Annotated in this window: 49 protein-coding genes (1 of these 49 only partly in view); 27 read left to right on the top strand and 22 right to left on the bottom strand. The window is 71.2% G+C overall.

Annotated features, from left to right (window positions below; all coding sequences use genetic code 11):
* A protein-coding gene (locus ACZ7G1_RS30990) for a Zn-ribbon domain-containing OB-fold protein (RefSeq protein ID WP_470876812.1) crosses the window boundary here: on the top strand, positions 1–370 show its 3' portion. The gene continues 29 nt to the left of window position 1, outside the view; 370 of the gene's 399 nt are visible here — the last part of the coding sequence; its start codon lies beyond the left edge, outside the window; the stop codon is at positions 368–370.
* Here the strand turns inward: ACZ7G1_RS30990 and ACZ7G1_RS30985 are convergent.
* The 4 genes from ACZ7G1_RS30985 to ACZ7G1_RS30970 all read right to left on the bottom strand — a co-directional run bounded on the left by ACZ7G1_RS30985 (position 367) and on the right by ACZ7G1_RS30970 (position 8,136).
* Complete coding sequence (locus tag ACZ7G1_RS30985) at positions 367–2,409, bottom strand: serine/threonine-protein kinase (protein ID WP_470876814.1); 2,043 nt, start codon at positions 2,407–2,409, stop codon at positions 367–369. The two genes, ACZ7G1_RS30990 and ACZ7G1_RS30985, sit on opposite strands and share 4 nt — an antisense overlap.
* 116 nt (positions 2,410–2,525) lie before the next feature.
* Positions 2,526–4,808, bottom strand: a complete 2,283-nt coding sequence (locus ACZ7G1_RS30980; protein WP_470876816.1) for an FG-GAP repeat domain-containing protein — start codon at positions 4,806–4,808, stop codon at positions 2,526–2,528.
* 29 nt (positions 4,809–4,837) lie between these two features.
* The gene (locus tag ACZ7G1_RS30975) at positions 4,838–7,045 is read right to left on the bottom strand and encodes an FG-GAP repeat domain-containing protein (RefSeq protein ID WP_470876818.1); all 2,208 of its coding nucleotides are present in this window, start codon (positions 7,043–7,045) and stop codon (positions 4,838–4,840) included.
* A gap of 143 nt (positions 7,046–7,188) precedes the next feature.
* Positions 7,189–8,136: an FG-GAP repeat domain-containing protein gene (locus ACZ7G1_RS30970; protein WP_470876821.1), complete on the bottom strand. Its 948-nt coding sequence runs from the start codon at positions 8,134–8,136 to the stop codon at positions 7,189–7,191.
* A gap of 194 nt (positions 8,137–8,330) precedes the next feature.
* Between ACZ7G1_RS30970 and ACZ7G1_RS30965 the strand changes: the two genes are divergently transcribed.
* On the top strand, positions 8,331–9,029 hold the full coding sequence (locus ACZ7G1_RS30965; RefSeq protein ID WP_470876823.1) for a hypothetical protein: 699 nt from the start codon (positions 8,331–8,333) through the stop codon (positions 9,027–9,029).
* A 37-nt stretch (positions 9,030–9,066) separates the two neighbouring features.
* Positions 9,067–9,456: a hypothetical protein gene (locus ACZ7G1_RS30960; RefSeq protein WP_470876825.1), complete on the top strand. Its 390-nt coding sequence runs from the start codon at positions 9,067–9,069 to the stop codon at positions 9,454–9,456.
* Here the strand turns inward: ACZ7G1_RS30960 and ACZ7G1_RS30955 are convergent.
* From ACZ7G1_RS30955 to ACZ7G1_RS30945, 3 genes are read right to left on the bottom strand one after another with little or no spacing between them, the layout of a single operon-like run.
* Positions 9,453–10,073: an HAD family hydrolase gene (locus tag ACZ7G1_RS30955; RefSeq protein WP_470876827.1), complete on the bottom strand. Its 621-nt coding sequence runs from the start codon at positions 10,071–10,073 to the stop codon at positions 9,453–9,455. The two genes, ACZ7G1_RS30960 and ACZ7G1_RS30955, sit on opposite strands and share 4 nt — an antisense overlap.
* Positions 10,070–10,315, bottom strand: coding sequence for a DUF397 domain-containing protein (locus ACZ7G1_RS30950; protein WP_470876829.1), 246 nt, complete (start codon positions 10,313–10,315; stop codon positions 10,070–10,072). Before ACZ7G1_RS30950 ends, ACZ7G1_RS30955 begins: the two co-directional genes overlap by 4 nt.
* Positions 10,312–11,175 (bottom strand): helix-turn-helix domain-containing protein, encoded by an 864-nt coding sequence (locus ACZ7G1_RS30945; RefSeq protein ID WP_470876831.1) that lies wholly within the window; start codon positions 11,173–11,175, stop codon positions 10,312–10,314. Before ACZ7G1_RS30945 ends, ACZ7G1_RS30950 begins: the two co-directional genes overlap by 4 nt.
* A gap of 90 nt (positions 11,176–11,265) precedes the next feature.
* On the opposite strand from ACZ7G1_RS30945, the gene ACZ7G1_RS30940 reads away from it, so the two are divergent.
* Entirely contained in the window at positions 11,266–11,706 is a 441-nt protein-coding gene (locus tag ACZ7G1_RS30940) for an ATP-binding protein (protein WP_470876833.1), read from the top strand.
* Here the strand turns inward: ACZ7G1_RS30940 and ACZ7G1_RS30935 are convergent.
* From ACZ7G1_RS30935 to ACZ7G1_RS30905, 7 genes are all read right to left on the bottom strand, one after another.
* A complete protein-coding gene (locus ACZ7G1_RS30935; protein ID WP_470876834.1) occupies positions 11,670–13,883 on the bottom strand; it encodes a hypothetical protein in 2,214 nt (737 codons plus the stop codon). The two genes, ACZ7G1_RS30940 and ACZ7G1_RS30935, sit on opposite strands and share 37 nt — an antisense overlap.
* Positions 13,884–13,911: 28 nt before the next feature.
* Entirely contained in the window at positions 13,912–16,152 is a 2,241-nt protein-coding gene (locus tag ACZ7G1_RS30930) for an FG-GAP-like repeat-containing protein (protein ID WP_470876836.1), read from the bottom strand.
* Positions 16,153–16,189: 37 nt separating this feature from the next.
* The gene (locus ACZ7G1_RS30925; protein WP_470876838.1) at positions 16,190–18,409 is read right to left on the bottom strand and encodes an FG-GAP repeat domain-containing protein; all 2,220 of its coding nucleotides are present in this window, start codon (positions 18,407–18,409) and stop codon (positions 16,190–16,192) included.
* Positions 18,410–18,521: 112 nt separating this feature from the next.
* Complete coding sequence (locus ACZ7G1_RS30920) at positions 18,522–20,834, bottom strand: FG-GAP repeat domain-containing protein (protein ID WP_470876840.1); 2,313 nt, start codon at positions 20,832–20,834, stop codon at positions 18,522–18,524.
* A 95-nt stretch (positions 20,835–20,929) separates the two neighbouring features.
* Positions 20,930–23,188, bottom strand: coding sequence for an FG-GAP repeat domain-containing protein (locus tag ACZ7G1_RS30915; RefSeq protein ID WP_470876842.1), 2,259 nt, complete (start codon positions 23,186–23,188; stop codon positions 20,930–20,932).
* Positions 23,189–23,331: 143 nt separating this feature from the next.
* On the bottom strand, positions 23,332–23,847 hold the full coding sequence (locus ACZ7G1_RS30910) for a mycothiol transferase (RefSeq protein ID WP_470876844.1): 516 nt from the start codon (positions 23,845–23,847) through the stop codon (positions 23,332–23,334).
* A 67-nt stretch (positions 23,848–23,914) separates the two neighbouring features.
* Positions 23,915–24,313: a DnaJ family domain-containing protein gene (locus ACZ7G1_RS30905; RefSeq protein ID WP_470876846.1), complete on the bottom strand. Its 399-nt coding sequence runs from the start codon at positions 24,311–24,313 to the stop codon at positions 23,915–23,917.
* A gap of 130 nt (positions 24,314–24,443) precedes the next feature.
* On the opposite strand from ACZ7G1_RS30905, the gene ACZ7G1_RS30900 reads away from it, so the two are divergent.
* Entirely contained in the window at positions 24,444–25,280 is an 837-nt protein-coding gene (locus tag ACZ7G1_RS30900; RefSeq protein ID WP_470876848.1) for a M23 family metallopeptidase, read from the top strand.
* Between the two features lie 104 nt (positions 25,281–25,384).
* Here ACZ7G1_RS30900 and ACZ7G1_RS30895 read toward each other — a convergent pair whose 3' ends face one another.
* A complete protein-coding gene (locus ACZ7G1_RS30895; RefSeq protein ID WP_360799997.1) occupies positions 25,385–25,588 on the bottom strand; it encodes a cold-shock protein in 204 nt (67 codons plus the stop codon).
* A 306-nt stretch (positions 25,589–25,894) separates the two neighbouring features.
* Here ACZ7G1_RS30895 and ACZ7G1_RS30890 point away from each other — a divergent pair, with 306 nt between their 5' ends.
* Positions 25,895–26,767, top strand: coding sequence for a menaquinone biosynthetic enzyme MqnA/MqnD family protein (locus ACZ7G1_RS30890; RefSeq protein WP_470876850.1), 873 nt, complete (start codon positions 25,895–25,897; stop codon positions 26,765–26,767).
* On the opposite strand, the gene ACZ7G1_RS30885 is transcribed toward ACZ7G1_RS30890, so the two are convergent.
* Positions 26,719–27,858 (bottom strand): alpha/beta hydrolase, encoded by a 1,140-nt coding sequence (locus ACZ7G1_RS30885; RefSeq protein WP_470876852.1) that lies wholly within the window; start codon positions 27,856–27,858, stop codon positions 26,719–26,721. The genes ACZ7G1_RS30890 and ACZ7G1_RS30885 overlap by 49 nt on opposite strands.
* 129 nt (positions 27,859–27,987) lie before the next feature.
* On the opposite strand from ACZ7G1_RS30885, the gene mqnC reads away from it, so the two are divergent.
* The 3 genes from mqnC to ACZ7G1_RS30870 all read left to right on the top strand — a co-directional run bounded on the left by mqnC (position 27,988) and on the right by ACZ7G1_RS30870 (position 30,564).
* Positions 27,988–29,187: a cyclic dehypoxanthinyl futalosine synthase gene (gene mqnC / locus ACZ7G1_RS30880; RefSeq protein WP_470876854.1), complete on the top strand. Its 1,200-nt coding sequence runs from the start codon at positions 27,988–27,990 to the stop codon at positions 29,185–29,187.
* A gap of 7 nt (positions 29,188–29,194) precedes the next feature.
* Entirely contained in the window at positions 29,195–29,794 is a 600-nt protein-coding gene (locus ACZ7G1_RS30875; RefSeq protein WP_470876856.1) for an imidazolonepropionase-like domain-containing protein, read from the top strand.
* Between the two features lie 74 nt (positions 29,795–29,868).
* Positions 29,869–30,564: a demethylmenaquinone methyltransferase gene (locus ACZ7G1_RS30870; protein WP_470876858.1), complete on the top strand. Its 696-nt coding sequence runs from the start codon at positions 29,869–29,871 to the stop codon at positions 30,562–30,564.
* A 3-nt stretch (positions 30,565–30,567) separates the two neighbouring features.
* Here the strand turns inward: ACZ7G1_RS30870 and ACZ7G1_RS30865 are convergent, their stop codons facing one another.
* Both ACZ7G1_RS30865 and ACZ7G1_RS30860 read right to left on the bottom strand, forming a co-directional pair.
* A complete protein-coding gene (locus tag ACZ7G1_RS30865; protein ID WP_470876860.1) occupies positions 30,568–32,013 on the bottom strand; it encodes a phosphodiester glycosidase family protein in 1,446 nt (481 codons plus the stop codon).
* Positions 32,010–32,753, bottom strand: coding sequence for a peptidase inhibitor family I36 protein (locus tag ACZ7G1_RS30860; RefSeq protein WP_470876862.1), 744 nt, complete (start codon positions 32,751–32,753; stop codon positions 32,010–32,012). Before ACZ7G1_RS30860 ends, ACZ7G1_RS30865 begins: the two co-directional genes overlap by 4 nt.
* A gap of 146 nt (positions 32,754–32,899) precedes the next feature.
* On the opposite strand from ACZ7G1_RS30860, the gene ACZ7G1_RS30855 reads away from it, so the two are divergent.
* A complete protein-coding gene (locus tag ACZ7G1_RS30855; RefSeq protein ID WP_470876864.1) occupies positions 32,900–34,186 on the top strand; it encodes a geranylgeranyl reductase family protein in 1,287 nt (428 codons plus the stop codon).
* 18 nt (positions 34,187–34,204) lie between these two features.
* Here ACZ7G1_RS30855 and ACZ7G1_RS30850 read toward each other — a convergent pair whose 3' ends face one another.
* The 3 genes from ACZ7G1_RS30850 to ACZ7G1_RS30840 form a co-directional block, all read right to left on the bottom strand.
* Entirely contained in the window at positions 34,205–34,603 is a 399-nt protein-coding gene (locus ACZ7G1_RS30850) for a PPOX class F420-dependent oxidoreductase (protein WP_470876866.1), read from the bottom strand.
* A gap of 61 nt (positions 34,604–34,664) precedes the next feature.
* Positions 34,665–35,591: a hypothetical protein gene (locus ACZ7G1_RS30845; protein WP_470876868.1), complete on the bottom strand. Its 927-nt coding sequence runs from the start codon at positions 35,589–35,591 to the stop codon at positions 34,665–34,667.
* A gap of 4 nt (positions 35,592–35,595) precedes the next feature.
* On the bottom strand, positions 35,596–36,009 hold the full coding sequence (locus tag ACZ7G1_RS30840) for a hypothetical protein (RefSeq protein ID WP_470876870.1): 414 nt from the start codon (positions 36,007–36,009) through the stop codon (positions 35,596–35,598).
* 226 nt (positions 36,010–36,235) lie between these two features.
* Between ACZ7G1_RS30840 and ACZ7G1_RS30835 the strand changes: the two genes are divergently transcribed.
* The 3 genes from ACZ7G1_RS30835 to ACZ7G1_RS30825 are packed head-to-tail and all read left to right on the top strand — an operon-like array spanning position 36,236 to position 39,602.
* Positions 36,236–37,663: a peptidoglycan-binding protein gene (locus tag ACZ7G1_RS30835; RefSeq protein WP_470876871.1), complete on the top strand. Its 1,428-nt coding sequence runs from the start codon at positions 36,236–36,238 to the stop codon at positions 37,661–37,663.
* Positions 37,660–38,340, top strand: a complete 681-nt coding sequence (locus ACZ7G1_RS30830) for an ABC transporter ATP-binding protein (RefSeq protein ID WP_470876873.1) — start codon at positions 37,660–37,662, stop codon at positions 38,338–38,340. Before ACZ7G1_RS30835 ends, ACZ7G1_RS30830 begins: the two co-directional genes overlap by 4 nt.
* Positions 38,337–39,602, top strand: a complete 1,266-nt coding sequence (locus tag ACZ7G1_RS30825) for an ABC transporter permease (RefSeq protein WP_470876875.1) — start codon at positions 38,337–38,339, stop codon at positions 39,600–39,602. The genes ACZ7G1_RS30830 and ACZ7G1_RS30825 overlap by 4 nt, the downstream gene beginning before the upstream one ends.
* Positions 39,603–39,672: 70 nt before the next feature.
* On the opposite strand, the gene ACZ7G1_RS30820 is transcribed toward ACZ7G1_RS30825, so the two are convergent.
* The gene (locus ACZ7G1_RS30820) at positions 39,673–40,527 is read right to left on the bottom strand and encodes a C40 family peptidase (protein WP_470876876.1); all 855 of its coding nucleotides are present in this window, start codon (positions 40,525–40,527) and stop codon (positions 39,673–39,675) included.
* Between the two features lie 669 nt (positions 40,528–41,196).
* On the opposite strand from ACZ7G1_RS30820, the gene ACZ7G1_RS30815 reads away from it, so the two are divergent.
* Genes ACZ7G1_RS30815 through nuoN form a run of 14 tightly spaced genes read left to right on the top strand, consistent with a single transcriptional unit; the run spans position 41,197 to position 56,949 of the window.
* Positions 41,197–41,556: an NADH-quinone oxidoreductase subunit A gene (locus tag ACZ7G1_RS30815; RefSeq protein WP_019888619.1), complete on the top strand. Its 360-nt coding sequence runs from the start codon at positions 41,197–41,199 to the stop codon at positions 41,554–41,556.
* A 17-nt stretch (positions 41,557–41,573) separates the two neighbouring features.
* Complete coding sequence (locus ACZ7G1_RS30810) at positions 41,574–42,128, top strand: NuoB/complex I 20 kDa subunit family protein (protein WP_024756031.1); 555 nt, start codon at positions 41,574–41,576, stop codon at positions 42,126–42,128.
* Positions 42,125–42,856: an NADH-quinone oxidoreductase subunit C gene (locus ACZ7G1_RS30805; protein ID WP_470876878.1), complete on the top strand. Its 732-nt coding sequence runs from the start codon at positions 42,125–42,127 to the stop codon at positions 42,854–42,856. Before ACZ7G1_RS30810 ends, ACZ7G1_RS30805 begins: the two co-directional genes overlap by 4 nt.
* Complete coding sequence (locus ACZ7G1_RS30800) at positions 42,856–44,187, top strand: NADH-quinone oxidoreductase subunit D (protein WP_470876880.1); 1,332 nt, start codon at positions 42,856–42,858, stop codon at positions 44,185–44,187. The genes ACZ7G1_RS30805 and ACZ7G1_RS30800 overlap by 1 nt, the downstream gene beginning before the upstream one ends.
* Complete coding sequence (gene nuoE, locus ACZ7G1_RS30795) at positions 44,184–44,924, top strand: NADH-quinone oxidoreductase subunit NuoE (RefSeq protein ID WP_470876882.1); 741 nt, start codon at positions 44,184–44,186, stop codon at positions 44,922–44,924. The genes ACZ7G1_RS30800 and nuoE overlap by 4 nt, the downstream gene beginning before the upstream one ends.
* A complete protein-coding gene (gene nuoF, locus ACZ7G1_RS30790; protein ID WP_362558350.1) occupies positions 44,921–46,273 on the top strand; it encodes an NADH-quinone oxidoreductase subunit NuoF in 1,353 nt (450 codons plus the stop codon). Before nuoE ends, nuoF begins: the two co-directional genes overlap by 4 nt.
* Positions 46,270–48,753 carry an NADH-quinone oxidoreductase subunit G gene (locus tag ACZ7G1_RS30785; protein WP_470876884.1) on the top strand — a complete coding sequence of 828 codons (2,484 nt, stop codon included), beginning with the start codon at positions 46,270–46,272 and terminating at the stop codon, positions 48,751–48,753. Before nuoF ends, ACZ7G1_RS30785 begins: the two co-directional genes overlap by 4 nt.
* Complete coding sequence (gene nuoH, locus ACZ7G1_RS30780) at positions 48,750–50,114, top strand: NADH-quinone oxidoreductase subunit NuoH (protein ID WP_470876885.1); 1,365 nt, start codon at positions 48,750–48,752, stop codon at positions 50,112–50,114. Before ACZ7G1_RS30785 ends, nuoH begins: the two co-directional genes overlap by 4 nt.
* Positions 50,089–50,685, top strand: coding sequence for an NADH-quinone oxidoreductase subunit NuoI (gene nuoI / locus ACZ7G1_RS30775; protein ID WP_470876887.1), 597 nt, complete (start codon positions 50,089–50,091; stop codon positions 50,683–50,685). Before nuoH ends, nuoI begins: the two co-directional genes overlap by 26 nt.
* Entirely contained in the window at positions 50,682–51,509 is an 828-nt protein-coding gene (locus tag ACZ7G1_RS30770; RefSeq protein WP_470876889.1) for an NADH-quinone oxidoreductase subunit J, read from the top strand. The genes nuoI and ACZ7G1_RS30770 overlap by 4 nt, the downstream gene beginning before the upstream one ends.
* Positions 51,506–51,805 carry an NADH-quinone oxidoreductase subunit NuoK gene (nuoK, locus tag ACZ7G1_RS30765; RefSeq protein WP_017239464.1) on the top strand — a complete coding sequence of 100 codons (300 nt, stop codon included), beginning with the start codon at positions 51,506–51,508 and terminating at the stop codon, positions 51,803–51,805. Before ACZ7G1_RS30770 ends, nuoK begins: the two co-directional genes overlap by 4 nt.
* Positions 51,806–51,815: 10 nt before the next feature.
* Positions 51,816–53,711, top strand: a complete 1,896-nt coding sequence (gene nuoL / locus ACZ7G1_RS30760) for an NADH-quinone oxidoreductase subunit L (RefSeq protein ID WP_470876891.1) — start codon at positions 51,816–51,818, stop codon at positions 53,709–53,711.
* Between the two features lie 5 nt (positions 53,712–53,716).
* On the top strand, positions 53,717–55,303 hold the full coding sequence (locus ACZ7G1_RS30755) for an NADH-quinone oxidoreductase subunit M (RefSeq protein WP_470876893.1): 1,587 nt from the start codon (positions 53,717–53,719) through the stop codon (positions 55,301–55,303).
* Positions 55,300–56,949 (top strand): NADH-quinone oxidoreductase subunit NuoN, encoded by a 1,650-nt coding sequence (nuoN, locus tag ACZ7G1_RS30750; RefSeq protein ID WP_470876895.1) that lies wholly within the window; start codon positions 55,300–55,302, stop codon positions 56,947–56,949. The genes ACZ7G1_RS30755 and nuoN overlap by 4 nt, the downstream gene beginning before the upstream one ends.
* Positions 56,950–57,096: the final 147 nt, after the last annotated feature.

Raw genomic sequence — 57,096 nt, 5'->3', positions numbered from 1 at the left:
CGACGCGTTCACCCGCCCGTACTGGGACGCCGCCGCCGAGGGCACCCTGCTCCTGCGCCACTGCGCCGCCTGCGACCGCCCCCACCACTACCCGCGCGAGTTCTGCCCGCACTGCTGGAGCGAGGACGTCGCCTGGCGCCCGGCGAGCGGCCGGGCCACCCTCTACACCTGGTCCGTCGTCCACCGGAACGACCTCCCGCCGTTCGGCGACCGCGTCCCGTACGTCGCCGCCGTCGTCGACCTCGCCGAAGGGCCGCGCATGATGACGGAGGTCGTCGGCGTCGCCGAGGAGGACCTCCGCGTCGGCATGGAACTGACCGTCGCCTTCCGTGCGGAGGGCGACGTGACGGTCCCGGTCTTCGGCGTCTAGTAGACGGCGGAGACGTTCCTCCAGAGGTGCGTGCTGCTGCCCGGGTCGCAGGTGTACTGCATCATGAACGGCGGTCCGGCGACCATGCACTGGCCGCTGTTCACGTTCTTGATGGTCATCCCGGCGGACGTCTTGCTGTTGATCTTCCAGGACTGGACGCTGGAGCCGTTGCAGGCCACGGCGGTGAAGCCGGGCGTCCCGCCGGGCTGCAGACAGTGCCCGGTCTTCTTGTTGACCAGCCGGAACGTGCCGTTCGCGCCGGGCGAGTACGTCCAGACGTACGAGATCGTGCCGCTGCTGGGCGGGGTGCCGCACGGGGCGGTGTTGACCAGGATCGCGTACCCGGGATTGGACTCCTCCAGGCACTCCCCGCTGGAGACGCTCTCGATGGAGTACGTCCCCGAGGGCGCCGAACCGCCGGAGGGCGGTGGCGCGGGGGTCCTGGTCGTCGGCCGCGACGTGGGCGCCGGGTTGGAACCACCCGATGCGGAACCCGACCCGGAACCCGACCCGGAACCCGAGCCGGAACCCGATCCCGAGCCCGACCCGGACCCGCCGGACGTCGACGCGCTCCCGCCGCCCCCCGCACCCCCGGGCAGCGTCCCCGAACCACCGGCGCCACCGCCGACCGCGCCGCCGACGGCACCGCCGCCGACCGCCGCGCCGCCGTCACCGGGCGGGGTCGAGCCCGGCGGCCGGGAGGAAGGGGCCTGCGAGGAAGGGGACTTGGAGGACGGGGAGCCGGGCCCGCTGGTGGGCGGCGCGGCGGGCTGGGAGACGACGGCGGAGGGCGAGGGCGAGGCGCTGGGGCCCGCGCCGAGGCGGCCGATCTGGTACGGGCCGAGGGCGACGGTCAGCGTGGTGCCGGTGGCCACGACGACCGGTACGGCGAGCATGACGAACCGATTCCGGCGCCTGCGCTGCTCACCCGAGCCCGAGCCCGAGCCGGAGCCCAAGCCCGCGCCCGCGCCGCCCGGTCCGGTGACCGCCAGCGGGTCGGGCGAGGCCGTCGCGGGCTCCTTGCCGGCCTGCGGGGTGAGCGAGGCGGTGGCGACGTCCTCGGACGGCTCGGCCTTCTCCAGCTCCGTCAGGTGCTCGGCCGTCGGCGCCTTCGCGGCGAAGACGGCGCGCTCGCCGATCCGCTCGGCGACCGGCGCGGGCCAGGCCGCGCCCGCCGCGCGCTCCTCGGTGAGGCCGATGAGCTCCTCGGCCGTCGGCCGGTCCGCGGGGTCCTTGGCGAGGCATTTCCGTACGAGCTCCGCGAGTTCGGGCTCGGAGTCGGCGAGCTTCCCGAACTCGGGCTCGGCGTGGACCACCCGGTAGAGGAGGTCGGGGCCGGAACCGTCGCCGAAGGGGGGCCGGCCGTTCGCCGCGTACAGGAGGAGGCTGCCGAGGGCGAAGACGTCGGCCGCGCCGGTCAGCCGGCGGTCGGCGACGGCCTGCTCGGGGGCCATGTAGGCGGGCGTGCCGATGACCATGCCGGTCTTGGTGAGCCGGCTCTGGTCGGCGGCGCGGGCGACGCCGAAGTCGATGAGGGAGAGGCCGTCGCCGGTCAGCATGACGTTGGACGGCTTGAGGTCGCGGTGCACCATGTCGGCGCCGTGGACGACCTTGAGCCCGGCGGCCGCGTCCCGGAGGAGGCGCCAGAGGGCGTCGCCGGTCAGCGGGGCGCCGTTGAGCCGGATGGCCTCGTTGAGGGTGATGCCGGGGATGAACTCCGTGGCGAACCAAGGCGGTTTGGCGGTGCGGTCGCTCGCGAGGAGCTTGGTGTTCGCCCCGGCGGGCAGCCGGGCCAGGTTGTCCAGCTCGTGCCCGAAGTGGTTCAGGAAGTCCGCGTCCTCGGCGAGTACGGGCAGCACCCGCTTCACCGCCGCGAACTTCCCGGGCACGGCCCCGAGGTACACCCGGCCCATCCCGCCGGACCCGAGCACCCCGAGCAGCCGGAACGCCCCGATCCGCCGGGGGTCACCCGACTCCAGCGGCATGGCTCCGCTGCCGCTCAGGCCGTCGAAAGCAGAGCCTTGTTCCAGTTCCCCCATGGGCGACACAGTAGCCGAGCTCCCTTTCGATCTGAATATCGATCAGGTGAAGGGAGCCCGGCCTTAACCACCCGCAAAAGGTGACCTGTTGGGCAAACTCGCCCCGGAGTCGGCGGCTAGAACCAGTCGCGGTCGGTCATCGAGTTCTGGAAGTAGTTCTCGGTACGCGGCTTGAACGGCGCCTGCCAGTCACCCGTCCCGCCGTACCAGTACATGCGCGCCGTGGGGTCGGACCTGTCGAACGCGACCAGGTCGTTCCTGCCGTCCCGGTCGATGTCCCCGGTGCCGACGAGCCGGGCGTACGTGTTCCACCCGGTGCCGATCTTCGTGCGGGGCGCGAAGGTGCCGTCGCCCTTGCCGAGGTACTGCCAGAGGTTGCCGTCCTTGTCGCGGGCGACGAGGTCACCGGCGGGGGCGCCGGCGATGTTCCCGACGGCGGTGACCTCGTTGTAGATCCCCCAGCCGGTGCCGATCTGCTTGCGGGGGCCGAGCGGCGTGTTGTAGTTGCCGGTGGCCGGGTAGAGCCACAGGCCGCCGGCCGTGTCCGTGGCGAGCACGTCCGGCCTGCCGTCGCCGGTCACGTCGCTGCCGCCGACGATCTTGTCGTAGACCTGCCAGCCCGTCCCGATCTTCACCCGGGGCGCGAAGGCGAGGCTGCCCGTGCCCGGGTGCATCCACAGACCGCCGCTCCTGTCGCGTGTGATCAGCTCGGGCGCCGTGCTCATCCCGCCGAAGTCCCCGGGCGTGACGAACCGGTCGTAGAGGCCTCCCCAGCCGGCGAGCGTGGCGCCCTCGAACCAGTTGAAGCCCTTCTGCGACGGCAGGTAGGAGCCCTCGAACACCGACACGTCACCGGTCGCCGAGTCCACCGCGAACAGGTCGGGCGAACCGTTGTCGGAGAAGTCGTGGACCTTCGGAGCGCGGACCACCTTCATGGTGCCGCTCACCCCCACGCCCTTGCCGACCCCGTCGGCCGGCGTCACGCTGACCTGCCACACGTAGTCGCCGTTGGTGACGTCACCCCACGGCGTGAGCCCTCCCTCGAAGGCCGAACGGTTCCCCTCCCAGTCGATGCTCATCGTCCCGGGCCCGGTCGGACCCTCCGTGGGCCGGATCTCGCCGTGCCACTCGGTGACGGTGGGCGTCGCCGCCTTCGAGATCATGACGTTCACCCGCACGTTCCGCCGGCTCACGCCGATCGTGAACGGGACGACGCCCTGGTTCTTGTCGAGGTCGACCACCGCCGGGATGTCGGGGCCGGACGTCAGGGAGACGTTCGTCTGCTCACCCGTCCTCGCCACCAGCTCCCGGGTCACCGTGGCGCCGCCGCGCACCCGGTACAGCCCCTCGCCCTCGGCGTTGTCCTCCGACCCGCCGCGCGCGAGCAGCGTGCCGTCCGGGGCTGCCGTCACGCTCGTCACGTGCTCGATCCACGGCTTCCACCCGGTCGCCCCCGTCAGGCTGACCGCCCGGGGCTGAGTGCGGGACGCGAACGGGTCGGACACGTCCTCGCCGTAGACGACCCAGCCGTCCACGAGCCCGACCTTCACGAGTCCGCCGCCGGTGTTCAGCGTCTTCGTCTCGCCCGACTTCCGGTCCTTGACGATCAGCTGCTCGTCGAAGAAGCCGTCCGAACGCGGCTTCTCCTGCACCCACGCCACATGCGTGGCCGACACCGCCGCCGACTGCGCGTGCCCGACCGGCCCGGCGTTGTCGTACGTCTCCGTCACCGCCCGCGTCGCCAGGTCCACCACCGCGAAGTGGCTCGCCCCGCCCGACGTGTAGCCCACGAGCGCCGTACCGGGAATCCCGGCCGCGAACGTCAGCGCGCTCGCGTCCGCCGGCAGCCCCGTCACCGCGTGGTTCCCCGTGCTCCCGTCCGCCTCGTGCGTCACGAGGTGCAGCTTGGTCCCGCCGTCGGCGGGCGCCACGCTGTCGAGCACCGTGGCCCCCACCGCGCCGATCGGCGTGTGCGTGCCCCCGCCCAGCATGTTGATCCAGATGTCGACCGGCGCCGCGCCCGTCGCCATGTCCCTGAGCCGGACCGTGTTGATCCCGGGCCGCGTCACGACCACGTCCGACGCGGCGCCGAGCACCTCCTCCGACCCCAGATCGCTGGTCGTCCCGTCGGACAGCTTCGTCCACCGGTACTCACCGGCGTCGCTCTTGCTCAGGAACCCGGTCTCACCCGCGCTGACGATCTCCGACGCGAGCGGGAAGGCGATCGGGGCCTCGGCGGTCGCGGCCTGGACGGTCGCGGCCGCCGGCGCCACGGCCGGCGTCCCGGCGACGGCCACGGGGGCCGCCGCCAGGGTCCCGGCGGTGACGGCCAGGGACGCCGCGATGGCGGCGGTGAGAAGTCGCGAACGGGACGGTGCGCGGTGCTGCGTGCGGGTCAAGGATCGGTTCCTTTTCCGTGAAGAGGGGGCTAGAAGACCAGGCGCGCGCGCTGGACGGGAGCGTCCTGCACGGTCCGGGGCCCAAAGGGTGAACTCCAGTCGCCCGTGCCCTTGTAGAGGTAGACGGGGACTTGCTCGCCGAGCCCGGACGGGTTCGGGGTGTATGCCAGCAGGTCGTTGCGGCCGTCGTTGTCGACGTCGCCGACGGCGAGGATCCGGCCGTACGTGTTCCAGCCGGTGCCGATCCTCGTGCGGCCGGCGAAGGTGCCGTCGCCCTTGCCGAGGTACTGCCAGAGGACGCCGTCCTTGTCGCGGGCGACGAGGTCACCGGCGGGAGCGCCGGCGATGTTCCCGGTGGCGGCGATCTCGTTGTAGATCCCCCAGCCGGTGCCGATCTTCTTGCGGGCGCCGAAGGGGGTGCGGATGTCGCCGGTGCCGGGGTAGAGCCAGAGGCCGCCGGTCTTGTCGGTGGCGAGGAGGTCGGGCTTGCCGTCGGCGTTGACGTCGCTGCCGCCGGCGATCTTGTCGTAGATCTGCCAGCCGGTGCCGATCCGGGTGCGCGGCGAGAGCGGGTTCTCCCTCGGACCGCCCTCGTAGAGCCAGAGGTAGCCGTTCTTGTCGCGGGCGACGACGTCGGGCCGGCTGGTGCCGCCGAGGTCGCCGGGGACCGAGAGGCGGTCGTAGATGCTCCAGCCGGTTCCCCAGCGGGACCAGCCCCTCCTGTCCTCGTGCCAGAGGAGCTCGCCTTCCTCGCCGATGCTGAGCAGGTCGGGGTCACCGTCGTCGTCGAAGTCGTGCGGCCGGGGCGCCCGGGTCACGGTGAACGTGCCCTGGAGCTTCACCGCCCTCCCCACGCCGTCGGTCGGCACGATCTCCGCCGTCCACTGGTACGTGCCGTTGGCCATGGCCTCGCGCAGCCCGTAATCGCCGTACTCATGGGTGCCGTCCCACGTGACGAGCACGGAGCCGGGCTGCCTGCCGAGGTCGGAGCCGGTGCCGGTCCACATCCCCGCCCGCATCGTCACGCGCACGTTGGTCCGGTTCACGTCGAACGTGAAGCGAGCGGCGGGACGGCTCTCGTCGAGGTCCACCACCCCGGGCACGTCGTACCCCGTGACCGCGAGCTGTGTCACCTCGCCGCTGGGAGCCACCAGTCGGCGGTCCACCCCGCCCTCCCCGGCCGCCACGCGGAACAGGCCCTCCGCCTCACTCTCCACGAGGGACCCACCCCGCACGAGGAGCGTGCCGTCGGGCGCGGTCGTCAGGCTCGTGGCGTGCTCCAGAAGCTCCTTGTCCGGTGCGGCGGCGTCCAGGGACTTGGCGACGAGCGGCAGGCGCGCGTCCTGGGAGTCCGTGGCGTCCTCCCCGTACACCACCCACGAGCCCGTCAGACCGACGGTGACCCCGGTGGCCTTCCCGACGATGAAGCGCTCCGTGACCCCGGGCCGCTGCCGGTCGGCGACGACCACGGTCTTGATCGGCTGCCAGTACGCGTTCAGCGTCTGCTCCACCCAGGCCACGTGCGTGCCGGAGAGCGCGACGGAGGCGGAGTCGGAGGCGGGTGCCGGGTTCTCGTACGTCTCCACCACCGCGTGCGCGGCCACGTCGACGACGGCGTACCGGGTCCTGCCACCGGCCCAGTACGAGACGAGCGCGGTACCCGGCACGGCGGACCGGACGACGAAGTGCGCGGCGTCGGCGGGCAGTCCGGTGACGGCCTGGTCCAGGAGGACGCCCCCGGCGTCGTGGGACACGACGTGCAGAGCCTCGGCGCCGGTGACGGCGTGGACGCTGGTCAGCACACTGGAACCGACCATGCCGATCGCGACGTCGACGCCGGGCCCGAGCTTCCTCAGGTCGAACTCGACGGGCACCGCGCCGGTCGCCATGTCCCGGATCTGCACGACGTAGTCGGCGGTCGTGGTCGCGACGACGTCCGAGGCCGCGCCGATGACCGGTCCGCCCGGACTCGGCAGCACCGTCGAGGTCCCGTCGGAGTAGCGGGTCCAGCGGTACTCGCCGCCGGTGCTCCTGCTGAGGAAGCCGGTGGCGCCCGCGCTGACGATCTCCGACGCCTTCGGGAAGGCGAGGGGCCCGGCGGGGGCCGACACCACCGCCGGAGTCACGGCCACGGCGGCGGACGCCGTCGCCGGCAGCCCCCCGGTGACCGCCAGCGCGGCGGCGATCGCCGCCGTCACCAGCCGAGACCTGGTGATGGTGCTTCGCGAGTGGGACAACCCAGACTCCCTCGTCGTTTCCTGAGGGCGCGAGCCGCGCCACACCCAAACAGACATACGAGGGAGTCGAGGGGTTGTACGGAGATCAACTACGCGTTTCTGCAGCTCTGCAGCTCTGTGCAGCCCTACAGATCTGCGCAGATCTACAGCAGGTTGTAGACCTGGAAGCCGTACCCGATCTTCACCGGCGCCTTGTACAGCGAGCCGTCCGCGCTGCCCGTCCCCGAGTACCGGAACAGCTCCCCGTTGGCCTTGCGGGCGACGAGGTCGGAGACGCCGTCCGCGTCGAGGTCGCCGACGGACAGGATGCGGTCGTACGTGTTCCAGCCGCCGCCGACCTTCGTACGGCCCGTGAAGGGCGCCGTGTAGTCGCCCGTGCCCTTGTACAGCCACAGGACACCGTCGGTGTCGCGCGCCACGATGTCCGGCTTGCCGTCACCGGTCAGATCGCCCTGGCCCTCGACCTGCGTGTACTGCCCCCAGCCGCCGCCGAGCCGCTGGCGCGGCGTGAGCTTGCCCTCGGGGTAGGCCAGGTACTGCCAGAGCACACCGTCCTTGTCGACGGCGAGCAGGTCCGCCTCGGGCGCCCCGCCCAGGCTGCCCGGCGACAGCACCTTCGTGTACGTGTTCCACCCCGTGCCGACGTCCCTCGACTGGTACTGCATCGACTCGTCGATCCAGCCGAACGTCAGCCGTCCGTCCTTGTAGACGGCCCAGCTCCCGTCGCTCCACCCGTCCTTGTCGTTGTCGACGGATATCGAGTCCGCGAACGCCTCGAACGACACACTCACCAGCTCCCGGGGCTTGAAGCCACCGGTCCGGTCCGCGAAGTACAGGTACAGCTCGCCCGACTGCTTGTCGACGGCCGGCATCGAGAACGTCGGCGTCTCGACCGCCTCCGCGTCACCCGCGAGCCCCCGCGCACTCGGCGCGGTCCGCGCCTCCCGCTCGGCCTCCGCCCGCGCCTTCCCGGCGGCCGCCCCCGGGTCCCCGGCGCCGAACGCCGTCCCGGCGGTGGCGGCCATCGCGACGGCGACCGCCACGGCGGCGGTGATGCCGGCCTTCCAGGTCTTCCTGGTCGTGCTGCGCATGCTGATCATGAGATCTCCCCCTGTGGTTCGGGTGACATGAAGCCTCTCACGGGGGTCTGACAGCCGGCTGGAACCCCCTGGGGCCGCTGGGGATGCAGGGCAACGATTTGGCCAACCTTCCGATTCCCAGGCCCAGTTCGGATTCAAGCCGACCACAATGCGGCACGCTCACACGGACTCCGGGGGGAGAGCCCATGCCGACCATGCCCGAACCGCCCACACAGCCACCGGCCGCGGATCCGACGCCCACCCAGCCGCAGCCCGTCCCCAACGCCGACGAGCCACCCCGCCGCAGGCGCTTCGCCGACGCGCCCGCGTGGATCTCGGCGCTCACCGGCGTAGTCGGCCTGCTCCTCGGCTTCCTGGGCCTTCCCGTGTTCCTGCACTCGCCGACGGCCACCCCGAAAGCGACCCCGACGGTCGCCACCGCACCGCCGGTCGAGACCACCACGGCGAGCACACCGCCCCCCACGACCACGACGGCCGCGCCGGAGACGTCCAGCACCACCCCGAGCCCGACACCGACCTCGAACGGCAAGGCCTCCGACGTCTACAAGACGGCCACCGTCGAACTCACCGAGGACTACGGCTTCGCCCTCGACAAACTGCGCCCGGTCAGCCGCGACGACCAGGAGGAGATCTACTGGTACTCCAGCTGGTTGCAGACCCGCACGGCACAGTTCGTCGTCCTGGACCGCAAAGAACCCGGCACCTACGAGACGTGCAGCACCGTCACCCGGTTCACGGACCAGTTCAGCGTCTGGAGCGACGTGGGCGACCGTTTCTGCATCCTCGCCCCGACCGGACTCATCGCCCTCGCCGAACTCACCGCCGGTGGCCGCGACACGGGCTTCGTCCAGCTCAAACTGACCATCTGGCGCGGCAGCTACTGACCGAACGGCCCACGCCACGGCCGGGCAGACTGGGCCCATGCAGCTCCCCGCCGACGCCCTCACCGCCACCGCCCTCATCGAGGTCGTGAGGATCACCGGCCTCCCGGTCGGGCGCGGCGCCCCCTACCCCGGCCCGACGGTCGCCCACTGGACCGGCGCGGAAGCCGCCGACGCCCTGACCCTGATCGAGACCCTGCCCGGCAGCGAACAGTTCCGCTGCGGCTTCTCGCCCGGCTGGAGCATCCGTGCGTACGACGACGCCCTCGACCTCCCGCTCTTCGAAGCCGCCTTCTGCTTCACCTGCCACGAGGTCCGCACGCACGGCCCCTCTGTGCCCCGCACCCTCACCACCCAGTTCTTCGACGCGGACGCCCCTCAGGGCCAAGCCCTCCTGACCCTCTTCCGCGAGGCGCCCGGACGGCCCTAGGCGAGGGCCCCCAGAATGTACGGCGCCGCCTCCGCCAACGACCCGAAGTGCCGGTGCGCGCCGACCTCCACCGCCCCGTTCACCGACCACACCGTCATCCCGGCCGCCACCCCCGACCGCACCCCCGACGGCGCGTCCTCGATGACGAGACACTCCGCCGGATCAGCTTTCAGCTTCTGTGCGGCCGTGAGGTACGGGACCGGCGACGGCTTCCCCTCCGCCACCGAAGCCGCGTCGACCACCAGCCCGGGAATCGGCAGCCCCGTCCTCTCGAACCGCCCCCGCACCCGATGCTCATAGTTCGACGTCACCAACGCCCACCGGTCCGCCGGCAGCGCCGCGAGCAGCTCGGCTGCCCCCTCGAACGCTCCGTACACCCCCGTCCGGACGTCCTCGTCCTCCAGCTCATGCAGGAGGGCGAGGCACTCCTCCGGGTCCTCGTCCGGCACCACGGCCGCGAACGTCTCCACCGGCCGCGTCCGCAACGCCACCGCGTACACCTCGTCCCCGTCAAGCCCGTACCGCGCGGCCCACTCGTGCCACATGCGGCGCTGGTTCTCGACGGCGTCCATCAAAGTGCCGTCGACATCGAAGAGAACGAAGTTCTTGGAGGTCACGCCCCGGATGCTACGTCCAGGAACGTGGCCCAGGAGGTGGGGGATACGGCGAGCTGGGGGCCGTGGGGGTTCTTGGAGTCGCGGATGTGGATGAGGGTGGGGTGGGCGGCGATCTCGACGCAGTTGCCGCCTTCGCCGCTGCTGTAGCTGGACTTACGCCAGCTGTAGGCGACTTCGATGCACTCGCCGCCCTCGCCGCTGCTGTAGCTGCTCTTGAACCAGGTCAGACCGGTGGTGCTCATAGCTCTCCCAGCATCTTCTCGATCAACTCCAGGGACTCGCGGGGCGTGAGTGCCTGCGCCCGGATGATCCCATAGCGTTCGGTGTACATGCGGACCTCTTCCGGGTCGGTGATCAGGCGTGGATGGTCGTAGATCTCGGCGTACGCGACCTCCCGCCGCCCCCTTGGAGTGAGCAGGGTGAATGCACCACCCAGCGCCGGGTGTTCCTCGCGATCGGTAGGCATGATCTGGACGTGCACGGTCCTCAGGTGAGCGACCTCGATGATCCGACGCAGCTGCTCCCGGAAGGCGTCCCGGCCGCCGAGGGGGCGACGCAGTACTGACTCCTCGACGACGAAACTCATCGTCGGCCCTGGCCACTTGTCGAAGATGACCTGTCGGGCCAGCCGGTCCGCCAACCGCGTCTCGATCGTCTCCTCGTCGTAGAGCGGACGGCGATATCGGAAGACGGCCTCCGCGTATGCCGGTGTCTGCAGAATGCCTGGCACCGCCTGCACGGCGTAGTAGTGCAGAGCGACGGCCTCCGCTTCCGCCTTCGCGAAGCTCCGGAACCAATCCGGATGCCGCACCCGCGCCCTCGCCTGCGCGTCCCTCAGTTCATCCAGGGGTGCCACCAGCACACCCCCCGCCCCCAACGCCCGGTCCACACGCTCCAGGAAGTCCGGCTGTGGCGTGCGCACGCCCCGCTCGATCGCGGAGACGAGGTCCTCGCTGCAATGCGTGCTCTCGGCGAGCTCCGCCTGGCTCAGCCCGGCGTTCTTCCTCAGCACTTTGATCTGCTTACCGAGCGCCCTGAAGAGGTGCGCCGTCCCGTCCATCTCGGAGGGCCGTTCCGGCCCCTCCTCCTCGTTGCCCGACATCCGTACCGCCTTCTTGGCGCACCCGTACAGTTACCCAGCGTCGTCGCGTCGCTGCTGGTCAGCGTACGGCGGGGGCTTCAGGCTCAAGGCATGAAATCCGAAACCTCCACCCCAACCGGTGAGTTCACGCTCCGGCTCTCGGCAACGCGCCGGGGCGCGCGATTGGCGCGGTTACTGGCAGTGCAGCAGCTGGGGGACTGGGGGGTGACAGGGGCGGCCGCGGAGGCGGTGGAGCTGGTGGTCGCGGAACTGGCGAGCAACGCGGTGAGGCACGGCAGGGTGCCGGGCAGGGACTTCGAGGTGCGGATGGAGCGGGGCGAGGGCCACGTACACGTCGAGCTGTCCGACGCGCGGGGCGAGCGGAGGCCGGAACCGTGCCCGGAGCCCGACGAGGGTGGCTACGGGCTGCTGCTCGTGGCCACCCTGGCCACCGCGTGGGGGGTGAAGGGGCGGTGTGTCGGGAAGACGGTGTGGGCGACGGTTGCGACGGTGGGTCAGAGCAGGGTGGGGTCCCAGCCGCCGGGGCCGTAGCTGTAGAGGGGTTGAGGGGCCTGGAAGGGGACGCGGCTGTCGCCGGTGCCCTTGTAGAGGTACGGGGTTCCGTTGATGGTGATCGCCACGAGGTCGGCGTGACCGTCGCGGTCGGCGTCGCCGAAGCCGGTGAGGCCGGTGTACGCGTTCCAGCCGCCGCCGAGGCGGGTGCGGGGGCCGAAGGTGCCGTCGCCCTTGCCGGGGTACTGCCAGAGGACGCCGTCCTTGTCGCGGGCGACGAGGTCGCCGGCGGGGGCGCCGCCGATGTCGGCGGTGGCGGTGATCTGGTTGTAGATGCCCCAGCCGGTGCCGATCTTCTTGCGGGCGCCGAGGGGGGTGTTGGTGTTGCCTGTGCCGGGGTAGAGCCAGAGGCCGCCGGTCTTGTCGGTGGCGAGGAGATCGGGCTTGCCGTCGTTGGTGAGGTCGCTGCCGCCGGTGATCAGCGCGTAGGTCTGCCAGCCGGTGCCGATCCTCGCTCGGGGGGCGAGGGCGCGGCCGGTGCCCTGGTAGAGCCAGAGGTTGCCGTCCTTGTCGCGGGCGAGGATGTCGGCGTGGGGGGCGCCGGCGATGTTGCCGGGGGAGACGAGGCGGTCGTAGATGTTCCAACCGGTCCCGAGGCGCTCGGGGGTGCCGGAGTCCCATGTGGCCAGCGGGGTCTTGGTGTTGTAGAGGGAGAGCTGCCCGGAGTGCTCCCGGAGGATCAGGTCCGGGGTGCCGTTGTCGTTGAAGTCGTGTGGGACGGCCTTGCGGGTGACGGTGAAGGTGCCGGTCTTCTCGGTGGGACCGATGCCGTTCGTGGGGTGGGTGGTCATGCGCCAGGTGTAGGCGCCGTTGGGGGCCGGGAGGATGTTGGCGCCCCAGCCGAAGGTTCCGTCCCACTGCACCACTCTGCTGGACGGTCCGTCGCCGCGCTTGCCGTACACCGTGGTCTTCTTGCCGGTCTCCGTGTGGGTCAGCTCAAGCCACACGTTTCCTTGGGGGCGGCTGAGGGTCCAGGACGTGGAGAACGGGGCGGGGACCTGGTCGAAGTCGAAGCCCGTGGGGACGCTCTCGCTCACCACGCTGAACGTGGTGGGGATGCCGGTGCTCGCCACGAGCTCGGCGACGGGGGTGCCGTCGGCCCCGGCGGAGATCCGGTAGACGCCCTCGCCGTCGGTCAGCGTGCCGCCCCGCACCATCTGGGTACCGGCGGGACCCGAGTTGGGGCCCGCGAAGTCGTCCAGGAGCTTGACTGTGGCACCGGTCGTCAGCGATCGGGCGGTGAGTGCGAGGAGGGGGTTCGGGGTCGAGGCGTCGTAGCCTCCCCGAATCCCGTACGTCAGCCAGTCGCCGACGAGGTCGACCGAGAAGTCGCGGGCTTGGCGCAGGGGGATGCGCTCGGTCGCACCGGTGTCCCGGCGGACCGCGACGATGGCCAGGGCGGTGCTGGAGGTCAGCGAGGACATCTCGACCCAGGCGACGTGCGTGGCCGACAGCGCGGTGTCGCTGGACGCCGTCACCTGTGGCGCGTCGTACTCCGCCACGACCGTCCCGGTCCTGATGTCCACCACGGCGGCACGGCTCTTGGCCGTCCCGTCCACGGTGGCCGAGTACAGGACCAGGGCGGCGTCGGGGGAGTCGATGTCCACGCGCGTGATCACGGCGTCGGCCGGCAGGCCGGTGACCTGCTGGTCGAGGACGGTGTCCTGCGGCTTGGTCACGAGGTGGAGGTCCTGGCCGCCAGCCGTGTTGGGCTTCTTCGCGACGAGGGTGAAGCCGGCGGCGCCCACCGTCGTGTAGCCCTCGCCGAGCAGGCTCGTGTCGATGACGACGGGGTCCGCGCCCGTGGCCATGTCGTACAAGGACTGGACGGCTCCGTTCGACTTCCTGACGATGTCCGTCCCACGGCCGACCGTGTAGCTGCCCGGGGGCAGCGTGGTGGTGACGCCGGTCTCGTACCGCGTCCACTCGAAGACCGCCCTGGAGTCGACGACGTGGTAGGCCAGGAAGCCCGTCGGGCCGCCGCCCCTGAACTGCGCGTCGCTGCGCAGGCGCAGGACATCGGCCCGGGGCGCCTCCTCCCCGGCCGTGGCCGTCGTGGCCACGGCGGGAAGGGCCGCCAGGGGACCGAGGGTGACGGCGATCGCGACGGCGGTGGCCGTGGCGATGCGGCGTCGGGATACGCGTGTCTGGGCCATGGCGGTGCTCCTGCGCTCGTGGGTTCGGTCAGAAGAGGGTGACGGCGCCGGTGCCCAGCGCCTCGCGGCTGTACACCTCGCGGCGCGAGCTGAAGGGCGCGCTCCACCTGCCGGTGCCCTCGAAGAAGGCGAGGGTTTCGAAGCTGCCGCCCGCGACGCCTTGGGCGACGAGGTCGGGGCGGCCGTCCCTGTTGACGTCGCCGACGCCGACGAGGTCGCTGTACCGGTTCCAGCCGGTACCGATCTTCGTGCGGGGCGCGAAGGTGCCGTCGCCCTTGCCGAGGTAGAGCCAGAGGATGCCGTTGGTGTCGCGGGCGACGAGGTCGCCGGCGGGGGCGCCGCCGATGTTGCCGGTGGCGGTGATCTGGTTGTACGCGCCCCAGCCGGTGCCGATCTTCTTGCGGGCGCCGAAGGGCTTGGCGGCGTTGCCGGTGCCGGGGTAGAGCCAGAGGCCGCCGGTCTTGTCGGTGGCGACGAGGTCCGGTCGGCCGTCGTTGGTGAGGTCGCTGCCGCCGGTGATCCGGTTGTAGGTCTGCCAGCCGGTCCCGATCTTCTTCCGAGGCGCGAGCGCCTTGCCGGTTCCGGAGTAGAACCACAGATCGCCCGCCCGGTCGCGGCCGATCACGTCGGCGTAGGGGGAGGCGTCCAGGTTGCCGGGCGCCGCGACCCGGTCGTAGGCCTGCCAGCCCGTGCCCATGAGGGTGGAAGTCCGCGGATAGCCGAACTGGCCCGCCACGTACAGGGTCTGGTGTGCGTCGTAGTTGAGCAGCCGGCCCCCGCTGTCCCGGACGAGCAGGTCCGGCCTGCCGCTGTCGGAGAAGTCGTGCGGCGCGGGCTTGCTCGTGACCTTGAGGGTGCCCGTCCGCTCCACGGCCGGCCCGATGCCGTTGAGCGGGCGGGCGGTCATCTTCCACGTGTAGTCGCCGATGAAGGCGGCGGTCGAGTCGTCGAACAGGCCGGTCCAGGATGTCCCGCTGAGGGAGGGGCGATCCACGTAGATGCGCGGGGAGGTCCATTGCTTCCCGGTCGCGTCGTGGGTCAGGACGACACGTGTGTCCGCGGCCCTGTCGAACACCCACATCAGGGTCGCGTTCTGGCCGCGTGCGAGATCGACGGCGGTGGGGATGGGCGCGGTGGCGTGTGGGGTGACCCCGAGCACGGTGCTCTCGCCCGTGCTCGCCACGAGCGTGACGAGAGGGCGGGCGCCGTCCTGGCCGGGGGCGATCCGGTAGATGCCCTCGCCCTGTGCGACCGTGCCGCCGCGCACGATCTCGGTGTCGTCGGGCCCGGCGGTGGCGCCCACCACGTGGTCCAGGAGCGAGATCGTTTCACCGGTCGTCAGGGAGCGGGCGGTCAGGGCGTGGAGAGGGCTCGGAGCCAGGGCCTTGCGGCCTCCCGTCTGTGTGTACGTCACCCAGTCGGCCACCAGGTCGATCTTGAGGGCGCCGGCATTGCCCAGGGGGAAGCGGTCGGTCATGCCGGTGTCCCGGCGGGTCACGGCCAGGGTCACGGTGTCGGCGGTGGGCTTCTCGACCCAGACGAGGTGCGTCGCCGACACGGCGGTGTTGGACGCGGACGTCCCCTGGAGCGTGTCATAGGACTCGACGACGGCGGCGGTGGCGATGTCCACCACGGAGATACGGGTGCGGCGTGTGCCCTCCACCGTGCCCGTGTACAGGACGACGGCGGTGTCGGGGGAGTCGACGTTGACGCGCGTGATCGTGGTGTCCGCGGGCAGACCGGTCACCTTGCGGTCGACGACCGTGCCCCCACGCTTGTCGACGAGGTGGAGGTCATTGCCACCGTCGGAGTTGGGGCCGGAGGTGACGAGGGTCGAGCCGGCGAGCCCCCGAAGGCTGAGTCCGCCGGGACCGCCGTCGTCGATCCGCACGGGAGCGGCATCCGTACCCATGTGGTACAGCGTGAAGACCCCGTCCTCCTGGGCCGCGACGAAGTCCGTCCCCCGGCCCGACACGTAAGAGGCGTACCCGGGCAGCTGGGTCGTGACGCCATCCCGGTAGCGCGTCCATCGGCTGACGAAGAGTCCTCCGTCCCATCGGCTGCTCAGGATGCCGCTCGGCCCCGCGCCGAGGACCAGGGTGGAGTCGCGCGGGAACGGCACGACCGGCTGGTCCTCCTCCGTCGACGCGAACACCCCCGGACCGACGCCCTGTGCTGCCGTCGCCACGGTCGGTGCGGTGAGCGTGGCGGCGAGGGCGGCGGTGACCGCCAGGGCCAGACGGCGCTGGGTCGTACGGGTACGGAGCAAGGCAGTGTTCCTTTCGGGGAGTTACGGGCGCGGCGGATCAGAAGACCGGGTTGCCCGTGCCTACGACGGTCATGGCCTTGCTCGATGTGCGGGCGCCGAAGGGCGCGCGCCAGTCGCCCGTGCCCGGGTAGAGGTGCAGGGTGTCGTCGGGGCTCTGGGCGATGAGGTCGTTGCGGCCGTCGCGGTTGGCGTCGCCGATGCCGACGAGGCCGGTGTACGCGTTCCAGCCGCCGCCGAGCCGGGTGCGGGGCGCGAAGGTGCCGTCGCCCTTGGCGAGGTACTGCCAGAGGACGCCGTCCTTGTCGCGGGCGACGAGGTCGCCGGCGGAGGCTCCCGCGATGTTGCCGGTGGCGGTGATCTGGTTGTAGACGCCCCAGCCGGTGCCGATCTTCTTGCGGGCGGAGAAGGGGCTGTTGATGTTGCCGGTGCCGGGGTAGAGCCAGAGGCCGCCGGTCTTGTCGGTGGCGAGGAGGTCGGGCTTGCCGTCGGCGTTGACGTCGCTGCCGCCGGCGATCTTGTCGTAGGTCTGCCAGCCGGTGCCGACCTTGACGCGGGGGGCGAGGCTGTGGCCGGCGCCCGGGTAGAGCCAGAGCCCGCCGTTGCCGTCGCGGGCGATGAGGTCGGCGTGCTGGGCGCCGCCGAGGTTTCCGGGCGCCACGACACGGTCGTAGATCTCCCAGCCGGTGCCGATACGTGTGCTCTCGGCGTGCCAGGTCGTCGAGGTCCCGAAGATCTCGCGGACGTCGTACTGCTGCAGCCGTCCCGCGCCGTCGACGGAGAGGAGGTCCGGGCTGCCGCTGTCGGAGTAGTCGTGCGGCGCGGGCGCGTTCTTCAGCGTGAACCGTCCGGTCCGCTCGGCCGTCGGTCCAATGCGGTTCTCGGGGCTGGCAAGGATGCGCCAGGTGTACTCGCCGTTGTACGCGGCACCGGCCCACTTGAACGTGCCGTCCCAGTCCACCCGGTGGTCGCGGCTGCCGTGGGGGAGGTCGACCCACCACGTCCGTCCCGACGCCACATGGGTGAGCCCGATGAACGAGTCGAGGGACCACCGGTTGACGCTCCAGCGGAGGGCGGCGGTGCCGCCGGTCTTGCTCAGGTCGATCACGTCGGGGATGTCGGTGCTCACGATGGTGGGGGCCGTCGGCTCGCCGGTGGACGCGAGGAGCGTCGTCCGCGGCCTGCCGCTGTCACCGATGGACACCTGATAGATGCCTTCGTTCTCGGTGAGCGAGCCTCCGCGCACGACCTGGCTGTCGCCCGGTCCGCTCTTGGAGCTGATGACGTGGTCGAGGAGCGGGACGGTCTCGCCGGTCTTCAGGGACCGGGCCGTCAGGGAGAAGAGGGGGTTGGGGAGGATGTACTCCAGGCCCTTGGGAACCGCGTACGTCACCCAGTCGCCGACCAGGTCGAGCACAAGTTCCTTTCCGCTTCCCACCGCGATGCGCTCGGGCTCGGAGCCGGGAGCGTCGTCCCAGCGTGCGACGGCGATCGTCAGCGTCTCGGTCACCGACTGCTCGACCCAGGCGAGGTGGGTGCCCGACACGGTGAGGCCGGTCAGTGTGCCGGCGGCGGGCGACTCGCGGTCGCGGGTGATCGCGCCGGAGGTCACGTCGACCAGCGCCACCCGGTGGTGGGTCGTGCCGTCGATCGTTCCGGAGTACTGGACGAGCAGGGTGTCGGGGGCCGCCAGGGTGACGGTGGAGAGGGTGGCGTCCGAGGGGAAGCCGGGGACGGTGCGGTCGCGGACCGTGCCGTCGGGGCGGTCCAGGAGGTGGAGGTCGGTGCCGCCGGTGGTGTTGGGGGCGGTCATGGCGAGGGCGGAACGGGTGGTGACGCCGCGGGTGTAGGTCGCGCGCGGGCCGCTCAGGTCGAGGACGACGGGGGCGGCACCGGTCGACATGTCGTACAGCGTGTGGGTGGTGCCCTCCACCATCCGGACGGTGTCGGTTCCGCCCGCCAGGCCGATCGGCGCGGGGAACACGGTCGTGGCGCCGTCCGAGTAGCGCGTCCAGCGGTACGTCGCTTTCGGCGATCCGGCCTCGACGGTGGCGAAGCCGGACGGGCCCGCGCCGATCAGGGTGCCTTCCACCGGGAAGCGCGCCGGCACGCCGTCCGTCGCCGTGTCGGCCGCGACCGGACCGGCGCCCGGCACCGCGGCCACTGCCACCGCCGGCGCCGTCAGGGGCGCGGCCGTGGCGAGGAGTACCGCCGCGATGGAGGCGGCGAGGCGCCGACGGGACGTGCGTGCGTGGTTCAAGGGGGTGTTCCTTGCGGGGAGATGCGGGGAGACGCGGGGAGACGCGGGGAGATGCGGGGGAGGGGGCGCCCCGCCTTCGCTGGGCGCCCCCGAGGTCGATCGACCTGTGGGATCAGAAGACGATCCAGTGCACGCCGGTGCCCGAGAGGACCTCGGAGGGCGTGGCCGGGGACAGGGGGGTGTTCAGGTTGCCCGTGCCGGCGTAGAAGGCGGAGCTGGAGCCGAAGAGGTCGTTGCGGCCGTCCAGGTTGGCGTCGCCGAGGGGGACGAGCTCGCCGATGGCCTGCCAGCCAGTGCCGATCTTGGTGCGGGCGCCGAGGGTGCCGTCGCCCTTGCCGGGGTAGAGCCAGAGGCCGCCGTTGGAGTCGGAGGCGATGACGTCGCCGGCGGAGGTGCCGCCGAAGTCGCCGGTGGTGGCGATGTGGTTGAAGACGCCCCAGCCGGTGCCGATCTTCTTGCGGGTGCCGAGGGGGGTGTTGACGTTGCCGGTGCCGGGGTAGAGCCAGAGGCCGCCGGTGGTGTCGATGGCGAGGACGTCCGGCTTGCCGTCGTTGGTGAGGTCGGAGCCGCCGGCGATGTGGTTGTAGACCTGCCAGCCGGTGCCGATCTTCGCCCGGGTGGCGAAGCCGCCGTCGCCCTTGCCCTGGTAGAGCCAGAGGTTGCCGTTCTTCTCCCGGGCGAGGAGGTCGGGGACGGAGGTGCCCGCGACGTTGCCGACGGACTCGACGCGGTCGTAGACCTGCCAGCCGGTGCCGGCGACGACCGGCTGACCCGCCGGGAGGAGACGCTTGGTGCCGGGGTCGTAGGTGGTGTCGACGCGGCGCAGGATGCCGGCCTTGTCCAGGGTGAAGACGTCGGGGGAGCCGTTGTCGTCGAAGTCGTGGGACTTGACGGTGCGGGTGACCTTGAAGGAGCCCGACTGGGAGACGGCGGGGCCGATGCCGTTCTTCGGCTTCGCGACCAGGGACCAGGTGTAGTCGCCGTTGTGGGCGGACTTGGGGGCCTCGCCGACGGGGTTGTCGAAGACGCCCGCCCAGCGCATGCCGAAGGTTCCGGCGGTCCCCGGGGCGAGGGTGAGCTTGCGGGTGTAGGTGCGGCCGGTCCGCTGGTGGGTGAGCGTGACGGTGACGTCGGCGTTGCCGCGCGACAGCTGCCACGCGAGGTCGACCTGGCGGGTGCGGTCGAGGTCGACGGTGGCCGGGACCTGCGCGCCGAGGTAGGTGAGCGCGGTCGGCTGGTTCGTCGTGGCGACGAGTTCGACGGCGGGCCCCTGGCTCGTGCCCGGCGAGACCCGGTAGAGGCCCTCGCCCTTGTCGACCGTGCCGCCGCGCACCAGGAGGGTGCCGTCGGCCGCGGCGACCGTGGAGGAGGCGTAGTCGGTCAGCTGGACGGGGTCGTTGACGGGGGTCGGGTCGCCGGGCTCCAGCTCCCCGGCCGCCAGGTTGAGGGCCGTCAGCGGCGTGTCGGGGAAACTCAGGGGCTCGGTGAGCCTGTTGGACACGCCGTACACGAGCCAGTTCTTCACCAGGCCGAGGTGGTACCCGTCGGCGGCGCGCGCGGCGTCCACGGCGATCCGGCTGGTCTTCTTCGTCGCGCGGTTGACCGTGACGACGGCCGTCCCGTCCGCGTCGGAGTCCATCCAGGCGACGTGGGTGGCCGACAGGGCGAGAGCGCTGCTCTGGTAGCCGACCGTGGCGGCGGGGTACGTCTCCACGACCGTGCCGCTCTCCAGGTCGATGACCGCTCGTCCGGCCGTCGGCTCCTCGAAGCTGCCGGCGGCGTAGCCGACGATCACCTTGCCGTCGACGGCGGGCGCGTTGGTGAAGAAGCTGTGCGCGGTGGCGGGCAGCCCCGCCACGACGCGCTCCAGCTTCGTCCCGTTCTCGTCGGTGACGATCACCAGCCGCTCCGTGCCGAGCTCCGTCGGCGTCTTCGCGAGGACCGTACGGGGCCCGACCGCCTTGACGTACCGGCCGTGGCCGTTCTTCAGCGAGCCCAGGTCGAACGACACCGACCCGGCGGCCGGGTTCCCGAGGTCCCGCAGCGTCACCGACTGGAACTCCCGCGCCGGGGCCATGTCCCCGCGCACGAACACGTCCGTCCCCGTCGTGTCCCATCCGGCGTTCGCCGACGTGAACTCCGTCGGCTCACTCCCGTCGTACGGCGTCCAGCGGAACTTCGTGTTCCCGAACTCGTCGTTCGCCGCGCCCCTCGACAGGAAACCGGTCGTCCCGGCCCCCGCGATCTCCGCGTCCACCAGGAACGGGACCGGCGTCGCGGCCTCCGTGACCCCGTTGACGACGGTGACGGACGACGAGGTGGCCGCGAAAGCGGCCGGGGCGGCGGCCGGAACTCCGGCGGTGATCGCGAGAACGGCGGTCACGGCTACGGCGAGACGGCGGCGCGAGGGCAGTGCGGAGGGCAAGTTGGTCCCTTCAACGGACGGCACGGTACGCACACCTGTGCGTATCGAGACGTCAGACTCTTGATCAGGTGGAGTGGTTGTACGGGGAAGTGACGTCACCCGTAGAGGTTGTAGAAGCGCTCGACGCCGTCGCTCATCACGCCGACTGTCTCCCGAGCGCGGAACGGGGCCTTCCAGGAGCCGGTGCCCTTGTAGAGGTACGCCTCGCCCCCGTCGTACGGCCCGGCGGCGTACAGGTCCGGACGCCCGTCACGGTTCGCGTCGCCGATGCCGACCAGCTGGTCGTACGGACCCCAGCCCGTACCGATCCTCGTGCGGGGCGCGAACGTGCCGTTGCCGAGGCCGAGGTACATCCAGAGGTCGCCGTTCTTGTCGCGGGCGACGAGGTCGCCGGCGGGGGCTCCGGCGATGTTGCCGGTGGCGGTGATCTGGTTGTACGTGCCCCAGCCGGAGCCGATCTTCCTGCGGGCGCCGAGCGGGGAGTCGGCGTTTCCGGTGCCGGGGTAGAGCCAGAGGCCGCCGGTCCTGTCGGTGGCGACGAGGTCCGGCCGGCCGTCGCCGGTGAGGTCGCTGCCACCGGTGAACTGAGCGTAGGTCTGCCAGCCGGTACCGATCCTCGTCCGGGAGGAGAGGGGCGCCTTGGCGTTCCCCGTGCCCTTGTAGAGCCACAGGCCACCCGACTTGTCCCGGGTCACGACATCGCTGACCGCCGAACCGCCGAGGTTTCCGGCGGCCTCGATCCGGTCGTAGGTCTGCCAGCCGGTGCCCACCTGCCGCAACGGGGCCTGGCTCAGCTGGTTGTCGCCGTACGGAGAGTAGAAGGCATCGCCGATCAGGAGCCGCCCGGCGGTGTCGCGTGCGAGGACGTCCGGCGAGCCGTCGGCGTCGTAGTCGTGCAGACCGGGCTTGCGGGTGACGGTGAACGAGCCGGAGGCCTTGAGGGCCGGGCCGATGTTGTTGTCCGGCTGGGCGGTGATCTGCCAGGTGTACGGTCCGGCGGGCGCGGCGGTCCAGATGTCGGGGGTGCCGTTCCAGGGGAGTGCGCCGTTCCAAGTGGCGCGCATCGGCTGGGGGTGGTCCTCGCCGAGGAGGGACGGCACGGGGTTCTCCGTCCAGGATTCCCCCGTACGCGTGTTGCGGATCGTGACCGTCATGGACACGTTGTTCCGGCTCAGCTGCCACGCCATGTCCAGGCGGCCGCCGTTGCGGTCGAGGTCCACGGTGGTCGGGATGTTGTGGCTGACGAGGCCGACCTTCGTCGGCTCGCCCGTCGCGGCGAGGCGGGTGGCGACCGGGACTCCGTCGGCGCCGGGGGCGATCCGGTAGAGGCCCTCACCGCCCGCCACCGTGCCACCGCGCACGCCGAACGCGTCACCGGGGGCGTCGATGGCCGACACCGTGTGGTCGAGGAGCCTGCGGCTCGTGCCGTCGGTCAGCTTGCGGGCCGTCAGGGCGTGGAGCGGGCTGGCCGGGTGGTCCTGGAGGCCGCCGGGGCGCGAGTACGTGACCCAGTTGCCCACCAGGTGGACGATGAGCTTCCCCGGCTCGGTCATCGGGAAGCGCTGGACGATCCTGCCGGTGGCCCGCTCCTGGACGACGACGGTCGCGACCTCGCGGGCGTTGTACTCGGTCCAAGCGATGTGGGTCGTGGAGATGGCGGACAGGGAGCTCTGGCCGACGGGGTCGCGCAGGGCGGTGACGGCGGCGGTCTTCACGTTCAGGGTCGCCCAGTGCGTGCGGGCGGTCTCGCCCGAGCCGGTCGTGTACGAGACCAGGACGTCGTCGCCCGCCGCCCCGCCGGTTCCCACCTGCGTGGCGTCCGCCGGCAGTCCCGTCACGGTCCGCTTCACCGGCGTGCCGGCGCCGGGCTCGTACAGGTGGAGGTCCCTGCCCCCGCTGCCGTTGACGGTCGACATGATGAGCGTGGAGCCGACGGCCCCGGCGTACATGGCGCGGAAGCCCACCTCGCTCAGCCGGAGCGAGAAGAGGGCCTGGCCACCCGCGGTCATGTCCTTGAGCGTGATGCGGTCCAGTGACTCGTCGACCACGATGTCCGAATCACGGGAAACGTACACGGAGTTCCCCGTGGGGAACCTGGTCACAGAGCCGGAGGCGAGATCCGTCCACTTGGCGAGGTTCGGATCGGCGGCGTCCTTGGTGAGGAACCCGGTCGCGCCCAACCCCCACAGCCTGTCACCCACCCCGTACACCACCCCCGCCGCAGCGTCAGCCGCCCCCGCCTCCACCCCCGGGGCCGCCACCGCGGGCACGGTGCCCGGCACCCCCGCCGTGACGGCCAGGGAGACGAGGACGGCGACGCCGAGGCGGCGTCCGGACAGGCGTGAGCGATGCATCGAGCGGGTCCCTCCCCAGGGCGGCCCGCGCACGCGGGGTGCGGGGCCGTAAGGCATGGAGGCGGCCGGTGGTTCCCCCCAGCCGGAGCGTCGCCTCACATGAAGATCGTGCGGCGGAGGGTATCAGCCATGGCTGACACGGGTCACCGGGTTTCCCGGCGCTCGACGACGCCCCGGACGTAGGCGGCTTGGCCGGCGTGCTGGAGGTCGTCGGCGATGACGGAGACGAGGCGGACGCCGAGGGTGACCGGGGGGTCCCAGGAGGTGTCGACGATCCGGTCGAGGTCGGCGTCGGTCAGGGCGGAGACCAGGTCGAGGGTGCGGGCGTGGACGGCGTCGTGGTAGCCGAGGAGGAGGGCGGCGGGGGCGCGGACCCGGGCGACCTGGGTGGTGGTGTGGCCGTAGCCGGTGGCGGCGGGGGGAAAGGGCAGGTCGAAGCGGGTGGACCAGTCGGCGGATGTCCAGAGCTGGTCGGTGGAGAAGGCGTCGGCGAGGTGGTCGTCCTGGATACGGGTGAGGTGCCAGACGAGCCAGGCGATGGTGTTGGCGTCGGGGTCGACGCGGGCGGCGAGGGCCTCGTCCGTGAGGCCCTCGACGGCCTCGTGGACGGTCTCGTGGATCCGGCCGAACGCGTCGGCGAGGAGGGCGGCGCTGTTCATGGGGGCTCCTCGGGGAGGACCGTCGGGGGAGGGTCCGGGGCCGGAGGGCCTGGTCCCGAAAGGCAGGCTATGCCCGTTCCGTCCGCCATCGTTCGACCGCCGCGTCGACGTCGAAGAGTGTCAGGTTGAGCGGGGGGCCGGCGGGCGGGCGGCGGAGCGCCTCGGCGATCTTGGTGTTGATCTCGCCGAGGATGCGCCGGACCTGGTGTTCGGAGACGGCCTCGGCGACGGCGGCCTGGGCGTCCTCGGCCTCCTTGCGGAGCGCGAGGGAGGGCGGGAGGACGGAGGCGCCTTCGCGGTGCATCTTGCCCTTGATCCACCACAGTTCGTCGTAGGGGGCCGAATCGTCGGGGAGGGGCTTTCCGAAGCCCACGAGACTCCGGAACTCGCCGCGCTCGGCGGCCTCGCGGATCTGCTTGTCGACGAAGGACTCGAAGCTGACGCCGGGCGGTTTCCGTTCGGTCATGTGTCCAGCCTACGTAAGCGGGGTCGTACGAGTGTGGTCCTCGCGGGCTACTGCGGTGGGGGATCTTCCGGCACGCTGAGGACCGTTCAACGCGCGTCGACCCTTGTCCCGTCTGTCCCCCGGAGGACGTATGCGTGCTCGGATCACCCCGCTCGGCACCCTGCTCGCGCTCGTCGCGGGCCTGCTGACCGCGCTCGTCACGACGACGCCCGCGCAGGCGGCGCCGCTGTTCAAGGCGCCGTTCCCGTGCGGCCAGACCTGGACGTACAGCCACCACTCGGCGGAGGTCCGCCAGGCGCTGGACTTCATCCGTTCCGACGGCGGTACGACGGCGGGGACGCCGGTCCTGGCCTCGGCGTCCGGCACGGCGTACCGCTACTCGCAGCCGACGGGGGCGGGGAACTACATCGTGATCGACCACGGCGGCGGCTGGAAGACGTACTACTTCCACCTCAACGCCTACTCGGTCGCCGACGGGGCCCAGGTGTCCCAGGGGCAGCAGATCGGCACCACCGGCACCACCGGCAACAGCTCGGGCGCCCACATCCACTACGAGCAGCTCTACAACGGCGTCGGCCAGTCCATCGTGATCAACGGCGCCTCCCTGGCCCCCTACCCGGGCTCCTACGGCTCCAAGTCCCTGACCAGCGACAACGGCTGCTCGGGCGGCGGGGGCGGCACGTACTGGGTGGACACCTTCGCCAACGCCACCGGCTACGCCCAGGCGAACACCAACAGCCCCCAGGGCGTGCTGAACGCGGGCACGAACTACGTGTACTGCAAGGTCTGGGGCCAGGAGATCCGTGACGGCTCCGGCAACTACAACCACTGGTGGCTGCGGACCGACCTCGACACCGTCTACGCCGGGAAGAACGGTCGCGGGGCGTACGTGTCCGCCTACTACCTGTCGCGCTGGGGCAACGACGAGGCCCGTGACAACAACGGGGCCGTCATCCCGAACTGCTGACGGCGGCCGCCGGAAAAGGGCAGGAGCCCCGCTCGTGCCGAATGGCACGGAGCGGGGCTCCTTGGGTACTGCGCTAGTCGTGCGTGTCAGCCGACCCGGGCAACTTAGGCCGGGGTGACGTTCTCCGCCTGCGGGCCCTTCGGGCCCTGCGTGACGTCGAAGGTCACGACCTGGTTCTCCTCAAGCGAGCGGAAGCCGTTCGCGTTGATCGCGGAGTAGTGGACGAAGACATCCGGGCCGCCGCCGTCCTGGGCGATGAAGCCGAAGCCCTTTTCAGCGTTGAACCACTTCACGGTTCCGGTAGCCATGAGCCCTCCTATGGGCCAAAGGGTCGCCCTGCTCCAGAACCTGCAAACAAGTCTGAAAACTACAAAAGCCTGCGGGTCACATGCTCCGCAGGCTCTGTACTGCAAGGGAAACCAAACTGCAACTTGCGTCGAGCCTAGCACGCGAGACGCTCCGGGCGGTAGAGGGAAAGATCACTTCACCCGCATGTTTGATCTTCCTCCGCGTGCTGACGCGGAGCCGGCGCCGAGCCCGCCCGCACGCCCCTGAGGGAGACCCTCCGGCGCCCCGGCGATGCCCACCGTACGAGACGGGTCTAGCCTCACGATGTGGACAATGCAACCGATGACCACCAGCGCAGCCGGCCCCGCGTCGGACACATCCAGTTCCTGAACTGCCTCCCCCTGTACTGGGGGCTCGCGCGGACCGGGACGCTCCTCGATCTGGAGCTCACCAAGGACACCCCGGAGAAGCTCAGCGAGCGGCTCGTGCGGGGCGATCTCGACATCGGCCCCATCACCCTCGTCGAGTACCTCCGCAACGCCGGGGACCTCGTGGCGCTCCCGGACATCGCCGTCGGCTGCGACGGACCCGTCATGTCCTGCGTGATCGTCTCCCAGCGCCCCCTGGAGGAGCTGGACGGCGCGCGCGTGGCCCTCGGCTCCACCTCGCGCACCTCCGTACGCCTCGCCCAGCTGCTGCTGTCCGAGCGGTACGGGGTCGAGCCCGACTACTACACCTGCCCGCCCGACCTGGGGCTGATGATGCAGGAGGCGGAGGCGGCGGTCCTGATCGGCGACGCGGCGCTGCGGGCCTCGCTGCACGACGCGCCCCGGCTCGGCCTCCAGGTCCACGACCTCGGGCTGATGTGGAAGGAGTGGACGGGCCTGCCGTTCGTCTTCGCCGTGTGGGCGGCCCGCAAGGACTTCCTCGCGCGCGAGCCGGAGACCGTCCACGAGGTCCACCAGGCGTTCCTGGCCTCCCGCGACCTGTCCCTCGAAGAGGTCGCGAAGGTCGCCGAACAGGCCGCGCGCTGGGAGACCTTCGACGCCGAGCTGCTGGAGAGGTACTTCCGTACGCTCGACTTCCGCTTCGGCCCCGAGCAGCTCGCCGGCGTCCGCGAGTTCGCCCGCAGGACCGGCGCCACCACCGGCTACCCCGGGGACGTCACCGTCGAACTGCTGCCGTCGGCCCACCGGTAGCGGCCGTCCGCCCCGGTGCCGGACTCCGGCACCGGGGGCTGGAGCCGCTTGCTGATCCACTCGATCGAGCCGGCCTCCAGGCCCTTCATGTAGCTGCGGGCGTTGTGCCCGCCGCCCGGTATGACCTGGAGCCTGCTCTTCACCGGGCCCTTGGTGTACGTACGGATGAACCGCCGCACCTTCGGGCCGATGGCGGTCTCCCGCGAGCCGAGCTGGAACGCCAGGTACACGACGTTGTCCGGGAGGTCGGGCCGGCGGCCGAGCGCCGCCGCGAGCCGCCCCGGGTCGTTCGCCCGCCGCTCGCGCTCGTGCCCCCGCCACAGCGGCGAGTCGGGGACGGTGTCGGGGCCCGAGGCGATGACGGCCTTGAAGCGGTCCGGGTGCTGGAGCACCGACTTGAGGCCCACGAATCCGCCCGACGACGACCCCATGAACGCCCAGCCGTCGCGGGACGCGAACGTGCGGAAATTCGCCCGGACGAAATCCGGTACGTCCTCCGCGATCCAGGTCCCCATTCTCGGCCGGCCCGGAATATCACTGCCGTCGTAGTAGTGGTCGAAGTCGGGATTGAGGACCGGCATCGCGACGATGAACGGAAGGCTCTTTCCTTCCCGGGACCACCGCGAGATGCTCGACTGGAGGCCGAGATCCGTGCCCCGCCAGTAATTCCCCGGATATCCGTGCCCGCCCGGCAGCGCCACCAGGACCGGGAAGCCGGTGTGCGCGTACTTCGGGTCGAAATACTGCGGCGGCGCCCACATCCACACCTTGCCCGTGAATCCGGACTTCCGGCCCTTCAGCGTCGTCACCCCGATGCGGGTGCCGTCCGCCACGGACCCGGCGACCGTGAACCGCGCCAGGGGACCCGTCGGGTACACCGTCACCGGCTGCCCCGGCGCCGCCTTCGGCCCCCACATCGGCCCCCCGAACACCAGGGGTACGCCCCCGCCGCCGTCGCGGACCCCGAGCAGGGCGAGCGGCACGGCCAGCGCGAGCGCGACGGCGAGGGAGCGGAGGGAACCGCTCCCGCGGGGCGTTCCGGACGGGCCGGGCCCCCGGCGGCGGGACCTCCAGGACGACGGGCGTGTCATGGTGCGACTCCGGTTCCTTCGGGGCAGATCAGGTGATTCCGAAGGGAGAGAGGGGTCAAGCGCCCGGCTGGTTGCGCTGGGCGTAGGCTGGTTCGGTCGATCAGAACCCCTCCGAAAGGGACACACCCGGTGACCGAGAAGGCCGAACTCCAGTCTGTTCTCGACCGCGCCGCCGCGGGTGGCCGGATCACCCCCGAGGAGGCGCTCGACCTGTACCGCTCCGCGCCCCTGCACGCGCTGGGCGCCGCCGCCGACGCGGTGCGCCGCCGCCGGTACGCGGGGACCGAGCACATCGCGACGTACATCATCGAGCGGAACATCAACTACACGAACGTCTGCGTGACGGCGTGCAAGTTCTGCGCGTTCTACGCCGCCCCGAAGGACACCAAGAAGGGCTGGACCCGCGACCTCGACGACATCCTGCGCCGCTGCGCGGAGACCGTGGAGCTCGGCGGCACCCAGATCATGTTCCAGGGCGGCCACCACCCGGACTTCGGCGTCGAGTACTACGAGAAGCACTTCGCGGCCATCAAGAAGGACTTCCCGCAGCTGGTCATCCACTCCCTCGGCGCCTCCGAGGTCGAGCACATGGCCCGTATCTCCGGCGTCTCCGTCGAGGAGGCCATCACCCGCATCCACGCGGCCGGCCTCGACTCCTTCGCGGGCGCCGGCGCCGAGCTGCTCCCGGAGCGGCCGCGCAAGGCGATCGCCCCGCTGAAGGAGAGCGGCGAGCGCTGGCTGGAGATCATGGAGATCGCCCACAAGCTGGGCGTCGAGTCGACCTCCACGATGCTGATGGGCACCGGCGAGACCAACGCCGAGCGGATCGAGCACCTCCGCATGATCCGTGACGTGCAGGACCGGACGGGCGGCTTCCGGGCCTTCATCCCGTACACGTACCAGCCCGAGAACAACCACCTGAAGGGCCGCACGCAGGCCACGCTCTTCGAGTACCTGCGGATGATCTCGATCGCCCGGCTCTTCCTCGACAACGTCGCCCACATCCAGGGCTCGTGGCTCACCACGGGCAAGGAGATCGGCCAGCTGACGCTGCACTACGGCGCGGACGACCTCGGCTCGATCATGCTGGAGGAGAACGTCGTCTCCTCGGCGGGCGCCAAGCACCGCTCCAACCTGCGCGAGATGATCGACATGATCCGCACCGCGGACCGCGTCCCGGCGCAGCGCACCACGACGTACGAGCACATCGTCGTCCACGACGACCCGGCGAACGACCCGGTCGACGAGCGCGTCGCCTCGCACATCTCGTCCGTCGCGATCGAGGGCGGCACGGCCCACCCCGAGCTGAAGCTCCTCGACGCGAACTGAGGCGCCCGTGCTGACGATCCACGTCGCCGAGGCGACCCCCGAGACGGCCGTCCTGGTCGACGGCGACACGATCGCCGCCGTCGGCCCCTTCGACGACCTGGCCGCCGTACGGCCGGAGGCTCGGGTGCGCCGCTGGCCCGGCATCCTCACGCCGGGTCTGTTCAACCCGTACGCCCCCGAGCTGCTCGAAGGCATGTACCACCCGGACCCCCGGGAGGCCGAGGGCTTCGGCACCGAGCCGATCACGGGGGAGCGGGCGCAGCGGATCTTCCGCATGGACGCCTCGCGCCGCGCCGCGTCCGCGCGCCGCGGGGTGCAGCGGCTGCTCGCCCACGGGACGGTCGCCGTCGCCGGTGAACTGCGCGACCGGGCCGCGGCGGACGCCGTGCGCCGGGCCGGGCTCGCCGTCGGCCGCCGCCCGGAGAAGCTCGCCGGCACCCCGTCCTTCTCGCCGGTGCCGCTGATCCTGCTGCCCGGCCTGATGCCGGGCGCCCCCGCCCGCTTCGCCGTCTTCGACGTGCCCGACCGGGCGGCCCTGGTCCGCCTGGGCGCGTCGACCTGTGTCGCCACCGTCCTGGGCGGGCGGCTCGTCCACCGGGCCCGCTGAGCGGTTTCCGGCAGCCGCGCTGCGACAATGAACCCGCCCGCCCGTCACCCCCGATCCTGCGAGGCCGAACGCCCGTGACCCGCGCCACCCTGGACAAGCAGCCGCACGAAGTCGCCACCATGTTCGACGGCGTGGCGGAGAACTACGACCTCACCAACGACGTGCTCTCCCTCGGGCAGGACCGCCGCTGGCGCAAGGAGGTCGCGAAGGCGGTCGACGCGCGCCCCGCGCAGAAGATCCTCGACCTCGCGGCCGGCACGGCGACCTCCTCGCAGCCCTTCGCCCGCGCCGGCGCGTACGTCGTGCCCTGCGACTTCTCGCTCGGCATGCTCCAGGTCGGCAAGAAGCGGCACCCGTGGATGCCGTTCACGGCCGGCGACGGCACGAAGCTGCCCTTCCGCGACGACGTCTTCGACGCGGTCACCATCTCCTTCGGGCTCCGCAACATCCAGGACACCGAGCAGGCGCTGCGCGAGCTGTTCCGGGTGACGAAGCCCGGCGGCCGGGTCGTCATCTCCGAGTTCTCGCACCCGACGTGGGCCCCGTTCCGCACGGTGTACGAGGAGTACCTGATGCGCGCCCTGCCGCCGGTGGCCCGCGCGGTCTCCTCGAACCCGGACGCGTACGTGTACCTGGCCGAGTCCATCCAGTCCTGGCCTGACCAGCCGACCCTGGCGGGCATGCTCCAGAAGGCCGGCTGGTCGAAGGTGGCCTGGCGGAACCTGTCCGGTGGCATCGTCGCGCTCCACCGGGGCTTCAAGGCCGTCTAGTTCTTACGGCTGCTTCAGGTACATGCCGTAGCCGCCGACGCCGGCGTACACCGAGTCCGCCACCTTCCGGTGCGTGTACGAGCCGTTCAGCCGGTCCGTCGGCGGGGTGTTCACGACCGTGCCCGTCGGCGTCCGGGTCACGAGGGTCGTGGAGCCGCCGCCGTCCAGGTTGATGGCGTCGATGATGCCGAGGTCGGAGTCGCTCAGGAGGGTGGCGAAGTCCTTCAGGTAGGCGCCGTCCTCGTGGGCCTCCGGGTACACGCCGTCCGTGGTGGTCTGGCCGCTGAGGGTGGCGAGCACCGGGCGGCCGTAGACGTTGGTGCCGAGCGCCGTGCGCGAGTCGATGCAGATCGTGAACTTGCCGTCCTCGATCGTCCTCGGCTCGCTGCACGTGTTGGGCAGCTCCGCGGGGATCTCTCCGTGGCGGAGCAGCTGGTGGAAGGAGCTGACGACGTCGACCGAGTCGTCCAGCGGGATGTAGCGGTTCAGGGTGGCGTCGCGGAGCTTCTGGTCGATCGTCACCCGGTCGTCGACGGCGAGCCGGTCGCGGAGCCACTGGGCCCCGCTGCCGATGCCCTGGATGACGCGGCCGCCCGCCGGGACGGTGGTCCCGCCGCGGCCCTCGCGGACCTTGGTGACGACGCCGTGGGCGTCGACCACGACCTCGAAGCCGGGGTCGGTGGTGGCGGCGCCGGTCGCGTCGGTTCCGGGCTTGGGCAGGGGAAGGCCGTAGTCGTCGGTGAAGACGACGACCTCGTCGGCGTCGCTGTAGACGAGCCTCGGCTCCGTGGCCACCAGCGTGTCCTTGTCGTCCCGCGCGCAGTGCGGGGGCCGGCCCGGGGTCCGGTTGAAGTCGTCGACGCGTATGTCCTCGCCGGTGGGCCCGATCAGCTTCAGCTCGGTGAGGAGCTTGGTGATGTACGGGGTGCCGTACTGGATCACCGCGCCGGTGCTGCCCTTGCCCTTGTTCCAGCAGCTGGAGCTGTGCAGGACGCCGTCGGTGGCCGAGACGCTGGAGTGCACCGGGATCTCCGGGAGGCCGGGCCCGGCGGGTTCCGGCTGGAAGAGGCCGCCGTTGACGCCCGCGTACGGAAGGCGGGTCGGGGCGGCGACCTTGGTGAGCTGGTCGATCACCTTCTCGGCCGTGCCGTCGTTCGCGCCGACGGTGGTCTCCAGGGTGAGCGCCCCGGCGGTGGGGTCGATCTCGACGATCTGGAGGATGCGGGGCTTGACGCGGTGGTCGGTGCTCTTCTTCGTCTCCGGATCGATCTTCTCGGTCCAGGTGGTGCGGGTGACACCGGCGGCGATCTTGACCGTGCCGGTCTTCGTCCAGTCGGCGAGCGGGTCGCTCGCCGGTACCTCGGCGTTCGCGGCCGCGGAGGTGAGGGCGAGGGTGGCGCTCAGCGCGGCGGCCACGGCCACCCAGGGCCGGAGGCGGGTCCTGGTCACTGGCATTCCCCCGTTCCGTTGACGAGCTCGTGCGAGTGGATGTTCTTGACGAAGGGCTCGGGGATGGTGGTGCTGTCGCCGCGCAGGACGACGTACGCGCCGTACTTCGTGGAGTCCTCGTCGGTCCAGCCGCCGGTGAACGTCGCATCGGGGTAGAAGCAGACGTGCTTCTGCGTGCGGTTCCAGACGGACTTGGGCAGCGGGCCGGTGCCGTAGCTGTTCCCGTAGTTCTGGATGGCCGGGTCGGTGTTCGGGACGGCGAAGTTCTTCGGGAGGTGGACGGTCATCGGGCCGCGGCCGTTGGGCTCGGTGAAGGTGCAGACCCGGTTGTCGGGGCAGCGCTCGTAGCCGGTGAAGCAGCGGGCGCGGGTCGGGACCAGCTTGTGGGAGCGGACGGCGCCGGGGGCGTAGGCGTCCTTGTGGGTCGGCTTGACGGTCTGCAGGGCGCCGCCGTACCGGGGGTCGCCGTAGACGCAGGCCCAGAGGGCGGTGTTGTTCTTCGCCGACAGGGCCTTGCCGTCCCAGACGGGGTCGTAACTCTCCAGGGTCTCCAGGTCGGTGAAGTCCTTCCGATCGCCGGACCCGTCGGCTCCGGAGTAGAGGCAGAAGGTGGCGGCCGGGCAGTCGGCGAAGGGGGTGGGCTCGGCGTTCGCGGGCAGCACGTAGAACAGCGAGCAGAGGAGGGCGAGGGCGGCGGTGATCAGCCCGCTTCGCCGTAGGTCGATTCTGAATGGGGTCACGGATGATCATCGTGCCCTCGCGCTCGACGTGTGGGAACAGGTGTTCGCCCTGGGGGGAAGCGGTGGGGTGACCCTCCGCTTCCGCCGCGAGCCGCCCCCATAGACTGCGATACGTCCTCATCGCCGAATCTTCGGGAGACCCCGCCGTGACCGAGCAGCCCCTGTCCGAGCACAGCGCAGACGTCATCGTCGTCGGAGCGGGCCCGGCCGGCTCGACCACCGCGTACTACCTGGCCAAGGCCGGGCTCGACGTCCTGCTCCTGGAGAAGACCGCGTTCCCGCGCGAGAAGGTCTGCGGCGACGGACTCACCCCGCGCGCCACCAAGCAGCTCGTGGCGATGGGCATCGACATCTCCGAAGAGGCCGGCTGGCTGCGGAACAAGGGCCTGCGGATCATCGGCGGCGGCGTGCGCCTGGAGCTGGACTGGCCGGAGCTCGCGTCGTTCCCGGACTACGGACTCGTCCGCAAGCGCGACGACTTCGACGAGCAGCTGGCGCGCCAGGCGCAGAAGGCCGGCGCGCGCCTGTACGAGCGCTGCAACGTCGGCGCCCCGATCGTCGACGACCGCACGGGCCGCATCACCGGCGTCCACGCGAAGCTCGGCGAGGAGAAGCGCGAAGTCACCTTCCACGCGCCGCTGGTCGTCGCCGCCGACGGCAACTCCACCCGGCTGTCCCTCGCGATGGGCCTGCACCGGCGCGAGGACCGCCCGATGGGCGTCGCGGTCCGCACGTACTTCACCAGCCCCCGCCACGACGACGACTACCTGGAGTCCTGGCTCGAACTGTGGGACCGGCGCGGCGCCGAGGACCGGCTGCTGCCCGGCTACGGCTGGATCTTCGGCATGGGCGACGGCACGTCCAACGTCGGCCTCGGCATCCTCAACTCCTCCTCCGCCTTCAAGGAGCTGGACTGGCGCGAGGTCCTCAAGGCCTGGTGCGCCTCCATGCCGGAGGAGTGGGGCTACACCCCGGACAACATGACGACGCCCATCCGCGGCGCCGCGCTCCCCATGGCCTTCAACCGCCAGCCCCACTACACCAAGGGCCTGCTGCTCGTCGGCGACGCCGGCGGCCTCGTCAACCCGTTCAACGGCGAGGGCATCGCGTACGCCATGGAGTCGGGCCAGATCGCCGCCGACGTCATCGTCCAGGCGCACGCCCGCGCCACCCCCGCCCAGCGCGAACTGGCCCTGCGCAACTACCCGCAGGTCCTCAAGGACACCTACGGCGGCTACTACACCCTCGGCCGCGCCTTCGTGAAGCTCATCGGCAACCCGAAGATCATGAAGGTCGCCACCCAGCGCGGCCTCACCCACCCGCTCCTGATGAAGTTCACGCTCAAGATGCTCGCCAACCTCACCGACCCGACCGGCGGCGACGCGATGGACCGCATCATCAACGGCCTCTCGAAGGTCGCGCCGAAGGCCTGACCCGGCCGGGCGCTCTTCTCAGAGGCTGCCGACGACCTTGCGCGGGGTCACGCGGACGACCACGCGCTGGGCGTCGTCCTTCGACGCGGGGTTGAAGTCGGCGTAGTCCTTGCCCGTGTACTTGCGGGAGAGGTCGTCGATGAGTTCCCGGCCGCCCTCGGTGGTCAGCTCCGCGAGGCCGCGGATCTCGGCGTACGTGTAGGGCGCCTGCGGGGGGTTGATCATGATGGTCACCCGCGGGTCGCGGCGCATGTTCTTCTCCTTGCGGCGCCCGACGGTCGTGGACAGCAGCAGGTCGTCGCCGTCGCGCTTGATCCAGACGACCGACAGCTGGGAGCTGCCGTCGGGCTGGATGGTGGCCACGGTCGCGAAGGCGTGCTCCTCGTCGATGTACTTCTTCAGGTCCTCGGACAGCATGACGTGACTCTCCCTTGGTCGATTACCGTACGGGTGTGATCACTCACCCTAGGTGATCGGCTCAGCCGTTGCGCGCCGCCGCCAGCTTGATCCGGGCGCCGAGTTCGGACTTCGCGCGGGTCAGGGTCTCGGCGTGCTGCTCGGCCGCCCGCTTCTGGAAGTCCACTTCGGCGGCGTACCAGACGGCGACGAGGTCCGTCCGCTCCTTGCAGGCCACGTCCTGGACGGCGGCGGAGACGGCGCCGGGGCCGGCCAGCGTGGCCTGGGTGAGCCCGAGGTCCTGCTGGGGGCTGACCGGGTCGCCGGTGCGGTAGCCCTTCTCGGCCATGCAGCGCGACCACCGGTCGACGGCCCGCGCCACGCGCGCGTCCTGCCGGGCGCGCGTGAAGGCCTCCGCTTCGAGGCGGAACACGAACAGGGCGTCGACGGCGCCCTCCCGGGGCGCGTACATCCGCAGGAAGGCCTCGCGGCCGCAGCCGCCGACGGGCACCTTCAGGCCGTTGACCTTCCGGCCGCTGTCGGTGCGCTCCGACTCCGGCAGGCTCATCGGCATCCGGCCCTTGACCGGCGGTCCGCTCAGGGCGAGTTCGCCGCCGGGGCCGAGGGCCTCGGCGGGCTCCTTGCCCGGCGGCCGGGCGCCGCCGCGCGGGGCGTAGCCGTGGCGGGCGGCGGCCGTGGCGTCGGTGAGCCCGTAGCGGGACGAGGTGCCGGTGCGGGCGGGCCGCGGCTGCTCGGGCGGCCGGTAGGCGAAGCCGAACCGTTTCATGCAGTCGGCGGTGAGCAGCGCCTGCGCCCGCTCGATGCCCCGGCTCTCCTCGTCCGTGGGCTTGTAGCCGTCGAGCGGATACGTCAGCCGGGGCGCGTCCTTCGCCCGCGGCGGCGCGGTGGACGCGGCCGGGGTGTCGTCGCCGGTTCCGCCGGGGGCGCAGGCGGTGAGGAGCGCCGCGCCGAGCAGGAGGGCGGCGGCGGAGAGCGGAGTGCGGGGCATGGGGTCAGCGGGCCTTGTAGTGGTAGGCCGAGGAGATCTGGTTCTTGAAGGTGGTGGAGGCGTTGCCGTAGTAGTTCGCCGGGATGCTGCCCTCGATGCCGCCGGCGAACGAGCCGGTGTACACGTACCAGACGACGCGGTCGCGGTTGAAGTACGAGGCGGTGTTGTTGTCGGTGATCTGGCCCTGGCCGTCGCCGTAGCCGGGGAAGCGGTCGTCGGCGAAGTTGTTGTCCGCGAGGTAGAGGTCGAAGACCGAACCCATCAGGGACGAGTTGTAGAACAGGCCGAACTCGCGGTACTCCAGCTCGCCGTCCTTGGTCGCGGCGGAGGCGGTGCCGCCGCCGGCCAGGACGCCGGCGCCGAGGGCGGTGAGGGCGACCGCCGTGCTGAGGGCGCGCCGGATGGCCGTGGTCTGCATGCCGTTGCCTTTCGGGGCGGGACGGAACGGTGTGACGCATGGGGCCGCTGCGGGGCCGATTGAGAAGTACACGTCATGAATGGGTGCCGGTCTACGTCTCTTTGGGCCAGAGAACCCAAACCATCCGGCCCACAACTGGCGCGATTTCACCGTCCGTTGATCTCGGCCCTGAGCATCGCCTTCAGTGGCTAGGGTTCGCGGGACCCTCCCAGGAAGGACCCCGCCGATGAGACGTCCCCAGGCCGCCCCGCCGCACCTCGCCGCACTCGTCGCGGGAGCCGTGCTCCTCACCGGCGCCGGAGTCGTCGCCGGGACGTTCATCAGGTCGCCCGCCCGGATCGCCGCGGACGCCGAGCCGCCGCCGCCCGACGTGCTCACCGCGCGCGTCGAGAACCGTGTGCTCCACGAGACCGTCGTCCTGCGCGGCACCGTCGTCGCCGGACAGACCGTCCGGGTCGCCCCGGCCGCCTCCGCCGGCGAGGGCGGCACACCCGTCGTCACCAAGGTCCCGGCCGCCGTCGGCTCGGCCGTCCGCCCCGGGCAGGTCGTCCTGGAGACCTCGGGCCGCCCCCTCTTCGTACTGAAGGGAAGCCTGCCGGTCTACCGCGACCTCAAGCCCGGCGCGGCCGGCGACGACGTCGCCCAGCTCCAGGACGCCCTCGCCGCCCTCGGCCACCCCCGGGGCGGCGACCCCCGCGGCACCTTCGGCCCCGGCACCAAGCGGGCCGTCGCCGGGTTCTACGCCTCCGCCGGGTACGACCCCCGGCCCGCGGTGGCCGACGACGGCGCCGCCCTCACCGCGGCCGCGGCGGCCGTGACCGGCGCCGAACGGGCCGCCGAGGACGCCCGCGACGCGCTCCTCGACAACCGGGACGCCACCCAGGCCAAGGCCCTCCGCAAGGCGCGCGACCGCGCCGCGGCCGACCTGACCGTCGCCCGGACCGTCCTCGCCGAGGCGCGCGCGGCGGCGGGCCCCATGGTCCCGGCCGGCGAACTCGTCTTCGTCGAACGCTTCCCCGCCCGCGTCGCCACCGTCTCCGTCACCCCCGGATCGCCCGTCTCCGGCACCCTCATGACCCTGTCCTCCGGGCGGCTCGTGGCACGCGGCTACCTCCAGGACCACCAGCGGGGCATGGTCAGACCGGGCCAGAAGGTACGGATCCTCGACGAGGAGACCGGCACCGAGCACACCGCCGACGTGGTGGGCGTCGCCGACCGGGCCACCCGGCACCCCGCGGGGCCCGCCCCGGACACCGGCACCGGCGACACCGGCGGCGACTCCGGCGGCGGGGGAGACGGCGGCGGCCAGGACCAGTCACCCGGCACCGGCGCCGCCGGCTTCCTCCTCACCGCCGCGCCCGGCACGGAACTCCCGCCCGCCCTCGCCGGCAAGGAGGTCCGCCTCACCATCGAGGCCGCCTCCACCGATGGCAAGGCCCTCGTCGTGCCCGTCACCGCCGTCTCCGCCGCCGCCGACGGCCGTACGGTCGTCACCACCGTCCACGCCGGCGGCCGCCAGGACCGGGTCGAGGTCCGCACCGGCACCCTCGGCGACGGATACGTGGAAGTCGTCCCGCTCGCCCCCGGCCGCCTCGCCGACGGCGACGAGGTCGTGACCGGCCTCGCCGCCTCCGCCCTCCGGGAGACCCCGTGACCCCCGTCGTCGAGTTCCGCGGGGTCGGCCTCACCTACCCGGGACCGCCGCCCGTCGAGGCCCTGCGCCCCTGCGAACTCGCCATCCACCGAGGCGAGTTCGTCACCGTCGTGGGCCCCTCCGGCTCCGGCAAGTCCACCTTCCTGAACGTCCTGGGCCTGCTCGACGCCCCCACCGAGGGCACCTACCTCCTCGACGGCATCGACACCGCCGCCCTCCCCGACGCCCGGCGCACCGCCCTGCGCGGCCGCCGCATTGGCTTCGTCTTCCAGGCCTTCCACCTCCTCCCGCACCGCACCGCCACCGAGAACGTCACGCTCTCCACGCTGTACGCGGCGGTGCCCCGCGCCGAACGCCACACCCGGGCCCGGGACGCCCTGGACCGCGTCGGCCTCGCCCACCGGGCCGACGCCCTCCCCACCCGGCTCTCCGGCGGCGAACGCCAGCGCGTCGCCATCGCCCGCGCCCTCGCCGCCCGCCCCTCGCTGCTCCTCTGCGACGAACCGACCGGCAACCTCGACTCCGACAACGCCGCCACCGTCCTCGCCCTCCTCGCCGAACTCCACGCCTCCGGCATGACCGTCGTCGTCATCACCCACGACCCCGACGTCGCCGCCCGCGCCGACCGCACCCTCACCCTCCGGGACGGCGTACTACGCGAGGGACGTCCCCTATGAAACCCGCACAAACCCCCCGTATCCCTCGCGCTCCCCGTACCCCTCACCCCGTCGAGCTCTCCCGCCTCACCCCCCGCGACCTCCTCTCCGAAGCCGTCGCGGGCCTGCTCCAGCGGCCCGGACGGTCGGTGCTCACCGCGCTCGGCACGGTCCTGGGGGTGGGCGCGTTCGTCGCGGTCCTCGGGCTCACGGCGACGGCGTCCGCGCGGATCGACGCGCGGTTCGACCTGCTGACCGCCACCGAGGTCAGCGTCGAGGACATCGCCCGGGAACGGGACGAGTTCGCCGGGCCCGGCTTCCCCGCCGACGCGGACGCCCGGATCGGCCGGCTCGGCGGGGTCAGGGACGCCGGGGTCCTCTGGACGGTCAGGCTCGCCCCGGGCACCGCCGTACGGGCCGCTCCGGTCGGCGGCGGCGCGGACGGCGAACGGATCGACGTCGTCGCCGCCTCGCCCGGCGCCCTGCGCGCCGCCGTCCCCCACCTCGCGCAGGGGAGGCTGTACGACGAGTTCGCCTCCTCGAAGGCCCAGCCGGTGGCGGTGCTCGGAGCCTCGGTCGCCGCGCGGCTCGGCATCACCACCCTGGAGACGCGGCCCGCGGTGTTCATCGGGGACGAGCCGTTCGTGGTGGCGGGGATCGTCGACGACGTACGGCGCCGGGCCGACGTGCTGATGTCGGTGACGGTGCCCCGCACCACCGCCGAGCGCCTGTGGGGCCCGCCGGAGAGCGGGGCGGCCACGATGCTCGTCGCGACGGAGACCGGCGCCGCCCGGCAGATCGCGGCCGAGGCGCCCGTCGCCCTGCGCCCCGACCACCCGGAGTACCTCAAGGCGGTCCCGCCGCCCGACCCGAGGACCCTGCGGGCCGGCGTCACCGGCGACCTCGACCGGCTGTTCCTGCTGCTCGCCGCGGTCTGCCTGGTGATCGGCGCGGTCGGCATCGCCAACACCACCCTGGTCGCCGTCCTGGAACGGACCGGCGAGATCGGGCTGCGCCGCGCCCTGGGCGCGAGGAGCCGGCACATCACCGCCCAGTTCCTCACGGAATCAGCCGCTTTGGGCGGTATCGGCGGGCTCGTCGGCACGGCGGCGGGCGTCTGCACGGTGCTCGGGGTGGCGCTGGCCCGGGACTGGACACCGGTCGTCCACCCGGCGACCGTCGCCGCTGCCCCGGCGATCGGCCTCGCCACCGGCCTGCTCGCCGGCCTCTACCCGGCCCGCCGCGCCGCCCGGATCGCCCCGGCCGAGGCGCTGCGGCACTGACGGCGGGTACGGCGAAGGGCCGTCTCTCCCCCGAGGAGTGACGGCCCTTCGTCGTACGGCTGTGGAGCGGTCAGAGGATGCGGACGGCGCCCGAGGGCATGTCCCAGTCCAGGGAGCGCTCGACCACACCGGTGGAGGAGTTCTGCGCGCCGACGTACTTGCCGCCGCCGACGTAGATCGCGACGTGGTACGAGCCGCTGCGGCTGCCCCAGTAGAGGATGTCGCCCGGCTGCAGGTTGTTCAGGGAGACCGAGGTGCCCATGCTCGACTGCTGGTACGAGATGCGCGGCAGGTCGATGTTGGCCTGGCGGTAGGCGGCCTGGACGAGGCCGGAGCAGTCCCAGGAGTTGGGGCCGGTGCCGCCGGTGACGTAGGCGTCGCCGACCTGGGCGCGGGCGAAGGCCACGATCGCGGCGGCGGAGCCGGTGGGGGCCTGGGTGTTCTCGTCCGACGTCGAGGAACCACCGGTCGAGCCGGAGTCGTTCGTGGACGCGAGCTGGGTGCGGACGCTGTCGCGGGACGCGCGGGCGGCGGCGTCCTTGCGCTCCTGCTCGGCCTTGGCGCGGGCCTTCTCGGCGCGCTCGGCCTCGGCCTTGCGGTCCGCCTCGGCCTTCGCCTTCTTGGCGTCCTTGGCGGCCTTCTGCAGGGCCACGTTCTCCTGGGTCTGGAGGCTCTGGTCGAGGGCCTCCTGCTGCGACGCCTCGGCGGAGGCGGCGACGGCGCTCGCGAGGCCGGTGCCGGCGTCGAGCGAGCCCAGGGTGGGCATTTCGATGGTCTCGGTCACCGGCTCGGCATTCGCCGGCCCGGCAGCACCGGCCACCGCGATGGTGCCGAGGACGCCACCGGCAACTCCTGCCCGCAGGGCGAGCTTCGAGGCGCTGCGGCGGGGCTTCCGGTGGCTGGGTATGTGAGCGGTGTGGGACATGGGAACAACCGCTATCAGGGGTTCGTGGTTCCCATCAAGAAACGTGGGTTGCGCCACAGTTACGTTCGGAACCTCACAATCCGCTTCCCTGACGCCCTTATTGACGCCGTAACGGGCAAATCGGGCACAGCTCATCCGGCCCTTGATCATGGGTTTTCAATGAAACGTCCGAATTGCCCGACGCTTACCACCTCTTGACACCGATGGCCAAGCCCCGCTTTCTCGGGGCCTCGGCGGTGTGGTGCAGGTCACACTTTCATCTCATGAACGCTCGTGAAAGCGCGCACGCGTCCATTTCCGTCCGCCGGACCCCCCGACCGGGCGACGACGGGTTCCTTTATCACCCGGATGCGTCCACCACCAATTTGCTTGCATGGGCCAACACTTGATAGTGCGGCACCCCCTCCGAGCAGCGATTTCCGGTCCGGATGTCACATCTGGTGATCACCTGGGCGCTTCGCGCGACAAGATCACCGCTCATCCGACTTCATGATCCTTCGTCAGGTGGTGGAGATCACAAAGTCGTTGCTGACACCCGTGTCGCAGATCACAGAGGGGCGGGCATAAGATGCGGGGCAGCCGGGCTTGTGAACTGCCTCACATGGGGGCGATCTTTCCCGCCCGGTGGTGCGGTCCAACGGTCAAGGACGACTGGAAGGAGCGAGGAGCGTGAATGCGTACGCGCCCGTCCTCGTGCTCGGTGCCCTGGGTGCGGGGTTTGCGATCTTCTCCGTGGTCATGGCCACGCTTATCGGGCCAAAGCGGTACAACAGGGCAAAGCTTGAGGCGTACGAGTGCGGCATCGAACCGACGCCCACTCCCGCCGGAGGCGGTCGCTTCCCGATCAAGTACTACCTGACGGCGATGCTCTTCATCGTCTTCGACATCGAGATCGTCTTCCTCTACCCCTGGGCCGTCACCTTCGACGCCCTGGGGCTTTTCGGGCTCGTGGAGATGCTGCTCTTCGTGCTCACCGTCTTCGTCGCCTACGCGTACGTGTGGCGTCGCGGCGGCCTGGAATGGGACTGAGGGGCTGAGGGGCACCTATGGGACTCGAAGAGAAACTCCCGAGCGGCTTTCTGCTGACGACCGTCGAACAGGCCGCGGGCTGGGTGCGCAAGGCGTCCGTGTTCCCCGCGACCTTCGGCCTCGCCTGCTGCGCCATCGAGATGATGACCACCGGAGCCGGCCGGTACGACCTGGCCCGCTTCGGCATGGAGGTCTTCCGCGGCTCGCCGCGCCAGGCCGACCTGATGATCGTCGCCGGCCGGGTCAGCCAGAAGATGGCGCCGGTCCTGAGGCAGGTCTACGACCAGATGCCCAACCCCAAGTGGGTCATCTCCATGGGCGTCTGCGCCTCCTCGGGCGGCATGTTCAACAACTACGCGATCGTGCAGGGCGTCGACCACATCGTGCCCGTCGACATCTACCTGCCCGGCTGTCCGCCGCGGCCGGAGATGCTGCTCGACGCGATCCTCAAACTCCACCAGAAGATCCAGACCTCCAAGCTCGGCGTGAACGCCGAGGAGGCGGCCCGGGAGGCGGAGGAAGCGGCGCTCAAGGCGCTGCCGACGATCGAGTTGAAGGGTCTGCTCCGGTGAGCGACGAGACACCCAACCCCGAGAAGGAGCTGAGCGCGCAGAACCTGCCCGGCCAGCGCGGGGACCACGGCGAGGAAGTGCGCGTCCAGCGTGGCATGTTCGGCGCCGACAACGGCGGCGACACGTCCGGTTACGGCGGACTCGTCCGCTCCGTCCGGATGCCCGGCCCGGCGGTCCGCCCCTACGGCGGCTGGTTCGACGAGGTCGCCGACGAACTCGAAGGCGCCCTGGAAGAGCAGGGACTCCTCCCCGAGAACGCCATCGAGAAGACCGTCGTCGACCGCGGCGAGCTCACCTTCCACATCGAGCGCGAGCACCTGGTCCGCGTGGCCCGCACCCTGCGCGACGACCCGGCCCTCCGCTTCGAGCTCTGCACCGGCGTCTCCGGCGTCCACTACCCGACCGACAAGGGCCGCGAGCTGCACGCCGTCTACCACCTGCGCTCGCTGACCCACGGCCGGCTGATCCGCCTGGAGGTCTCGGCCCCCGACGCCGAGCCGCGCATCCCCTCGCTCGTCGCCGTCTACCCGACGAACGACTGGCACGAGCGCGAGACGTACGACTTCTTCGGCATCGTCTTCGACGGCCACCCCGCCCTCACCCGGATCATGATGCCGGACGACTGGCAGGGCCACCCGCAGCGCAAGGACTACCCCCTCGGCGGCATCGCGGTCGAGTACAAGGGCGCCCAGATCCCGGCTCCGGACCAGCGGAGGTCGTACAGCTGATGTCCACCTCAGAAGCGTCTCCCCGCGAGACCACCGAAGGCACCGTCTACACGGTGACGGGCGGCGACTGGGACGAGGTCGTCCAGTCCGCGGCCAAGGCCGACGACGAGCGGATCGTCGTCAACATGGGTCCCCAGCACCCGTCCACCCACGGCGTGCTCCGGCTCATCCTGGAGATCGACGGCGAGACCGTCACCGAGGCCCGCTGCGGCATCGGCTACCTCCACACCGGCATCGAGAAGAACCTCGAATACCGGACCTGGACGCAGGGCACCACCTTCGTCACGCGCATGGACTACCTCACCTCGTTCTACAACGAGACGGCGTACTGCCTCGGCGTGGAGAAGCTGCTCGGCATCACCGACGACATCCCGGACCGGGCCAGCGTCATCCGCGTCCTGCTGATGGAGCTCAACCGGCTCTCCTCGCACCTGGTGTGCATCGCCACCGGTGGCATGGAGCTCGGCGCCACCACGATCATGATCTACGGCTTCCGGGACCGCGAGATGATCCTGGACCTGTACGAGCTGATCACCGGCCTGCGCATGAACCACGCGTTCATCCGCCCCGGCGGCCTCGCCCAGGACCTCCCGCCCGGCGCCGTCGACGCCCTGCGCGAGTTCGTGAAGACCATGAAGAAGAACCTGCCGGAGTACGACAAGCTCGCCACCGGCAACCCCATCTTCAAGGCCCGCATGCAGGACGTCGGCTACCTCGACCTCACCGGCTGCATGGCCCTCGGCGCCACCGGACCGATCCTGCGCTCCGCGGGCCTCCCGCACGACCTGCGCAAGACCGACCCGTACTGCGGCTACGAGAACTACGACTTCGAGGTCCCCACCACCGACACCTGCGACTCCTACGGACGCTTCCTGGTCCGCCTGGAGGAGATGCGCCAGTCGCTCCGGATCGTCGAGCAGTGCCTCGACCGCCTCCGGCCCGGCGGCCAGGACCCCGTCATGGTCGGCGACAAGAAGATCGCCTGGCCCGCGCAGCTCGCGCTCGGCCCCGACGGCCTCGGCAACTCCCTCGACCACATCAAGAAGATCATGGGCACCTCCATGGAGGCCCTGATCCACCACTTCAAACTGGTCACCGAGGGCTTCCGGGTTCCCCCCGGGCAGGCCTACGCCGCCGTCGAGTCGCCAAAGGGCGAGCTCGGCGTGCACGTCGTCTCCGACGGCGGCACCCGCCCCTTCCGGGTCCACTTCCGCGACCCGTCCTTCACCAACCTCCAGGCCATGGCCGCGATGTGCGAGGGCGGCCAGGTCGCCGACGTCATCGTCGCCGTCGCCTCCATCGACCCCGTGATGGGAGGCGTCGACCGATGACGGAGAACGTCAGCCTGGGGATGCCCCAGCTCCCCGCCCCCGCGTATCCGGACGAGGTCCGCGCCCGCCTGGCGGAGGACGCCAGGGCGATCATCGCCCGCTACCCGGACTCCCGCTCCGCGCTCCTGCCGATGCTGCACCTCGTGCAGTCGGAGGAGGGCCACGTGACCCGTACCGGCATGGCGTTCTGCGCCGACACCCTCGGCCTCACCACCGCCGAGGTCACCGCCGTCGCCACCTTCTACTCGATGTACCGGCGCAAGCCCTCCGGCGACTACCAGGTCGGCGTCTGTACGAACACGCTCTGCGCGGTCATGGGCGGCGACGCCATCTTCGAGGAGCTCAAGGAGCACCTCGGCGTCGGCAACAACGAGACCACCGAGGACGGCAAGGTCACCCTCGAACACATCGAGTGCAACGCGGCCTGCGACTTCGCGCCCGTCGTGATGGTCAACTGGGAGTTCTTCGACAACCAGACCCCCGCCTCCGCCAAGAAGGTGGTGGACGACCTGCGGGCCGGCCGGACCGTCGAACCCACCCGCGGCGCCCCGCTCTGCACCTTCAAGGAGACCGCCCGCATCCTCGCCGGCTTCCCCGACGAGCGCCCCGGAGCCGTCGAGGCCACCGGCGGAGCGGGCCCCGCCTCCCTCGTCGGCCTGCGACTGGCCAAGGGCGAGCAGCCGCACCACCGAATCGTCCACCCGCGTGGTGAGACCTCCGGACAGGAGGGGGAGTGATGACCTTGGCCGCCGAGATCGACAACAGCAGCCCCGAGAAGCTGCTCGCCCCCGTGCTCTCCGCCTTCTGGGACCAGCCCGACTCCTGGACCCTGGCGACCTACGAGCGCCACGAGGGCTACCAGGGCCTCAAGCGGGCCCTCGCGATGAGCCCCGACGACCTCATCGCGTACGTCAAGGAATCCGGGCTCCGCGGACGCGGCGGCGCCGGCTTCCCCACCGGCATGAAGTGGCAGTTCATCCCGCAGGGCGACGGCAAGCCGCACTACCTCGTCGTCAACGCCGACGAGTCCGAGCCCGGCACCTGCAAGGACATCCCGCTCCTCTTCGCCAACCCGCACTCCCTCATCGAGGGAATGATCATCGCCTGCTACGCGATCCGCTCCGAGCACGCGTTCATCTACCTGCGCGGCGAGGTCGTCCCCGTGCTCCGCCGCCTCCACGAGGCCGTCCGCGAGGCCTACGCCGCCGGATACCTCGGCCGGAACATCCTCGGCAGCGGACTGAACCTCGAACTCACCGTGCACGCCGGCGCCGGCGCGTACATCTGCGGCGAGGAGACCGCGCTCCTCGACTCCCTCGAAGGGCGCCGCGGCCAGCCCCGGCTGCGCCCGCCCTTCCCCGCGGTCGCCGGTCTGTACGCCTGCCCCACCGTGGTGAACAACGTCGAGTCCATCGCGTCCGTTCCCGCGATCCTCAACCGGGGCAAGGAATGGTTCACCTCGATGGGCAGCGAGAAGTCCCCCGGCTTCACGCTCTACTCGCTGAGCGGGCACGTCGCCTCGCCCGGCCAGTACGAGGCACCGCTCGGCATCACCCTGCGCCAGCTCCTCGACATGAGCGGCGGCATGCGCCCCGGCCACCGCCTCAAGTTCTGGACCCCCGGCGGCTCCTCCACGCCGATGTTCACCGACGAGCACCTCGACGTGCCCCTCGACTACGAGGGCGTCGGCGCCGCCGGCTCCATGCTCGGCACCAAGGCGCTCCAGTGCTTCGACGAGACCACCTGCGTCGTCCGGGCCGTCACCCGCTGGACCGAGTTCTACGCCCACGAGTCCTGCGGCAAGTGCACCCCCTGCCGCGAAGGCACCTACTGGCTCGTCCAGTTGCTCCGCGACATCGAGGCGGGCAAGGGCAAGCTGTCCGACCTCGACAAGCTCAACGACATCGCCGACAACATCAACGGCAAGTCGTTCTGCGCCCTCGGCGACGGCGCCGCCTCGCCGATCTTCTCCTCGCTCAAGTACTTCCGCGCGGAGTACGAGCAGCACATCACCGGCCGGGCCTGCCCCTTCGACCCGGCCAAGTCGACCGCCTGGGCGGACAACCACAAGGAGGTGACCGCATGACCGTCACCACGTCCGGCCCATCGGGCGGCGGCAGCCCGGCCGTGCCCCCCGAGGACCTCGTCACGCTGACCATCGACGGCGCCGAGATCTCCGTCCCCAAGGGAACGCTGGTCATCCGCGCCGCCGAACAGCTCGGCATCGAGATCCCGCGCTTCTGCGACCACCCGCTCCTCGACCCCGCCGGCGCCTGCCGCCAGTGCATCGTCGAGGTCGAGGGCCAGCGCAAGCCGATGGCCTCCTGCACCATCACCTGCACCGACGGCATGGTGGTGAAGTCGCAGCTCACCAGCCCCGTCGCCGAGAAGGCCCAGCACGGCGTGATGGAGCTGCTGCTCGTCAACCACCCGCTGGACTGCCCGGTCTGCGACAAGGGCGGCGAATGCCCCCTGCAGAACCAGGCCATGTCCCACGGGCAGGCCGAGTCCCGCTTCGAGGGCGTCAAGCGGACCTACGAGAAGCCGATCCCGATCTCCACCCAGGTCCTGCTCGACCGCGAGCGGTGCGTGCTCTGCGCCCGCTGCACCCGCTTCTCCAACCAGGTCGCGGGCGACCCGATGATCGAGCTCATCGAGCGCGGCGCCCTCCAGCAGGTCGGCACCGGCGAGGGCGACCCCTTCGAGTCGTACTTCTCCGGCAACACCATCCAGATCTGCCCGGTCGGCGCCCTCACCTCGGCCGCCTACCGCTTCCGCTCCCGCCCCTTCGACCTGGTGTCCTCGCCGTCGGTCTGCGAGCAGTGCGCGGGCGGCTGCGCCACCCGCACCGACCACCGGCGCGGCAAGGTCATGCGGCGGCTCGCCGCCGAGGACCCCGAGGTCAACGAGGAGTGGATCTGCGACAAGGGCCGCTTCGGCTTCCGGTACGCCCAGCAGCGCGACCGGCTCACCACCCCGCTCGTCCGCAACCCGGAGACCGGTGAGCTGGAGACCGCCTCCTGGCCCGAGGCCCTGGAGGCCGCCGCGCACGGACTCGTCCGCGGCCGCACCGGCGTCCTGACCGGCGGCCGGCTGACCGTCGAGGACTCCTACGCGTACGCCAAGTTCGCCCGGGTCGCCCTCGACACCAACGACATCGACTTCCGGGCCCGGATCCACTCCGGCGAGGAGGCCGACTTCCTGGCCGCCGCCGTCGCCGGACGGGGCCGCGACCTGGACGGCACGGGTGTCACGTACACCTCGCTCGAAGCCGCTCCGGCCGTGCTCCTCGTCGGCCTGGAGTCCGAGGAGGAGGCCCCCGGCGTCTTCCTGCGGCTCCGCAAGGCCTGGCGCAAGCACGGCCAGCGGACCTACGCGGTCGCCTCCTTCGCGACCCGGGGCCTGGAGAAGGCCGGCGGCACCCTGCTGCCCGCCGCCCCCGGCACCGAGACCGAATGGCTCGACGCGCTGACCTCCCGGGTCGGCCTGATGGGCGACGGCCTGGCCGCCGCCGAGGCCCTCCGCGAGGAAGGCGCCGTCCTCGCCGTCGGCGAGCGCCTCGCGGGCGTGCCCGGCGCGCTCACCGCCGCCCTGCGCGCCGCGACCGCCACCGGCGCCCGGCTCGTCTGGATCCCGCGCCGCTCCGGCGAACGCGGAGCCGTCGAAGCGGGCGCCCTGCCGACGCTGCTGCCCGGCGGCCGGCCCGCGACCGATCCCCGCGCGCGTGAGGAGGTCGCCGCCGCCTGGGGCGTCCGCGAACTCCCGCACCGCTACGGCCGCGACACCGGACAGATCGTCGAGGCCGCCGCCACCGGCGAGCTCGGCGCGCTGCTCGTCGCCGGTGTGGAGGTCGCCGACCTGCCGGACCCGGCACGCGCGCGCGAGGCGCTCGACGCGGCCTTCGTGGTCTCCCTGGAGCTGCGGCCCGGCGAGGTCACCGAGCGCGCCGACGTCGTCCTGCCGGTCGCCGCCGTCGCCGAGAAGCCCGGCACCTTCCTCAACTGGGAAGGCAGGGCCCGGCTCTTCGAGGCCGCGCTCAAGCCCGAGCAGATGACCCGGCCCCTCTCCCCGTCCGACGCGCGCGTGCTCCACATGCTCGCCGACGCCCTCGACGCCCACCTCGGCCTGCCCGACCTGCGGTCGGTGCGGCGGGAGATGGACCGGCTCGGCGGCTGGACCGAGGAGCGGGCCACCGCTCCCGCCGAACCCGGCCAGGCGGCGCCCCGGGCCGGCGACGGCGAGGCCGTCCTCGCCGGACACCGTCTCCTCCTCGACCTCGGCCGGCTCCAGGAGGGCGACACCGCGCTCGCCGGCACCCGGCACGCGGCCGTCGCCCGGCTCTCCGCCGGCACCGCCGCCGACACGGGCGTCAAGGACGGCGACGTCCTGGAGGTGACCGGCCCCGCGGGCTCGGTGTCCCTCCCGCTCCAGGTCACCGAGATGCCCGACCGGGTCGTCTGGCTGCCGCTCAACTCGACCGGCCGCGGCGTCCTCTCCGACACCGGCGCCCACCCCGGCGACCTGGTCCGCATCGGCCCGGCGACCCCGCAGGAGGTGCAGGCATGACCGCGAACGTCCTGGCCGCGGAAGACCTCTCCATGTTCGGCACCGACCCCTGGTGGCTCGTGCTGATCAAGGCGGTCTTCTGCTTCGCCTTCCTGATGATCACCGTGCTCTTCTCCATCGTGTGGGAGCGCAAGGTCGTCGCCTGGATGCAGCTGCGCATCGGCCCCAACCGGCACGGCCCCTGGGGCATGCTCCAGTCCCTCGCGGACGGCATCAAGCTGATGCTCAAGGAGGACGTGATCGTCAAGAGGGCCGACAAGGTCGTCTACGTCCTCGCCCCGATCATCGCCGCCATCCCCGCCTTCATGGCGATCGCCGTGATCCCCTTCGGCCCGGCCGGCAACGAGGTCTCGATCTTCGGCCACCGGACCGCGATGCAGCTCACCGACCTGCCGATCGCGATGCTGTACGTCCTCGCGGTCGCCTCCGTCGGCATCTACGGCATCGTCCTCGCCGGCTGGTCGTCCGGCTCCACGTACCCGCTGCTCGGCGGACTCCGGTCCTGCGCGCAGATGATCTCGTACGAGATCGCCATGGGCGCGGCCTTCGCGTCCGTCTTCCTCTACTCGGGGTCGATGTCGACCTCGAAGATCGTCGAGGCGCAGGCGGACCGCTGGTTCGTGATCCTGCTGCCGGTCTCGTTCATCATCTACATCGTCACGATGGTCGGCGAGACCAACCGCGCCCCGTTCGACATGCCGGAGTCCGAGGGCGACCTCGTCGGCGGCTTCAACACCGAGTACTCCTCCATCAAGTTCGCGATGTTCATGCTCGCCGAGTACGTGAACATGGTGACGGTCTCGGCCGTGTCGGTGACGCTCTTCCTGGGCGGCTGGCGGGCCCCGTACCCCGTCTCCACCTTCTGGGAGGGCGCGAACCACGGCTGGTGGCCGATGCTCTGGTTCGTGATCAAGGTCCAGCTGCTGCTGTTCTTCTTCATCTGGCTCCGCGGCACCCTGCCCCGCGTCCGCTACGACCAGCTGATGAAGCTCGGCTGGAAGGTCCTCATCCCGGTCTCCGTGGTCTGGCTGATGCTGGTCGCCACCGTCCGGGCGCTGCGGAACGAGAACATCGCCTTCTCGAACATCGTCCTGTACGTGGCCGGCGCCGTCCTCGGACTGCTGCTGCTCTCCTTCGTCGTGGACCTGTTCCGCGACCGGAAGGCCAAGGCGGGCAAGGCCGGGCCCGCGAGCGCGCCCGCCTTCGACGCGATGGCCGGCGGCTTCCCCGTACCGCCCAAGCCCGGGCAGACCCTGCCGCCCGTGCCGCGGCGCAGGCCCCGGCGGGACCGGGACCTCGTTGTCAGTGGCGCCCCCGATACTGCTACTGCGAGTGATGGAAAGGAGACGGACGGTGTCTGACTTCCAGAATCCGGTGGCCGGTTTCGGCGTGACCTTCAAGGCCATGTTCAAGAAGCGGCTGACCGAGCAGTACCCGGAACAGCAGAAGACGACGGCGCCCCGCTTCCACGGCCGGCACCAGCTCAACCGTCACCCCGACGGCCTGGAGAAGTGCGTCGGCTGCGAGCTGTGCGCCTGGGCCTGTCCCGCCGACGCCATCTACGTCGAGGGCGCGGACAACACCGACGAGGAGCGCTACTCGCCCGGCGAGCGCTACGGCCGCGTCTACCAGATCAACTACGCCCGCTGCATCCTGTGCGGCCTGTGCATCGAGGCGTGCCCCACGCGCGCGCTGACGATGACCAACGAGTTCGAACTGGCCGACTCCTCCCGCGAGAACCTGATCTACACCAAGGAGCAGCTCCTCGCGGGCCTCGAGGAGACCATGGTCGATTCGCCGCACGCGATCTTCCCCGGCATGACCGAGCAGGACTACTACCGGGGCCTCGTCACCGAGGCCGCTCCCGGCACGGTCCGCCAGGTCGCCGTCTCCAAGGGCGAGAAGGGCGAGCCGGAGGGGGCGGAAGCATGAGCGCCAACCTCGCCGCCTACGCCACCTCTTCGGGCGAGGCCTTCCAGTTCTGGGTCCTCGGCACCGTCGCCGTCGCCGGCGCCCTCGCCACGATCCTGATGAAGAAGGCCATGCACAGCGCCCTGTCGCTGGCCGGCACGATGATCGTCCTCGCGGTCTTCTACCTGGCCAACGGCGCGTACTTCCTCGGCATCGTCCAGATCGTCGTCTACACCGGCGCGATCATGATGCTCTTCCTCTTCATCGTCATGCTCGTCGGCGTCACCGCCGCGGACTCGCTGAAGGAGACCATCAAGGGGCAGCGCTGGTGGGCGGCGGCCTGCGGCCTCGGCTTCGGCATCCTGCTGATCGCCGGCATCGGTCAGGCCTCGCTCACCGAGTTCGCCGGCCTCGGCGCCGCGAACACGGCGAACGGCGGGAACGTGGAGGGCCTCGCCGCCCTCATCTTCACCAAGTACGTCTTCGCCTTCGAGATCACCGGCGCGCTCCTCATCACCGCCGCCGTCGGCGCGATGGTGCTCACCCACCGCGAGCGCACCGAGCGGGCCCGCACCCAGCGCGAGCTCTCCGAGCAGCGCGTGCGGGAAGGCAAGCACGTCCCGCCGCTGCCCGCGCCCGGTGTCTACGCCCGGCACAACGCCGTGGACATCGCCGGTCTGCTGCCCGACGGCACCCCGTCGGAGCTCACCGTCATCTCGACCCTGCGCAAGCGGGGCCAGGTCCGGGACGTGTCCACCGAGGCGATGGCCGACCTCAAGGCCCTGGAGCGGCGCTCCCAGGAGCGGCTCGGCCGGGACCGGGACGAAGAGGAGGCCACCCGGTGAATCCCGTCAACTACCTGTATCTCGCCGCCCTGCTGTTCACCATCGGCGCGGCCGGGGTGCTGATCCGGCGCAACGCGATCGTGGTCTTCATGTGCGTCGAGCTGATGCTCAACGCCTGCAACCTCGCGTTCGTCACCTTCTCCCGCATGCACGGCAACCTCGACGGCCAGATCATCGCGTTCTTCACGATGGTCGTCGCCGCCGCGGAGGTCGTCGTCGGGCTCGCGATCATCGTGTCCGTCTTCCGTGCCCGCCACTCGGCCTCGGTCGACGACGCCAGCCTGATGAAGCTGTGAGGGGCTGACCGTGGAAAATCTCATTGCGCTGCTCGTCGGGGCGCCCCTGCTCGGGGCGGCGGTCCTGCTCTGCGGCGGCCGCCGGCTCGACAGGACCGGGCACTGGCTCGGCACGCTCCTCGCGGCCGTCTCCTTCTTCATCGGCCTCGCGCTCTTCGCCGACATGCTCGGCAAGGGCGCCGAGGACCGGGCCCTGCACCAGCGGCTCTTCACCTGGATCCCCGTCGAGGGCTTCCAGGCGGACATCGCCTTCCAGCTCGACCAGCTGTCGATGACGTTCGTCCTGCTGATCAGCGGGGTGGGCACGCTCATCCACGTCTACTCCATCGGATACATGGAGCACGACGAGCGCCGCCGCCGGTTCTTCGGCTACCTCAACCTGTTCGTCGCGGCGATGCTGCTGCTGGTCCTCGCCGACAACTACCTGCTCCTGTACTTCGGCTGGGAGGGCGTCGGCCTCGCCTCGTACCTCCTGATCGGCTTCTGGCAGCACAAGCCCAGCGCGGCGACCGCCGCGAAGAAGGCCTTCCTGGTCAACCGGGTCGGCGACATGGGCCTGTCCATCGCCATCATGATCATGTTCACCACCTTCGGGACCTTCGCCTTCGGGCCGGTGCTCGCGGCGACCGGGCAGGTCTCCGAGGGCAAGGCGACCGCGATCGGCCTGATGCTGCTCCTCGCGGCCTGCGGCAAGTCGGCCCAGGTGCCGCTGCAGTCCTGGCTCGGGGACGCGATGGAGGGCCCGACCCCGGTCTCGGCCCTCATCCACGCGGCCACGATGGTGACCGCCGGTGTCTATCTGATCGTCCGCTCCGCCGACATCTTCAACGCCGCCCCGGACGCCCAGCTGGTCGTCACCGTGGTCGGCGCCGTCACGCTCCTCTTCGGTGCGATCGTCGGTTGCGCGAAGGACGACATCAAGAAGGCCCTGGCCGGTTCGACGATGTCGCAGATCGGCTACATGATCCTGGCGGCCGGTCTCGGTCCCGTCGGCTACGCCTTCGCGATCATGCACCTGGTGACCCACGGCTTCTTCAAGGCCGGGCTCTTCCTCGGTGCCGGTTCGGTCATGCACGGCATGAACGACGAGGTCGACATGCGGAAGTACGGCGGCCTGCGGAAGTACATGCCGGTCACCTTCGCCACGTTCGGCCTCGGGTACCTCGCGATCATCGGCTTCCCCGGCCTGTCCGGCTTCTTCTCCAAGGACAAGATCATCGAGGCGGCCTTCGCCAAGGGCGGCACCGAGGGCTGGATCCTCGGCTCGGTCACCCTGCTCGGCGCCGCCATCACCGCGTACTACATGACCCGCGTGATGCTGATGACCTTCTTCGGCGAGAAGCGCTGGCAGCCCGACGCGGACGGCCACGAGCCGCACCCGCACGAGTCGCCGAAGTCCATGACGATCCCGATGATCCTGCTGGCCTTCGGGTCCGTCTTCGCGGGCGCCTTCTTCGGCATCGGCGACCGCTTCGTCGCCTGGCTGGAGCCGGTCACGAGCTTCGAGCACGGCCACCCGCCGATCGGCGCCGCGGCCATCACCTCCGCCACCGTCGCCGTCATGGTGATCGGCGTCGGCATCGCGTACCTCCAGTACGGACGCCGGCCCGTGCCCGTGGTCGCCCCGCGCGGCTCGCTCCTCACCCGGGCGGCCCGCCGCGACCTCCTCCAGGACGACTTCAACCACGCCGTGTTCGTCACGGGCGGCACCCACCTCACCCGCTCGCTCGTCTACGTCGACCACACCCTGGTCGACGGCGTCGTCAACGGCACCGCGGCCTCCGTCGGCGGACTCTCCGGCCGGCTGCGCAAGCTCCAGAACGGCTACGCCCGCTCGTACGCGGTCTCCATGTTCGGAGGTACGGCGGTGCTCATCGCCGCGACCCTGCTGATGAGGGCGGTGTAACTCATATGTCCTTCCCGCTCCTTACGGCCACGGCAGCGGTTCCGGCGGTCGGTGCGATCCTCACCGCCGCCGTGCCCGCCGCCCGCCGCACCGCCGCCAAGTGGCTGGCGCTGCTCGTCTCGCTCGCCACCCTCGTGCTCGCCGGCATCGTCTTCGGCCGCTTCGAGCCCGGCGGCGAGCGGTACCAGCTCACCGAATCCCACTCCTGGATCAAGGACTTCGGGGTCCGCTACGAACTCGGGGTGGACGGCATCGGGGTGGCGCTCATCGCGCTCACCGCCCTGCTGATCCCCTTCGTCATCCTGGCCGGCTGGCACGACGCCGACCCCCTGGAGACCTCCTCGAAGAGGTGGCGGCCGACGCAGGGCTTCTTCGCCCTGATCCTCATGGTCGAGGCGATGGTGATCCTCTCCTTCGAGGCCACCGACGTCTTCCTCTTCTACATCCTCTTCGAAGCCATGCTCATCCCGATGTACTTCCTCATCGGCGGCTTCGGCGACCGCGCCCACGCGGGCTCCGACGAGAACGCGGCGGCCCAGCGTTCCTACGCGGCGGTCAAGTTCCTGCTCTACAACCTGGTCGGCGGCCTCATCATGCTGGCCGCCGTCATCGGGCTCTACGTCGTGGCGGGCAACTTCTCCCTGACGGAGATCGCCGAGGCGCGGGCCAACGGCTCCCTGGAGATGGCGACCAGCACCGAGCGGTGGCTGTTCCTCGGCTTCTTCTTCGCCTTCGCGGTGAAGGCGCCGCTCTGGCCGCTGCACACCTGGCTGCCGAACGCGATGGGGGAGGCCACCGCCCCGGTCGCCGTCCTCATCACCGCCGTCGTCGACAAGGTCGGCACCTTCGCGATGCTCCGCTTCTGCCTCGGGCTCTTCCCCGAGGCCTCGAAGTGGGCCACCCCCGCGATCGTCGTCCTCGCCCTCATCAGCATCGTCTACGGGGCGCTGCTCGCCGTCGGCCAGCGGGACATCAAGCGCCTGGTGGCCTACGCGTCGATCTCGCACTTCGGCTTCATCATCCTGGGCATCTTCGCGATGACCACCCAGGGCCAGTCCGGTGCCACGCTCTACATGGTCAACCACGGCATCTCGACGGCCGCGCTGATGCTCGTCGCCGGCTTCCTGATCTCCCGGCGCGGTTCGCGGCTCATCGCCGACTACGGCGGTGTGCAGAAGGTCGCCCCGGTGCTCGCCGGCACCTTCCTGATCGGCGGCCTCGCAACCCTGTCGCTGCCCGGACTCGCCCCGTTCGTCAGCGAGTTCCTCGTCCTGGTGGGCACGTACGCCCGCTATCCGGTGGCCGGCATCATCGCCACCACCGGCATCGTCCTCGCCGCGCTCTACACCCTCGTCCTCTACCAGCGGACGATGACCGGGCCGGTGAAGGAGGAGGTCCGGGCGCTGCCCGACCTGCGGGCGCGTGAACTGGCGGTCGTGATCCCGCTGATCGCCGTGCTGATCTTCCTCGGGGTCTTCCCGAAGCCGCTGACGGACGTCGTCAACCCGGCGGTGCGGCACACCATGTCCGATGTCCAGCAGAAGGACCCGAAGCCTTCTGTGCCTACGCAGAACGTGGAGGCGGCCAAGTGAGCGCAACGGCTGTCCACAGCTTGTGGACGACGGCCGCCGAGCCGATCGCCAAGATCCCGGCGCCCCACATCGAGTACACGCAGCTCTCGCCCGTGCTCATCGTGCTCGGCGCCGCGATCCTCAGCGTCCTCGTCGAGGCCTTCGTGCCGCGCAAGGGCCGCTACCTCGGCCAGGTCTTCCTGTCCGTCCTCGCCCTCGCCGCGGCCTTCGCCGCCGTCGTCGGCCTCGCGGCCGGGGGCTACGGCTCCACCAAGGCCCACATCGCGGCCATGGGCGCCATCGCCGTCGACGGACCGGCCCTCTTCCTCCAGGGCACCATTCTCCTCGCCTCGATCGTCGCGGTCTTCACCTTCGCCGAGCGCAGGCTCGACCCGGCCGACCACGGCCACAAGGTCGACTCCTTCGCCGCCGAGGCCGCCGCCGTCCCCGGCAGCGAGCAGGAGAAGGCGGCCGTCAAGGCCGGGTTCACCACCACCGAGGTCTTCCCGCTCGCCCTGTTCGCGATCGCCGGCATGCTGGTCTTCCCGGCGGCCAACGACCTCCTGACGCTCTTCGTCGCCCTGGAGGTCTTCTCCCTCCCGCTGTACCTGCTCTGCGCCGTCGCCCGCCGCAAGCGGCTGATGTCGCAGGAGGCGGCCGTCAAGTACTTCCTGCTCGGCGCCTTCTCCTCGGCCTTCCTGCTCTTCGGGATCGCCCTGCTCTACGGCTACGCGGGCTCCGTCTCGTACGCCACCATCGCCGACGTCGTCGACGGCTCGGTCGCCTCCGTCGACCCGGCCCTCGCCGACACCATGGGCAACGACGCGCTGCTCCTCATCGGCTTCGCCATGGTCCTGATGGGGCTGCTCTTCAAGGTCGGCGCCGTCCCGTTCCACATGTGGACCCCGGACGTCTACCAGGGCGCCCCGACCCCGGTCACCGGCTTCATGGCCGCCGCGACCAAGGTCGCCGCCTTCGGCGCGCTGCTCCGCCTGCTGTACGTGGTGCTGCCGGGCCTCACCTGGGACTGGCGGCCGGTCATGTGGGGCGTCGCCATCGTCACCATGCTGGGCGGTGCGATCGTCGCCATCACCCAGACCGACATCAAGCGGCTCCTCGCCTACTCGTCGATCGCGCACGCCGGCTTCCTGCTCGCCGGTGTCATCGCGGCCACGCCCAGCGGGATCTCGTCCGTCCTCTTCTACCTGGGGGCGTACTCCTTCGTGACGATCGGCGCGTTCGCCGTCGTCACCCTGGTCAGGGACGCGGGCGGCGAGGCCACCCACCTCTCCAAGTGGGCCGGGCTCGGCCGCCGTTCGCCGCTCGTCGCGGCGGTCTTCGCGGTCTTCCTGCTCGCCTTCGCCGGCATCCCGCTGACCTCTGGCTTCTCCGGAAAGTTCGCGGTCTTCAAGGCGGCGGCGGAGGGCGGCGCGGGCGCGCTCGTCGTGGTCGGTGTGATCTCCTCGGCGATCGCCGCGTTCTTCTACATCCGGGTGATCGTGCTCATGTTCTTCAGCGAGCCGAAGGCCGACGGCCCCACGGTCGCCGTCCCCTCGGCGCTCACCACGCTCACCATCACGGTCGGCGTGGCGGTCACCCTCGTGCTCGGCCTCGCGCCGCAGTACTTCCTGGACCTGGCGAACCAGGCGAGCGTCTTCGTCCGGTAGGTCCCGTCCCGCCCGTGAGGGGCCCGGCTCGCAGCGGCGAGCCGGGCCCCCCCCCCCCACCCCCCCAGGGGAAACTCCCCGCTGGGTTTTGTTCGCGCAAAAGCCCACCCGATTCTTCTTCTTCAACCCAAAAAGCTCCACCCCGAT

It is taken from the genome of Streptomyces sp. NPDC037273, assembly GCF_055603625.1.
The sequence above is the reverse complement of the archived record's forward strand: the minus strand, read 5'-3'. Positions and strand labels throughout refer to the sequence as shown.

Excerpts from the sequence above, each read along its gene's own strand:
- ACZ7G1_RS30985 (WP_470876814.1), bottom strand. The coding sequence starts at position 2,409 with ATGGGGGAACTGGAACAAGGCTCTGCTTTCGACGGCCTGAGCGGCAGC.
- ACZ7G1_RS30970 (WP_470876821.1), bottom strand. The coding sequence starts at position 8,136 with ATGCGCAGCACGACCAGGAAGACCTGGAAGGCCGGCATCACCGCCGCC.
- ACZ7G1_RS30965 (WP_470876823.1), top strand. The coding sequence starts at position 8,331 with ATGCCGACCATGCCCGAACCGCCCACACAGCCACCGGCCGCGGATCCG.
- ACZ7G1_RS30960 (WP_470876825.1), top strand. The coding sequence starts at position 9,067 with ATGCAGCTCCCCGCCGACGCCCTCACCGCCACCGCCCTCATCGAGGTC.
- ACZ7G1_RS30950 (WP_470876829.1), bottom strand. The coding sequence starts at position 10,315 with ATGAGCACCACCGGTCTGACCTGGTTCAAGAGCAGCTACAGCAGCGGC.
- ACZ7G1_RS30945 (WP_470876831.1), bottom strand. The coding sequence starts at position 11,175 with ATGTCGGGCAACGAGGAGGAGGGGCCGGAACGGCCCTCCGAGATGGAC.
- ACZ7G1_RS30940 (WP_470876833.1), top strand. The coding sequence starts at position 11,266 with ATGAAATCCGAAACCTCCACCCCAACCGGTGAGTTCACGCTCCGGCTC.
- ACZ7G1_RS30935 (WP_470876834.1), bottom strand. The coding sequence starts at position 13,883 with ATGGCCCAGACACGCGTATCCCGACGCCGCATCGCCACGGCCACCGCC.
- ACZ7G1_RS30915 (WP_470876842.1), bottom strand. The coding sequence starts at position 23,188 with ATGCATCGCTCACGCCTGTCCGGACGCCGCCTCGGCGTCGCCGTCCTC.
- ACZ7G1_RS30910 (WP_470876844.1), bottom strand. The coding sequence starts at position 23,847 with ATGAACAGCGCCGCCCTCCTCGCCGACGCGTTCGGCCGGATCCACGAG.
- ACZ7G1_RS30905 (WP_470876846.1), bottom strand. The coding sequence starts at position 24,313 with ATGACCGAACGGAAACCGCCCGGCGTCAGCTTCGAGTCCTTCGTCGAC.
- ACZ7G1_RS30900 (WP_470876848.1), top strand. The coding sequence starts at position 24,444 with ATGCGTGCTCGGATCACCCCGCTCGGCACCCTGCTCGCGCTCGTCGCG.
- ACZ7G1_RS30895 (WP_360799997.1), bottom strand. The coding sequence starts at position 25,588 with ATGGCTACCGGAACCGTGAAGTGGTTCAACGCTGAAAAGGGCTTCGGC.
- ACZ7G1_RS30885 (WP_470876852.1), bottom strand. The coding sequence starts at position 27,858 with ATGACACGCCCGTCGTCCTGGAGGTCCCGCCGCCGGGGGCCCGGCCCG.
- ACZ7G1_RS30850 (WP_470876866.1), bottom strand. The coding sequence starts at position 34,603 with ATGCTGTCCGAGGACCTGAAGAAGTACATCGACGAGGAGCACGCCTTC.
- ACZ7G1_RS30845 (WP_470876868.1), bottom strand. The coding sequence starts at position 35,591 with ATGCCCCGCACTCCGCTCTCCGCCGCCGCCCTCCTGCTCGGCGCGGCG.
- ACZ7G1_RS30840 (WP_470876870.1), bottom strand. The coding sequence starts at position 36,009 with ATGCAGACCACGGCCATCCGGCGCGCCCTCAGCACGGCGGTCGCCCTC.
- ACZ7G1_RS30835 (WP_470876871.1), top strand. The coding sequence starts at position 36,236 with ATGAGACGTCCCCAGGCCGCCCCGCCGCACCTCGCCGCACTCGTCGCG.
- ACZ7G1_RS30825 (WP_470876875.1), top strand. The coding sequence starts at position 38,337 with ATGAAACCCGCACAAACCCCCCGTATCCCTCGCGCTCCCCGTACCCCT.
- ACZ7G1_RS30820 (WP_470876876.1), bottom strand. The coding sequence starts at position 40,527 with ATGTCCCACACCGCTCACATACCCAGCCACCGGAAGCCCCGCCGCAGC.
- ACZ7G1_RS30810 (WP_024756031.1), top strand. The coding sequence starts at position 41,574 with ATGGGACTCGAAGAGAAACTCCCGAGCGGCTTTCTGCTGACGACCGTC.
- ACZ7G1_RS30800 (WP_470876880.1), top strand. The coding sequence starts at position 42,856 with ATGTCCACCTCAGAAGCGTCTCCCCGCGAGACCACCGAAGGCACCGTC.
- nuoE (WP_470876882.1), top strand. The coding sequence starts at position 44,184 with ATGACGGAGAACGTCAGCCTGGGGATGCCCCAGCTCCCCGCCCCCGCG.
- ACZ7G1_RS30785 (WP_470876884.1), top strand. The coding sequence starts at position 46,270 with ATGACCGTCACCACGTCCGGCCCATCGGGCGGCGGCAGCCCGGCCGTG.
- nuoH (WP_470876885.1), top strand. The coding sequence starts at position 48,750 with ATGACCGCGAACGTCCTGGCCGCGGAAGACCTCTCCATGTTCGGCACC.
- nuoI (WP_470876887.1), top strand. The coding sequence starts at position 50,089 with ATGGAAAGGAGACGGACGGTGTCTGACTTCCAGAATCCGGTGGCCGGT.
- ACZ7G1_RS30770 (WP_470876889.1), top strand. The coding sequence starts at position 50,682 with ATGAGCGCCAACCTCGCCGCCTACGCCACCTCTTCGGGCGAGGCCTTC.
- ACZ7G1_RS30755 (WP_470876893.1), top strand. The coding sequence starts at position 53,717 with ATGTCCTTCCCGCTCCTTACGGCCACGGCAGCGGTTCCGGCGGTCGGT.